The sequence below is a fragment of the Marinomonas sp. ef1 genome, from assembly GCF_002806845.1.
GTDB lineage: Bacteria > Pseudomonadota > Gammaproteobacteria > Pseudomonadales > Marinomonadaceae > Marinomonas > Marinomonas polaris.
The window spans coordinates 1-57,671 of the sequence record NZ_NHTT01000017.1; the positions used below are offsets into that span (position 1 = coordinate 1).

General features: G+C 41.5%; 56 protein-coding genes and 5 tRNA genes. 39 read left to right on the plus strand and 22 right to left on the minus strand.

The genetic code is table 11. From position 1 onward, the window contains the following. The 6 genes from CCS02_RS22410 to CCS02_RS18890 form a co-directional block, all read left to right on the plus strand. The coding region (locus CCS02_RS22410) for a hypothetical protein (RefSeq protein WP_232728921.1) at positions 1–198 on the plus strand (198 nt) is incomplete at its 5' end. A 628-nt stretch (positions 199–826) separates the two neighbouring features. Next, on the plus strand, positions 827–1,036 hold the full coding sequence (locus CCS02_RS18870) for a cold-shock protein (RefSeq protein WP_012071288.1): 210 nt from the start codon (positions 827–829) through the stop codon (positions 1,034–1,036). 164 nt (positions 1,037–1,200) lie between these two features. Further along, positions 1,201–1,746 carry a DUF2058 domain-containing protein gene (locus tag CCS02_RS18875; protein WP_100637435.1) on the plus strand — a complete coding sequence of 182 codons (546 nt, stop codon included), beginning with the start codon at positions 1,201–1,203 and terminating at the stop codon, positions 1,744–1,746. A 409-nt stretch (positions 1,747–2,155) separates the two neighbouring features. Beyond that, positions 2,156–3,112, plus strand: a complete 957-nt coding sequence (locus tag CCS02_RS18880) for a porin (RefSeq protein WP_100637436.1) — start codon at positions 2,156–2,158, stop codon at positions 3,110–3,112. A gap of 258 nt (positions 3,113–3,370) precedes the next feature. Then, positions 3,371–4,009: a cupin domain-containing protein gene (locus CCS02_RS18885; protein WP_100188484.1), complete on the plus strand. Its 639-nt coding sequence runs from the start codon at positions 3,371–3,373 to the stop codon at positions 4,007–4,009. Between the two features lie 27 nt (positions 4,010–4,036). Continuing rightward, entirely contained in the window at positions 4,037–4,744 is a 708-nt protein-coding gene (locus CCS02_RS18890) for a fumarylacetoacetate hydrolase family protein (RefSeq protein WP_100637437.1), read from the plus strand. Here CCS02_RS18890 and CCS02_RS18895 read toward each other — a convergent pair. After that, positions 4,734–5,192: a tRNA-uridine aminocarboxypropyltransferase gene (locus CCS02_RS18895; RefSeq protein ID WP_100188486.1), complete on the minus strand. Its 459-nt coding sequence runs from the start codon at positions 5,190–5,192 to the stop codon at positions 4,734–4,736. The two genes, CCS02_RS18890 and CCS02_RS18895, sit on opposite strands and share 11 nt — an antisense overlap. Positions 5,193–5,318: 126 nt before the next feature. Then, entirely contained in the window at positions 5,319–6,530 is a 1,212-nt protein-coding gene (locus CCS02_RS18900) for an ammonium transporter (protein ID WP_100637438.1), read from the minus strand. 478 nt (positions 6,531–7,008) lie between these two features. Here CCS02_RS18900 and CCS02_RS18905 point away from each other — a divergent pair, with 478 nt between their 5' ends. Beyond that, entirely contained in the window at positions 7,009–7,221 is a 213-nt protein-coding gene (locus CCS02_RS18905; RefSeq protein WP_012071281.1) for a cold-shock protein, read from the plus strand. Positions 7,222–7,340: 119 nt separating this feature from the next. After that, the gene (locus CCS02_RS18910) at positions 7,341–8,003 is read left to right on the plus strand and encodes a glutathione S-transferase (RefSeq protein ID WP_100637439.1); all 663 of its coding nucleotides are present in this window, start codon (positions 7,341–7,343) and stop codon (positions 8,001–8,003) included. Between the two features lie 11 nt (positions 8,004–8,014). Here CCS02_RS18910 and CCS02_RS18915 read toward each other — a convergent pair whose 3' ends face one another. Then, positions 8,015–8,857: an outer membrane protein assembly factor BamD gene (locus tag CCS02_RS18915; protein WP_072842135.1), complete on the minus strand. Its 843-nt coding sequence runs from the start codon at positions 8,855–8,857 to the stop codon at positions 8,015–8,017. Positions 8,858–9,017: 160 nt separating this feature from the next. Here CCS02_RS18915 and rluD point away from each other — a divergent pair, with 160 nt between their 5' ends. The 3 genes from rluD (at position 9,018) to clpB (ending at position 13,517) form a co-directional block, all read left to right on the plus strand. After that, the gene (gene rluD / locus CCS02_RS18920) at positions 9,018–10,001 is read left to right on the plus strand and encodes a 23S rRNA pseudouridine(1911/1915/1917) synthase RluD (protein ID WP_072842133.1); all 984 of its coding nucleotides are present in this window, start codon (positions 9,018–9,020) and stop codon (positions 9,999–10,001) included. 62 nt (positions 10,002–10,063) lie between these two features. Next, positions 10,064–10,810: a peptidoglycan editing factor PgeF gene (gene pgeF, locus CCS02_RS18925; protein WP_100188489.1), complete on the plus strand. Its 747-nt coding sequence runs from the start codon at positions 10,064–10,066 to the stop codon at positions 10,808–10,810. A gap of 124 nt (positions 10,811–10,934) precedes the next feature. Beyond that, positions 10,935–13,517, plus strand: a complete 2,583-nt coding sequence (gene clpB, locus CCS02_RS18930) for an ATP-dependent chaperone ClpB (RefSeq protein ID WP_100637440.1) — start codon at positions 10,935–10,937, stop codon at positions 13,515–13,517. Positions 13,518–13,633: 116 nt separating this feature from the next. Here clpB and CCS02_RS18935 read toward each other — a convergent pair whose 3' ends face one another. From CCS02_RS18935 to CCS02_RS18995, 13 genes are all read right to left on the minus strand, one after another. Beyond that, the gene (locus CCS02_RS18935; RefSeq protein WP_072842127.1) at positions 13,634–14,233 is read right to left on the minus strand and encodes a TIGR04219 family outer membrane beta-barrel protein; all 600 of its coding nucleotides are present in this window, start codon (positions 14,231–14,233) and stop codon (positions 13,634–13,636) included. A gap of 114 nt (positions 14,234–14,347) precedes the next feature. Further along, positions 14,348–14,422: transfer RNA gene (locus CCS02_RS18940), tRNA-Gln, on the minus strand. Between the two features lie 22 nt (positions 14,423–14,444). After that, a tRNA-Met gene (locus CCS02_RS18945) sits at positions 14,445–14,521 on the minus strand. Positions 14,522–14,553: 32 nt separating this feature from the next. Then, positions 14,554–14,628 (minus strand) — tRNA-Gln (locus CCS02_RS18950). Between the two features lie 11 nt (positions 14,629–14,639). Then, positions 14,640–14,716, minus strand: a tRNA-Met gene (locus tag CCS02_RS18955). 10 nt (positions 14,717–14,726) lie between these two features. Continuing rightward, positions 14,727–14,801, minus strand: a tRNA-Gln gene (locus CCS02_RS18960). Positions 14,802–14,915: 114 nt separating this feature from the next. Next, a complete protein-coding gene (gene ychF / locus CCS02_RS18965) occupies positions 14,916–16,007 on the minus strand; it encodes a redox-regulated ATPase YchF (RefSeq protein ID WP_072842125.1) in 1,092 nt (363 codons plus the stop codon). A gap of 25 nt (positions 16,008–16,032) precedes the next feature. Beyond that, complete coding sequence (pth, locus tag CCS02_RS18970; RefSeq protein ID WP_072842123.1) at positions 16,033–16,617, minus strand: aminoacyl-tRNA hydrolase; 585 nt, start codon at positions 16,615–16,617, stop codon at positions 16,033–16,035. Between the two features lie 21 nt (positions 16,618–16,638). Next, positions 16,639–17,217: a 50S ribosomal protein L25/general stress protein Ctc gene (locus tag CCS02_RS18975; RefSeq protein ID WP_072842121.1), complete on the minus strand. Its 579-nt coding sequence runs from the start codon at positions 17,215–17,217 to the stop codon at positions 16,639–16,641. Positions 17,218–17,286: 69 nt separating this feature from the next. Beyond that, positions 17,287–18,234 carry a ribose-phosphate pyrophosphokinase gene (locus CCS02_RS18980; protein ID WP_100637441.1) on the minus strand — a complete coding sequence of 316 codons (948 nt, stop codon included), beginning with the start codon at positions 18,232–18,234 and terminating at the stop codon, positions 17,287–17,289. A gap of 84 nt (positions 18,235–18,318) precedes the next feature. Continuing rightward, positions 18,319–19,194 carry a 4-(cytidine 5'-diphospho)-2-C-methyl-D-erythritol kinase gene (ispE, locus tag CCS02_RS18985; protein WP_072842116.1) on the minus strand — a complete coding sequence of 292 codons (876 nt, stop codon included), beginning with the start codon at positions 19,192–19,194 and terminating at the stop codon, positions 18,319–18,321. Next, on the minus strand, positions 19,179–19,757 hold the full coding sequence (gene lolB / locus CCS02_RS18990) for a lipoprotein insertase outer membrane protein LolB (RefSeq protein ID WP_072842115.1): 579 nt from the start codon (positions 19,755–19,757) through the stop codon (positions 19,179–19,181). Before lolB ends, ispE begins: the two co-directional genes overlap by 16 nt. Continuing rightward, complete coding sequence (locus CCS02_RS18995; protein ID WP_232617198.1) at positions 19,754–21,541, minus strand: tetratricopeptide repeat protein; 1,788 nt, start codon at positions 21,539–21,541, stop codon at positions 19,754–19,756. Before CCS02_RS18995 ends, lolB begins: the two co-directional genes overlap by 4 nt. 222 nt (positions 21,542–21,763) lie before the next feature. Here CCS02_RS18995 and hemA point away from each other — a divergent pair, with 222 nt between their 5' ends. From hemA to prmC, 3 genes are read left to right on the plus strand one after another with little or no spacing between them, the layout of a single operon-like run. Beyond that, positions 21,764–23,032, plus strand: coding sequence for a glutamyl-tRNA reductase (gene hemA / locus CCS02_RS19000; RefSeq protein WP_100637442.1), 1,269 nt, complete (start codon positions 21,764–21,766; stop codon positions 23,030–23,032). Between the two features lie 3 nt (positions 23,033–23,035). Continuing rightward, a complete protein-coding gene (gene prfA, locus CCS02_RS19005) occupies positions 23,036–24,124 on the plus strand; it encodes a peptide chain release factor 1 (protein WP_072842109.1) in 1,089 nt (362 codons plus the stop codon). A gap of 28 nt (positions 24,125–24,152) precedes the next feature. After that, positions 24,153–25,001: a peptide chain release factor N(5)-glutamine methyltransferase gene (gene prmC, locus CCS02_RS19010; protein WP_100188493.1), complete on the plus strand. Its 849-nt coding sequence runs from the start codon at positions 24,153–24,155 to the stop codon at positions 24,999–25,001. Between the two features lie 34 nt (positions 25,002–25,035). Here the strand turns inward: prmC and yaaA are convergent, their stop codons facing one another. Continuing rightward, entirely contained in the window at positions 25,036–25,818 is a 783-nt protein-coding gene (yaaA, locus tag CCS02_RS19015; protein ID WP_100637443.1) for a peroxide stress protein YaaA, read from the minus strand. Between the two features lie 91 nt (positions 25,819–25,909). Here yaaA and CCS02_RS19020 point away from each other — a divergent pair, with 91 nt between their 5' ends. The 3 genes from CCS02_RS19020 (at position 25,910) to CCS02_RS19030 (ending at position 28,709) form a co-directional block, all read left to right on the plus strand. Further along, complete coding sequence (locus tag CCS02_RS19020; protein ID WP_072842103.1) at positions 25,910–26,095, plus strand: hypothetical protein; 186 nt, start codon at positions 25,910–25,912, stop codon at positions 26,093–26,095. A 55-nt stretch (positions 26,096–26,150) separates the two neighbouring features. Further along, positions 26,151–27,062: a bile acid:sodium symporter family protein gene (locus CCS02_RS19025; protein WP_100637444.1), complete on the plus strand. Its 912-nt coding sequence runs from the start codon at positions 26,151–26,153 to the stop codon at positions 27,060–27,062. Positions 27,063–27,161: 99 nt separating this feature from the next. Continuing rightward, positions 27,162–28,709: a methyl-accepting chemotaxis protein gene (locus CCS02_RS19030; protein WP_100637445.1), complete on the plus strand. Its 1,548-nt coding sequence runs from the start codon at positions 27,162–27,164 to the stop codon at positions 28,707–28,709. Between the two features lie 116 nt (positions 28,710–28,825). Here CCS02_RS19030 and CCS02_RS19035 read toward each other — a convergent pair whose 3' ends face one another. The 4 genes from CCS02_RS19035 to hemC are packed head-to-tail and all read right to left on the minus strand — an operon-like array spanning position 28,826 to position 33,051. Beyond that, positions 28,826–30,055: a heme biosynthesis HemY N-terminal domain-containing protein gene (locus tag CCS02_RS19035; RefSeq protein WP_100637446.1), complete on the minus strand. Its 1,230-nt coding sequence runs from the start codon at positions 30,053–30,055 to the stop codon at positions 28,826–28,828. Beyond that, positions 30,052–31,317 (minus strand): uroporphyrinogen-III C-methyltransferase, encoded by a 1,266-nt coding sequence (locus CCS02_RS19040; RefSeq protein ID WP_100637447.1) that lies wholly within the window; start codon positions 31,315–31,317, stop codon positions 30,052–30,054. Before CCS02_RS19040 ends, CCS02_RS19035 begins: the two co-directional genes overlap by 4 nt. A 1-nt stretch (position 31,318) precedes the next feature. Beyond that, complete coding sequence (locus tag CCS02_RS19045) at positions 31,319–32,071, minus strand: uroporphyrinogen-III synthase (protein WP_100637448.1); 753 nt, start codon at positions 32,069–32,071, stop codon at positions 31,319–31,321. 41 nt (positions 32,072–32,112) lie between these two features. Then, on the minus strand, positions 32,113–33,051 hold the full coding sequence (gene hemC / locus CCS02_RS19050; protein WP_100637449.1) for a hydroxymethylbilane synthase: 939 nt from the start codon (positions 33,049–33,051) through the stop codon (positions 32,113–32,115). Positions 33,052–33,207: 156 nt separating this feature from the next. Between hemC and argH the strand changes: the two genes are divergently transcribed. Continuing rightward, entirely contained in the window at positions 33,208–34,608 is a 1,401-nt protein-coding gene (argH, locus tag CCS02_RS19055; protein WP_100188501.1) for an argininosuccinate lyase, read from the plus strand. 86 nt (positions 34,609–34,694) lie between these two features. Here argH and CCS02_RS19060 read toward each other — a convergent pair whose 3' ends face one another. After that, complete coding sequence (locus CCS02_RS19060; RefSeq protein WP_100188502.1) at positions 34,695–35,573, minus strand: hypothetical protein; 879 nt, start codon at positions 35,571–35,573, stop codon at positions 34,695–34,697. 224 nt (positions 35,574–35,797) lie between these two features. Between CCS02_RS19060 and lptM the strand changes: the two genes are divergently transcribed. The 21 genes from lptM (at position 35,798) to CCS02_RS19170 (ending at position 57,665) form a co-directional block, all read left to right on the plus strand. Continuing rightward, positions 35,798–35,917 (plus strand): LPS translocon maturation chaperone LptM, encoded by a 120-nt coding sequence (gene lptM / locus CCS02_RS19065; protein WP_198432149.1) that lies wholly within the window; start codon positions 35,798–35,800, stop codon positions 35,915–35,917. Between the two features lie 14 nt (positions 35,918–35,931). Next, complete coding sequence (gene lysA, locus CCS02_RS19070; protein ID WP_100188503.1) at positions 35,932–37,185, plus strand: diaminopimelate decarboxylase; 1,254 nt, start codon at positions 35,932–35,934, stop codon at positions 37,183–37,185. Between the two features lie 10 nt (positions 37,186–37,195). Further along, positions 37,196–38,026, plus strand: a complete 831-nt coding sequence (gene dapF, locus CCS02_RS19075) for a diaminopimelate epimerase (RefSeq protein WP_100188504.1) — start codon at positions 37,196–37,198, stop codon at positions 38,024–38,026. 7 nt (positions 38,027–38,033) lie between these two features. Then, the gene (locus CCS02_RS19080) at positions 38,034–38,699 is read left to right on the plus strand and encodes a DUF484 family protein (protein ID WP_100188505.1); all 666 of its coding nucleotides are present in this window, start codon (positions 38,034–38,036) and stop codon (positions 38,697–38,699) included. Further along, positions 38,696–39,409: an HAD family hydrolase gene (locus CCS02_RS19085; protein WP_072842078.1), complete on the plus strand. Its 714-nt coding sequence runs from the start codon at positions 38,696–38,698 to the stop codon at positions 39,407–39,409. The genes CCS02_RS19080 and CCS02_RS19085 overlap by 4 nt, the downstream gene beginning before the upstream one ends. 104 nt (positions 39,410–39,513) lie before the next feature. Beyond that, the gene (gene trxA / locus CCS02_RS19090) at positions 39,514–39,840 is read left to right on the plus strand and encodes a thioredoxin TrxA (RefSeq protein WP_072842076.1); all 327 of its coding nucleotides are present in this window, start codon (positions 39,514–39,516) and stop codon (positions 39,838–39,840) included. A 264-nt stretch (positions 39,841–40,104) separates the two neighbouring features. Beyond that, positions 40,105–40,497 carry a flagellar basal body rod protein FlgB gene (gene flgB / locus CCS02_RS19095; protein WP_100637450.1) on the plus strand — a complete coding sequence of 131 codons (393 nt, stop codon included), beginning with the start codon at positions 40,105–40,107 and terminating at the stop codon, positions 40,495–40,497. A 5-nt stretch (positions 40,498–40,502) separates the two neighbouring features. Then, positions 40,503–40,952, plus strand: a complete 450-nt coding sequence (gene flgC, locus CCS02_RS19100) for a flagellar basal body rod protein FlgC (RefSeq protein WP_048814395.1) — start codon at positions 40,503–40,505, stop codon at positions 40,950–40,952. A 10-nt stretch (positions 40,953–40,962) separates the two neighbouring features. Further along, positions 40,963–41,667 (plus strand): flagellar hook assembly protein FlgD, encoded by a 705-nt coding sequence (locus CCS02_RS19105; RefSeq protein WP_100637451.1) that lies wholly within the window; start codon positions 40,963–40,965, stop codon positions 41,665–41,667. 12 nt (positions 41,668–41,679) lie between these two features. Then, positions 41,680–43,377 (plus strand): flagellar hook-basal body complex protein, encoded by a 1,698-nt coding sequence (locus CCS02_RS19110; RefSeq protein ID WP_072842070.1) that lies wholly within the window; start codon positions 41,680–41,682, stop codon positions 43,375–43,377. Between the two features lie 139 nt (positions 43,378–43,516). After that, complete coding sequence (flgF, locus tag CCS02_RS19115) at positions 43,517–44,260, plus strand: flagellar basal-body rod protein FlgF (protein ID WP_100637452.1); 744 nt, start codon at positions 43,517–43,519, stop codon at positions 44,258–44,260. A 64-nt stretch (positions 44,261–44,324) separates the two neighbouring features. Next, a complete protein-coding gene (flgG, locus tag CCS02_RS19120; RefSeq protein ID WP_072842067.1) occupies positions 44,325–45,110 on the plus strand; it encodes a flagellar basal-body rod protein FlgG in 786 nt (261 codons plus the stop codon). Between the two features lie 13 nt (positions 45,111–45,123). Continuing rightward, positions 45,124–45,975, plus strand: a complete 852-nt coding sequence (locus CCS02_RS19125; RefSeq protein WP_100188512.1) for a flagellar basal body L-ring protein FlgH — start codon at positions 45,124–45,126, stop codon at positions 45,973–45,975. Between the two features lie 49 nt (positions 45,976–46,024). Further along, a complete protein-coding gene (locus CCS02_RS19130; protein WP_072842064.1) occupies positions 46,025–47,113 on the plus strand; it encodes a flagellar basal body P-ring protein FlgI in 1,089 nt (362 codons plus the stop codon). 8 nt (positions 47,114–47,121) lie between these two features. Beyond that, the gene (flgJ, locus tag CCS02_RS19135; protein ID WP_100637453.1) at positions 47,122–48,108 is read left to right on the plus strand and encodes a flagellar assembly peptidoglycan hydrolase FlgJ; all 987 of its coding nucleotides are present in this window, start codon (positions 47,122–47,124) and stop codon (positions 48,106–48,108) included. Positions 48,109–48,216: 108 nt separating this feature from the next. Further along, positions 48,217–50,193 carry a flagellar hook-associated protein FlgK gene (flgK, locus tag CCS02_RS19140; protein WP_100637454.1) on the plus strand — a complete coding sequence of 659 codons (1,977 nt, stop codon included), beginning with the start codon at positions 48,217–48,219 and terminating at the stop codon, positions 50,191–50,193. Positions 50,194–50,197: 4 nt separating this feature from the next. Continuing rightward, complete coding sequence (gene flgL / locus CCS02_RS19145) at positions 50,198–51,508, plus strand: flagellar hook-associated protein FlgL (RefSeq protein WP_100637455.1); 1,311 nt, start codon at positions 50,198–50,200, stop codon at positions 51,506–51,508. A gap of 22 nt (positions 51,509–51,530) precedes the next feature. Continuing rightward, on the plus strand, positions 51,531–53,081 hold the full coding sequence (locus CCS02_RS19150; RefSeq protein ID WP_100637456.1) for an HD-GYP domain-containing protein: 1,551 nt from the start codon (positions 51,531–51,533) through the stop codon (positions 53,079–53,081). Positions 53,082–53,506: 425 nt separating this feature from the next. Next, a complete protein-coding gene (locus tag CCS02_RS19160; protein ID WP_072841139.1) occupies positions 53,507–54,391 on the plus strand; it encodes a flagellin N-terminal helical domain-containing protein in 885 nt (294 codons plus the stop codon). A 1,902-nt stretch (positions 54,392–56,293) separates the two neighbouring features. Further along, a complete protein-coding gene (locus CCS02_RS19165) occupies positions 56,294–57,178 on the plus strand; it encodes a flagellin N-terminal helical domain-containing protein (protein ID WP_072841137.1) in 885 nt (294 codons plus the stop codon). A gap of 64 nt (positions 57,179–57,242) precedes the next feature. Continuing rightward, entirely contained in the window at positions 57,243–57,665 is a 423-nt protein-coding gene (locus CCS02_RS19170) for a flagellar protein FlaG (protein ID WP_072841136.1), read from the plus strand. Positions 57,666–57,671 lie beyond the last annotated feature (6 nt).

Sequence of the window (57,671 nt, forward strand, 5' to 3'; positions counted from 1 at the left end):
CTCAAGGAAAGTGTTTCGGAAAGTTGTGAAGACACTGACTATAAGGCAATGAGAGGTCGTGTAGGGCTCTTATTGGCCGGTAAGCTAATGTTGCCAAGCTCTTTTGTCTATAGGGAGATGTTTGGAAAATATATGATTCTGGGTGAAGCAATGCAATTTCTGATGAGCCTTTTCTTATATTACATGCATATAGTGTAATAAGTGATTTCATTTGGACGAGAAAAAACAAAATTTGATTTTTTCAATATTTAATAACGGTTTGATTAGCTATCTTGTGGAGGGAGCTCTCTACTTACGCATTGCTATGGGAGCGCGGTTTGCGGATTAATGTTTTAGATTGCGTCTATTTTAATCTACAGAAACTCATGATAAGGCTAATACAACTAGTAATAATAGGGGGGGATCTTCAAGTTATGCTTGAAATATAAAATAGAACTCATTCTCCTGCGATAACTTATCCTGAAAAACGTTTGGAAGTGATTTTTAAATAAGATTTCTTAGATATATTTATAGATATTTTTCCGACTCTTATTTAGTAATAAATGCTTATAATACATAGAGATAGCTTTTTTTTGAGATTTTAGATAACCCCTATTTTATCTAAATAGATAAAAATTATGGAAAACATGATTGACCCAGTGACTCAAAGCGGACTACAATCAATTTCGTTTAAAAGAGTTGGCAATATTTATGTCCAGAGTTGCGAATATTACGTCATGTATGTTCGGTCCTGTTAAGTCATAAGTAATACCGAGTTTTTTTAGCACTATAACGTAGATGATTTACATCTTCGTATAAATTAACTTAACCTACAGGATAAACAGACATGTCTGACGTAGTAACTGGTACAGTAAAATTTTTCAACGAAACTAAAGGTTTCGGTTTCATCACTCAGGATCAAGGTCCTGATGTTTTCGTTCATTTCTCTGCAATCAACACTTCTGGTTTCAAAACTTTGGCTGAAGGCCAAAAAGTTGAATTCCAAGTAGCTCAAGGCAAAAAAGGCCCTGAAGCTCAAAACGTTACTCCTTTATAAGGTAACGTTGCTGAGGATACTCTCAGCAGTGCGAATGCTAAAAAGCGACTTTTAAAGTCGCTTTTTTTGTTTTTATAGGTTGGTATTTGATTTGTTTAAAGCTATAAGGGGGCTTCTACAATAATACTTTAAAGTACTGGCTAGATGTTCTGAGGGAGGAAAATATGGCTACGAAATCATTGCAAGAACAATTATTAGGTATTGGGCTTGTTGATAAAAAGAAAGTTAAGAAGTTAAAGGCGGAATCTTTACAGCTCAAGCAGAAAATTAAAAAAGGTAAAGCTTTAGCGACTGGAGATGATGGCCGTCAAGAGGAGTTGAAGCGTCAAAGGGAAGAAAAAGCTGAGAAAGATAGAGCTTTGAATATGGAGCGACAAAAGCTCGCTGAGCAGAAAGCAATACAGGGGCAAATTCGACAAATGATAGAGCAAAATCGAATTCGAAAGCAGGATGGGGATATTGCTTATCATTTCACAGATAATAAAAAGGTAAAGCAGCTATATATTAGTCAATCCATGCACGATGACTTGAGCCGAGGCCGGTTGGCAATTGTTAAGCTTGAGCAGCAGTATGAACTTGTTCCTGAGCCTGTTGCTGTAAAGATAACTGAGCGTGATCCATCTTATGTGCTTGTTTGTAATAACCGAGTTGAAAGTGTTGATGATGATCCCTATGCTGACTTTCAGATTCCTGATGACTTGATGTGGTAAATATATTTTTATGCCTGGAGGGTTTTTAGCCCTCTAGCCCCACCTTTTTCTGCTTCCTTTATTCTTTCTTTATTTCGCTTTGATAGCTTTCATTCAGCATTAAGCGTCTATTTTACGATGTGTTTCTAGAGTGACTATTTAGTATTTTATACATTTAGTTGTTTTATGCACATTCTGATCGAATTGTTTTTAATCTATTGATTTTTTTGTTTTTCCGTGGCTATTTTTCATACAAAAAATCCTTTATATATGATATATTTCACGAAATAAGCATTTATAGTGGATACTTGATGCAATTAGCTTGCATGTGGTTGTCTATTTCTACGAAATGTTTAAATTGTTTGATTGTTGCTTGCACATATCAAGCGCCTACAAGAAAAGCGTACACACATTTAAAAGGGAAACGAGAATGAAAAAATCGATTATTGCTATTGCTGTATCAAGTGCAGCACTTGCTTCTGTATCAGTTCAAGCTGCTGAAGGTTCTACAGTAGATGTTTACGGTAACATCCAGTACGTATACGTTGATAAAGAAGCGGGCGGAAACTTTGAAGACAATGGTTCAACTATTGGCTTGAAAGGCGACACGAAAATCAATGACGATTTGACTGCTTTCTTCAAATATGAAATTGAAATCAAAGCTGATCAAAAATCTGGCCTTACTGATTCTGGTAAATCTAACTTAGATCAAGCGTATGTTGGTTTGAAAGGTTCTTTCGGTAAAGTTCAAATTGGTTCGTTTGATACTATCTACAACAACGCAATCCAAGATAATATCAACCAATTTGAGTATTTGAGCCCAACAAAAGCTGCTAATACTTCAGAAGGCGATACTATTGCGTTCTTCGCTCCGTCTATGGGTGGCTTTGAAGTGCAAGTAGCTATTCAAGTTAAGGGTAAAGCTAGTGAAGGCGCTACTACGAATAATAACTACGATAATCTTTCTAGCATGACAGTTTTGAAATATTCAGCTGATATGTTCTCTGTTGCTTTGGCTCATGATACTCGTGGTAATACAACAGGTCCTACTTCAACTGGAAATGCTAAAGCGACAACTGGTCTAGCTTTGACTGTTAATCCACTAGAAAATCTTTCTGTTACTGCTAAATATGAAACAACAGAAAGTACTCAGGATATTCTAGGTCTAGCTGCTCGTTACGGTTACGGTGCTGGTGATGTATATGCTTCTTACCAAAATGTAGATCCTGATGCTGCTGGTTCTAGTAGCTTTAACGAATATGCTGCTGGTGTAACTTATGACCTAGCATCAAATGTTTATGTATATGCTGAATTAGGCGAGTTTGAAAATGCTAAATCTAGCACTACAGACACTCAGACAGCTGTTGGTGTTTACTACGGTTTCTAAGATCTTCTCCTAGAGGATTTTATTTACTCTAAGGCTCCTATCTAATAATAAGGTGGGAGCCTTATGTTAAGTAAGATCATTCAAGGTTCCATATTTCTTCTCTTGTAGGCGGATTTGTTGGAACATTTTTCGGCATCAGGTGGCAGCATCTGGTGCTTTTTTTATGTCTGATGTTTAGGTTTTGTTGATAATAAAAACTTGATTGTTATTTGATCAAACCGTTAAACTGATTTTTTAATATGAGATTGGCGGTCGGTTATGCTTAACATGGATTTTGCTCAGACAGTATTCATGGATACGGATAAAATTGATTGGATCGCCAGTCCTATGTCTGGTGTTTATAGAAAGCCTTTAGCAAGAGAGGGAGCTGAGCGAGGTCATGCAACGAGTCTTGTTAGATATGAGGCTGGCTCGGTATTTCGTGCTCACCCACATCCTCTTGGAGAAGAAATACTGGTTTTAAATGGTGTTTTTTCAGATGAAAAAGGTGATTTTAAAGCAGGAAGTTATTTTAGAAACCCTCCCGGTAGCAGTCATGCTCCTCATAGCCGTGATGGCTGTTTTTTACTGGTTAAATTACATCAGTTTCAAGTCTCCGATTTAAATCAAATCTATATAGATACTCCTAATATCTGGTCATCTCAAAAATCCGAAGTTGTTCCTCTTTACGAATTTGGCGCTGAGCGCGTTTGGTTTGTTCGTATTCAGAATGGTGAAGATATATTAAGTGAATTGGACTTAGCGACTTCCGTTGAGTTATTTATTATATCTGGACAAGCTGAGTACGAAGACCTTCAAATGGCTTCTGGAGCATGGCTACGTGAGCCTAGCTTCAGATTAGATCATTGGGTTGTGCCGTCAAATTGCTTTATTTGGTTAAAGTCAGGCCATTTCTAAATCCTACTATTCTTTATTGAGACTTAAATGAAAAATATTGTACCTGAGCAAGATAGAGTTTATTTACCTATTGCTGAAAGTAATCAAGTATACCCAGTTGGTCGTGTTTATTGTGTTGGCCGTAATTACGCTGAACATTCAAAAGAAATGGGTGATGACCCAGAAAGAGATCCACCATTCTTCTTTGCAAAAGATTCTTCTTGTGTTGTACCTGCAGGCTTTTCTGAAACAACTTTTATTACTTATCCAATGGCTACATCACAGTTTGAGTATGAGGTGGAGCTTGTTATCGCGATAGGTAAAGGTGGTCGTAATTTAACGATGCAGCAATCTAGAGAGGCCATTCTCGGTTATGCAGTAGGTTTGGACATGACTCGTCGAGATCTTCAGTCGCAAGCTAAAAAGAAAGGACGTCCTTGGGAGGTGGGTAAATCATTTGATGAGTCTGCACCAATAAGCCCTATTTTATTAAAAACAGACTTACTTGCTGATAATGTTTCAAAGGCTGAAATTGGATTAAAAGTTAATGGTGATCTTAAGCAAATTAGCAATGTTACAAACTTAACTTGGTCTATTGAAGAGGTTATTTGTAAGTTATCAGAGGTCTTTGAGTTACGACCAGGTGATTTAATAATGACGGGGACGCCTGAGAATGTAGGGGCTGTAGTTGTTGGGGATGAAATGCAGGCTTGGATTGAGCATTTGGGTGAAATCAGAGTAAGTGTTACTGGTTGAATTTAGTGAATTTATTAGATAATTCTTCCGCTGCTGGATGCTTGTATTCAGTCAAAATATGAATAGCGACTTCAGCAGTGCAAAGACCGATATTTTTTTGATTACGACGTTTGTTGTATACGGATTTTACACCTTGAATTTCATGATGTTTGAATTTTTGTAGGTAGGGAGATTGATTGTATATTTTGCGAGCTTGTTGCCAAGTTCCGTCAATAATAATGGTGTTATTCTTGGATATCTGGCTATCACTAACAGCTTTTTGCTCTTCATTTTCACACAAATAAATTAGTAGAGTGTCGGATGGTGATAGGTTTAATATCGCTTCATCTGGCGCGACTCTGGACCATACGATAATTTCACATTCTTTTCCTAGGGTTTCTTTTACTAGTCTTCCTGTTCCTGATGCTTTTTTTAGTTCTTCACTGTGCGTGAGTAGCCAAATCTTCATTAGTATTTTCGCTTCAATAAATGGGCAATTATACAGACCTCTAGATGAACTAGAAAATAAAAAAGCCTGATGTCGGTTTAGTTAAAAATGAACCAAAACGACATCAGGCTTTTATACGAGGTAGTGTTATTCTTTGCCAATAGAGCCTATTTTATGAATTGACAAGTCTGCCCCGTTAAATTCATCCTCTTCACTGAGGCGTAATCCGCTCACTAACTTAACTATTCCATAAACAATGAATCCGCTTAGTGTTGCTATTACGATTCCACCAGAGCTTCCTACGAGCTGAGAGAAGAAGCTAACGCCACCTAAGCCACCAAGTGTCTCGGATCCAAAAATACCTGCTGCAATGCCTCCCCAGGCTCCACAAACGCCATGCAGAGGCCAAACACCGAGAACATCATCTGTGTGTTTGAATTTTTGCTGAATAATAGTAAACAAAGTGGTGAATATTACACCGGCAAATGCTCCTGTGGCTAAAGCGCCAATAGGGTGCATGATGTCTGAACCTGCACATACGGCAACTAAACCTGCTAAGGGGCCATTGTGGATAAAGCCTGGGTCATTTTTTCCAAATAACATGGCCGCTATGATGCCACCAACCATCGCCATTAAAGAATTAACAGCCACTAAGCCGCTTATGCCATCAAGCGTTTGTGCTGACATGACGTTAAAACCAAACCAACCTATACAAAGTATCCAGGCGCCTAAGGCCAAAAATGGGATGTTTGACGGTGCAAATGCGACTAATTTTCCGTGTCTAAAACGGCCTCGACGTGTACCAAGTAGGATAATGGCGGCAAGAGCAACCCAGCCCCCAAAAGCATGAACGACAACGGAGCCTGCAAAGTCATGAAAAGGCGCCCCGTATTGTTTTTCTAGCCAATTTTGAAGGCCATAATTTCCATTCCATACAATACCTTCAAAAAATGGATAGGCAATACCAACAATTATCGCTGCAGAAATTAGCATGGGATAAAATTTTGCTCGTTCAGCAACACCACCAGAAATTATGGCAGGTATCGCCGCAGCAAAAGTCATGAGGAAAAAAAACTTTACTAAACTATAACCATGCTCCTGTGATAATACCGCTGCACTGTCAAAAAAATTGATGCCATAGGCAATTTGATAGCCAACAAAAAAGTAAACGAGAGCCGAAATTGCAAAATCAGTCATTATTTTGACTAAAGCGTTTACTTGATTCTTATGTCGTACCGTTCCCACTTCTAAAAAAGCGAACCCTGCATGCATGGCAAATACCATTATGGCGCCAAGCAGTATAAAAAGAGTATTTGAACTGGAAACTAGCATCTCTACTGCACTGTTTGTGGATGTCAAAGGTGGCTCCTAACGTTTGTTTTTGCACCGAAAAGGTTTGCTATTGTCCTTAAATGCTCTTTTTTGGGGCTTTATTGGTTTTTTAAGATTGGTTAATTTAAATTTATTTGGAATTAAGCAATAACTGTTCCATTTATGCTTTTATTTGGTGCTATTTAATTGGAATCTTCCTAAATTGCACTGTTTTGAAGTTTTGGGTGTTTTTGTTGTTTTATAGCTTAGTATGGTTGTGGTTTTCGGTTGGCTTTATAGGGTAGGGCTGATATTTTGGTTGAGTGTTATTACTTTTTTTAACAATACTTGTTTTTCATCCGCTTTCTATTTTATTTTTTACGACTTATTATCGATAAGTTGGTGTATTTTTTAAGATAAATCTTAACTTAATATGCTTAACATTAAGAAGTTACTCAAGCTTTAAGAGCTTTTAGCATAGTTAAAAGATTGCCTATTTAAGGGCAACATAAATAATGAGGTTGTTATGTCAGGTCAGTTAGTATCAGGTATTGTTAAATGGTTTAATGATGAAAAAGGATTTGGTTTTATTGAACGTGAAGGCGGACCTGATGTTTTCGTTCATTTCCGTTCAATAAATGGTAGTGGTCGTCGCACTTTACAAGAAGGTCAAAAAGTAACGTTCGAAGTGACTCAAGGTCAAAAAGGTCCTCAAGCTGAGAATGTTACTCCAGTTTAATTGAGTCCTAATCGATCAAAAAAGCCATGCCTATAAGCTTCTTGTTTTTTATAAGATGTTTATAGATAGCATGGTTTTTTTATATGTGAGATTTGTATTATAAAAATCAGGAGTTTTTTTTGTTACCCATTCTATATTCGTTCAGACGTTGTCCATATGCAATGCGCTCTAGATACGCACTAGCTGAACTGAATGTCTATGTGTACTTGCGCGAGGTGGTTTTAAAGTCTAAACCGCCAGAATTATTGTTATTGGGAGGGCGTTCGACGGTTCCTCAGTTAATTGACCTTGATGGGACGCGATATCCTGAGAGCTTGGATATTATTTTTTGGGCTCTAGCGCGGGCAGGTGATAAGCAAAAGGCTGATGAATTGTGGCCTGCAGACAGTCAGAAACGGCATCGAATAATGTCTTGGGTTACTTACAATGATCATTTTTTTAAGTACTGGCTGGATAGATATAAATATGCGGATCGACACCCAGAACGTAGCGAAGCCTATTATCGCGGTAGAGGAGCGGTATTTTTGTCTCGACTGGAGAAGCGTTTAGAAAATAGGGTATTTATAGCAGGTGAGGCGAGAAGTTTGGCGGATATTGCCATTTTCCCCTTCATCCGTCAGTTTGCAGCTGTGAATCCGAAATGGTTTGATTTGTCTGAGTACACTAATGTGAAACGTTGGCTTGCTTATTTCGTTAACTCGGATAGGTTCATTTCTGTAGTCATGGCAAAACATCCAGCTTGGCACGCAGGGCAAGAAAATACTCTGTACCCTGCTACCTAACTAGATGGTATCTAGTTAATTAGACCAAATGAAACCCAGTATAGAAATCCGGGGTCAGCATCGCTTGGTAGCTTCAGGGTGACAAAGTTACCATTATTGTCAATGTACGATGTATTTGGAAAATTTTGTTTTAATACTGCTAGATTGGTTTGTGCCAAATCTGTTTGTTTCAAATCATTGTATGATTGAATGCTTATGGCCAGTGCTTCCTCTACAGAGCGTGTGCTTGGATAGTGTTGAATTACTTCTTGGCTACGACGTAGTGCAGAAAGCGGTGCTTTCCTTTTAAGGTAATAGCGTGCCACTTGTAGTTCGTGACGGGCCACCATTTCTCGCAAATAATACATACGTGCTTTTGCATCAGGAGCATAAGTGCTTTTGGGAAAACGAGATGTAAAATCTGCAAGTTCATTAAATGCTTTGGCAAGTTCTTTCGAATCTCTTTCACTTGGATCAAGATTTAAGTAGCGAGACATTAAGCTTTCTGCACCTTTGTAGGTTGATAAAGCACGCATATAATAAGCATAATCTACAGAATCGTGTTCTGGATGATTTTTGATAAATCGCTCAGCTGATGCATGAGCTGCGATGAAATCGCTTGCCTCCATTTGTGCGTAAATTAAGTCTAATTCCGCGCGAGTACTAAATTCACCAAATGGATAGCGAGAATCTAAATCTTTTAGATGTTTAATGGCGGTAGTAGGAAGATTTTCTTTTAGAGCTTGCTGAGCTTTGTCGTAATAGACGCGTTCAGGTAGGTCTGGTTCTTGTACCTGTTTGCTTGAACAGGCAACAATGAATAAAGAAAAACTAACTATTCCAGAGAATCGGAGCAACGAGTGATGAAATCCCATGTATAATCAAAACCTTGATATGGTAGTAGGTAAGCCTCAATCGGCATTTTGTAGCGTTATATTGCGAAAGATGATGAAGTGCAAGGCGCTACACGTTTTTTCACATTCAAGCCCAATGATAAATTTATTGAGCTGAAAACAACAGACTAAAGTACATTGTATGGCAGAGCGCATAGTAAAAGAAGCCCAAGTTCCTTTCGATTTGGGTGGCAACCGTTTCGATCAGATCGCAACAGAATTGTTTAGTGACTATTCTCGTTCGCGGATACAGAGCTGGATCAAAGAAGGTGTCTTGAAGGTCGATGGTAAAATCACTAAACCAAAAGAAAAATTATTTGGCGGTGAAGTGGTGACATTGGATATTGTTATCGAAGCTCAAGAAGAGCATGAAGCTCAAGCAATGGATCTCGATGTTGTTTATGAAGATGATGACATCATGATCATAAACAAGCCTGCGGGTTTGGTTGTGCATCCTGCTGTTGGTAACCGAGATGGTACTTTGATGAATGCGATTCTTCATCATGCACCAGAGACGGCTCATATTCCGCGTGCTGGTATCGTGCATCGCCTTGATAAAGAAACAACTGGTTTGATGGTGGTTGCTAAGACTTTGGCTGCGCAAACCGATCTTGTGACTCAGTTGCAAGAGCGTAGTATGGGTCGTGAATACGAAGCAGTTTCTATTGGTGTGATGACTGGCGGTGGTGTTGTGGATGAGCCTATCGGTCGTCATCCACATAATCGTCAAAAACAAGCGGTAGAGCCTGTTAATGGTAAAGATGCGGTAACGCATTATCGCTTAGTTGAGCGTTTTAAAAATCACACGCATATTCGTTTAAAGCTAGAAACAGGGCGCACTCATCAAATTCGCGTTCATATGGCGTTTATTCAATATCCGTTGGTTGGCGACCCTCAATATGGCGGTCGCTTGAAAATGCCAAAGGCGTGTTCTCCTGAGTTGCAGGATGAGCTACGTCATTTCCGTCGCCAAGCATTGCATGCTAAAAAATTAGAATTGTCTCATCCTATTACTGGCGAATGGATGGAATGGGAAATTGATTTACCAGATGATATGAAGAAACTATTAGACGCCCTTAAGAAAGATATGGTGGAGTCTGGTAGTAACGACTCTGAATATTTCTAATTTGGTCGTGTTATAGAGGCAGCTTCGGCTGCCTTTTTTATTTTTTATTTTTGGAGATTATAATGTCTTCTCATGCCTCATCTTATATTAGCCCTACTTGGCCTGCGCCTTCATCTGTTCGTGCTTATGTCTCCACTCGTATTGGTGGAGTTAGTAGCGTGCCGTTTGATAGTCTTAATCTAGGTCTTCATGTACAGGATGATCCTGCTGCGGTTCAGCAGAATCGCCAACTGTTCGCTTCTTATATTGATATGCCGGATTCAACGACTTGGCTAAATCAGGTGCATGGTACGGATGTGGCCTGCTTGCCTTGTGAATCTTTGCCAGATAGTGCTGATGCGGCTGTTTCTAGCTTTGCTAATCAGGTTTGTGCTGTGCTAACGGCGGATTGTTTGCCAGTATTTTTCTGCAATCAAGCTGGGACGCAGGTAGCTGTGGCTCATGCTGGTTGGCGTGGACTTTGTACTGGTGTTTTAGAATCTACCTTGACGCAGTTTGATGAAAAGGACGGTGTTATGGTTTGGCTGGGGCCGGCTATTGGGCCAAATGCTTTTGAAGTGGGAGATGAGGTGCGAGAGGCGTTTATGTCAGTTATTTCAGATGCTGAAGCGGCTTTTAAGCCTGCTGATGAAGCTGGCAAGTGGCTAGGTGATTTGTATTTATTGGCGAAACAGCGTTTAGTGGCCGCAGGTATTACACAAATATACGGTGGCGACTATTGTACGTTTACCGATGAGGAGCGTTTTTATTCTTATCGGCGTGATGGTAAAACAGGGCGAATGGCCTCTGTTATTTGGATTGCTGAGTAAATAATCCTCTGTTTTATTGATGGGTGTCAAAAAAATGACACTAAGGATCTTGAAAAGTCATTTTTAAAGGCTATTAAGTTTTTAATTGAAATATTCCATCTTATTTTACAAAGGATGTCAGGTCATGCGTATAGATCGTTTAACCAGTAAATTACAACTAGCACTTTCCGATGCTCAATCCGTCGCACTTGGGCAAGATCACTCTTATATCGAACCACTTCATTTAATGATGGCTCTGCTGGATCAACAGGGTGGTAGTACTCGTCCGATTCTTCAGCAAGCAGGTATTCCTGTTACTAAATTCCGTGAGAGTCTCAATGAGCTATTGTCTCGTCTTCCAAAAGTAAATGATCACGACGGCAATGTGCAGATGTCTCCGGAGTTGGGTAGGTTACTTAACTTAGCCGACAAAGAGGCGCAGAAGCGAAAAGATCAATATATATCTTCTGAGCTCGTGTTGATGGCGATGTTTGATGGTAAAGATGACCTTGCAAAAAGTTTAAAAGCAAGTGGTGTCACTAAGGCAGATATCGCAGTGGTAATTGATAGTATTCGAGGTGGTGATTCTGTGAATGATCCAGATGCAGAAGAAAACCGTCAAGCGTTAGACAAGTATACTGTCGATTTAACAGCACGAGCAGCGGAAGGAAAACTTGATCCGGTTATTGGTCGAGATGACGAAATACGCCGTACTATTCAAGTTTTGCAGCGTCGTCGTAAGAATAACCCTGTTTTGATTGGTGAGCCTGGTGTGGGTAAAACCGCTATTGTCGAAGGCTTGGCGCAGCGAATCATTAACGGCGAAGTGCCTGAAGGTCTGAAAAATAAGCGAGTTTTGTCTCTTGATATGGCCGCTTTGATTGCTGGTGCTAAATATCGAGGTGAGTTTGAGGAGCGTCTAAAAGCCCTTCTTAATGAGCTTGCTAAGCAAGAAGGTCAAGTGATTTTATTTATTGATGAAATTCATACTATGGTTGGTGCAGGTAAGTCTGAAGGTTCAATGGACGCCGGCAACATGCTTAAACCTGCTCTTGCTCGTGGCGAATTACATTGTGTTGGCGCGACAACATTGAATGAATATCGCCAGTACATTGAAAAAGATGCGGCATTGGAAAGACGATTCCAAAAAGTGCTGGTGGAAGAGCCAAGTGTATTGGATTCCATTGCTATTTTACGTGGTCTAAAAGAGCGCTACGAAGTCCATCATGGTGTTGATATTACCGATTCTGCCATCATTGCCGCCGCCAAGCTTTCTCAGCGCTACATAACAGATCGCCAATTACCGGATAAGGCGATTGATTTGATTGATGAGGCGGGCAGTCGCATTCGCATGGAAATGGATTCTAAGCCAGAAGACATGGATCGTTTAGAGCGTCGCTTGATTCAATTGAAGATTGAAAAAGAAGCGCTTAAAAAAGAAAAAGATAAAGCCTCCAAGCTTCGCTTGGAGGAGTTGGATGTCGAAATTGATAGCTTGCAGAAACAGTTTTCTGATTTAGAAGAAATCTGGAATGCCGAAAAAGCTGCAGTGCAAGGTGCTCAAAAACTTAAAGAAGATCTTGAAACCGTGCGTCATGAAATGGAAGAAGCTCGCCGCAGTGGCAATTTAGCGAAAATGTCAGAGCTCCAATATGGTGTAATTCCAATGTTAGAGGCTGAAATAGAAAAAGCTAGTAAGGCGGAAGAAACAACAGAAACGCGATTGCTGAAAAGACGTGTTACCGAGGAAGAGATTGCGACGGTCGTTTCGCGATGGACAGGTATTCCGGTAGATAAAATGCTTGAAGGAGAGCGTGATAAATTGTTGCGTATGGAAGATGCGTTACATGAATCTGTTATGGGTCAGGATGAAGCTGTTTTAGCTGTTTCTAACGCAGTTCGTCGCTCTCGCTCCGGTTTGTCTGACCCTAATCGACCTAATGGCTCTTTCCTCTTCTTGGGTCCCACAGGAGTCGGTAAGACTGAGTTATGTAAATCTCTGGCGCGGTTCCTTTTTGATACTGAACAGGCCATGGTTCGAATCGATATGTCTGAATTTATGGAAAAACACTCTGTTGCTCGTTTGATTGGTGCGCCTCCAGGCTATGTGGGTTATGAAGAGGGTGGTTATCTGACTGAAGCGGTAAGACGCCGACCTTATTCAGTGTTATTACTGGATGAAGTGGAAAAAGCGCATCCTGATGTTTTCAATATTCTTTTGCAGGTTCTGGATGACGGCCGATTAACCGATGGGCAAGGACGTACTGTGGACTTTAGAAACACCGTGATTGTCATGACGTCGAACTTGGGTTCTGATTTGATTCAAGAGTATCGGTCTGCTGATCAATATGAAGAAATTAAAGCAAAAGTGATGGAGGTGGTTGGAATGCACTTCCGTCCTGAGTTTATTAACCGTATCGATGAAACTGTTGTTTTCCATCCATTGATGAAGTCGCAAATTAAAGGTATTGCTACAGTTCAGCTCTCGCATTTGAATGATAGACTGGCTGAAATGGGGATGTCATTGGTATTAACGGATGCCGCGTCCGATCAGTTGGTTGAGGTGGGTTATGATCCTGTATACGGTGCTCGTCCATTGAAACGTGCGATACAGAAATGGCTAGAAAACCCACTGGCAAATGAGTTGCTATCAGGACATTTTGTTACGGGAGATAGCATTGTTGCGGATGTTTCTGAAGGCGTGATTAGCTTCTCTAAAGCTAGATAGTATTAGATTTAATATTTTACAAATAATGTAAAAAAATCCCGCTGAAATATTTTGATTTCAGCGGGATTTTTATTTTGAAAACTAGTGGGTAAGATTAGAGCCTAGAGAGCTAAAAATTAGAAGTCTACGAAGGCGCCAATAAATACACCTGTAAAGTCAACATCAAATGATGAGCCGTCGATGTCGTCGATGTTTTCGCTAACCTTGCGGTAGCCTGCTTCTAAGCCTGCGAAGTATAGAGCCTGATATTTAATCTTAAAGGTTGTATCAGTAATGTTGGCATCGCTACCGCCCCCAGTTTTCAATTCACCACCGACAGACAGGCTTGTACCTGGGAAGGTAACGTAAGCAGATAGATAGCCTAGCGGATAGGAATCACTCACATCGGTTGAGCCGATAGAGCCATCTATACTGCGCAAGGTAATACCTGCGTCTAGGTCTAGCCATAAAAGGCCGTCTAGGAATTCGTAATAAAGTGTGTAGTCATTATAGGACGTATCAATTTTTGTACTTCCTACTTTACCTTCTAAATCTTGGTGTTGAATACGGAAGTTAGGAATCAGTGGGATTGGGTGTTCTACTGCAACACCAAAGTAGGTGTTAAAGTCTTCGCCGTCATTGGTTATGTAGGAGCCAGCTTCAGCGGTTAAACCAAGCACATCAGCATGAGCGGCACTTGCCAACAAAGCAGTCGAAAGTAAAAGAGCTGATTTCATAATTAGTGTCCATATATCGAGTGGATAAATTTTGTCTAATTATAGGTTGAAGAGAAGTAAAAACCAATGAAATAAGGAGAAGAGATGACGTATTGTGAAGAATATTTACATAGATGGCTGGGGTAGAAGGATTCGAACCTACGCATGACGGGATCAAAACCCGTTGCCTTACCGCTTGGCTATACCCCAATAAAGGATTTCTTTTTTTAACTGGTGGCTATGACTAGATTCGAACTAGTGACCCCATCATTATGAGTGATGTGCTCTAACCAACTGAGCTACATAGCCTTAACTGTTTGTTCATTACTAAAATGTATCGATGGCTGGGGTAGAAGGATTCGAACCTACGCATGACGGGATCAAAACCCGTTGCCTTACCGCTTGGCTATACCCCAACATATCGAATTGGTGGCTATGACTAGATTCGAACTAGTGACCCCATCATTATGAGTGATGTGCTCTAACCAACTGAGCTACATAGCCTTTAGTCTGTTGGCTGGGGTAGAAGGATTCGAACCTACGCATGACGGGATCAAAACCCGTTGCCTTACCGCTTGGCTATACCCCAACAGACTGACACAAAAACAGTTTATACAAATTGATCTACTGCCTCTGTGGCGCGATATTATTCATATAACCTGTTAATGGGTCAAGTGTTTTTCTAAAAATGTTTCATTATCTGTTAAACATTAAAGCGGAAATGCATTACATCGCCGTCTTTTACTATGTAGTCTTTTCCTTCAAGACGCCATTTCCCTGCTTCTTTAGCGCCACTTTCACCCTTGTATTGGATGAAATCGTTATAACTGATAACTTCCGCACGGATAAAACCTTTTTCAAAGTCTGTGTGGATCACTCCAGCAGCCTGTGGGCCTGTTGCGCCTTGTTTGACTGTCCAAGCACGTACTTCCTTTACACCCGCTGTGAAGTAGGTCTGAAGGCCTAGCAATTCATAGCCCGCACGAATCACTCGATCCAATCCTGGTTCTTCCATGCCCATCTCGTCAAGGAACTCTTGCATCTCTTCTGGATCAAGCTCAGAAATTTCCGCTTCAAGTTGATTGCAGATAGGAACCACCATTGCTCCTTCTGCTTCTGCGATTGCGCGTACTTGGTCAAGATGTGGATTATTTTCAAAACCATCTTCAGCAACGTTAGCGATGTACATGGTTGGTTTAGTTGTTAACAGGTGCAATGAACGAACTTCTTTCTTCTGTTCGTCAGACATTTCCATAGAGCGTACAGGTAAGCCGTTTTCTAGATGTTCTTTAATGCTTTCTAAGAATGCTTTATGAGCAATAGCTTCTTTGTTGCCGCTTTTGGCATTTTTTGCTGTGCGGAGTAGTTGTTTGTCGATGGATTCGATATCAGCAAAGATCAACTCAAGGTTAATAACTTCAATATCTAGTTTTGGATTCACGTGGTTTGAAACATGAATAACATTATCGTCTTCAAAACAGCGAACTACGTGAGCAATGGCATCTGTTTCGCGAATGTTAGCTAGGAACTTGTTGCCAAGGCCTTCACCTTTTGAAGCACCTTCTACAAGGCCGGCAATATCAACAAATTCCATTGTAGTCGCTAAAACACGTTCAGGTTTTACAATCTCAGCTAGTGCGTCTAAGCGAGGGTCTGGCATAGCAACAACGCCAGCATTTGGCTCGATAGTACAGAACGGAAAGTTTTCTGCGCCAATGCCTGCTTTGGTTAATGCATTAAATAGAGTCGATTTACCAACGTTAGGTAGCCCAACGATGCCGCAATTAAAACCCATAGTGAGATTCCTAATAATTAAGTGATTATGCTTTGAAGCTGTGTAGCTGATTCATTACGACATTTAGATTGCCGCGAACGATGTCATCCACATAGCGTAATGATTCGTCGATTGTTTGTTCTATTTTCGTGTAATCGTCTGGAGCGGCTTTTTTCAGAACGTAATTGGCAACTTGGCTTGCATGACCAGGATGTCCGATGCCTATTCTGAGGCGACCAAATTCTCGATTGTTCGCCAGCTTTGAAATAATGTCTTTTAATCCGTTGTGACCACCATGCCCACCGCCTTGTTTTAATTTGACGGTACCTGGGGAGATGTCTAACTCATCGTGAACAACAAGGATTTCTTCAGGAGGGATTTTATAAAACTGACAGACGGCCTGAACCGCTTTACCGCTTAAATTCATATAGGTGGTGGGAATAAGGAGATAGCATTCTTCACCAGCTATATAAACTTTGCCAAATTGGCCAAAAAACTTTTTTTCAGAACGAAGAGAGCATTGGCTCTGACGAGCCAATGCCTCAATCCACTGAGCGCCTGCATTGTGGCGAGTGTTCTCGTATTCGCTGCCTGGATTCCCCAAGCCTACTAATAATCTGAAACCTGCCACAATACTGCCTTCAATGAGATCTTAACGTTTAGACTTACCGATACGAGCGATAGGTTGGTCGTGATCTTCGCCTTTAAGCAAAGACACAAGCTCTACGCCTTCAGGAAGGATAACATCAGAAAGGTGGAAGATTTGATCAAGTTGGCCTTTGATCACGTCTACTGTCAATACTTCTGGAAGGTTTGCTGGTAGGCAACGAACTTCAGCCAATTTAGACTCTACAGTCAAACGACCACCTTGCTTGCTAACGCCTTCACTTTGTGCAGCGTTGATGAAGGTTAAAGGAACACGAGTAGTGATCACTTTATCAGCTTGAGCGCGCTGAAGATCCATATGCATTACTGCGCCGCTTGATGGGTGGCGTTGTAGCGCTTTAACAAGAACTTGTTCAGTTTTGCCTTCAACAGTTACTTCAACTAGGCCAGTTAAGAAACCAGGAGTGCCAACAGCTTTAAGTAGCTCGTTGTCTTTGAAAGAGATAGATACTGGAGCAGTCTCACCGCCATAAATAACAGCTGGCACTAGGCCTTCGTTACGAAGGCGGCGGCTCGCACCTTTACCTTCTTGAGTACGTGCTACGGCATTAATAGATAATGACATGGTATTTTCCTAATAATTAATAAAGTTTGTGCCCAGAAATGCGACCCGTTCCGAGCGTTAGTGTTTGGCTTAGGCCCCAAACATGGCACTGATAGACTCTTCGTTGCATACGCGACGAACAGCCTCCGCCATAATGTCAGACATCGACAATTGGCGTATTTGAGGGCAGTTAAGCGCCTCTTGTGTCAATGGGATGGTATCAGTCACGACCAACTCATCAAGCACGGAATTTTTAATGTTTTCAATCGCTTTGCCAGACAGTACAGGGTGAGTACAGTAAGCAAGTACTTTTGCTGCACCATGTTCTTTTAGTGCTTTTGCAGCAGCACATAATGTGCCACCAGTATCACACATGTCGTCCACTAGAACGCATGTTTTGCCAGCTACATCGCCTATCAAGTGCATGATTTGTGCTTCATTGGCACGAGGGCGACGCTTATCAATGATGGCTAAGTCCGCATCATCTAGTAATTTTGCAAAAGCACGTGCACGAACACCACCACCCACATCGGGAGAAACAACCGTGATGTTTTCATGGCCTTGGCGTTGCAAATCATCAAGCAGTAATGGTGTGGCGTAGACGTTATCAACAGGGATGTCGAAGAATCCTTGGATTTGGTCTGCATGAAGGTCAACTGTTAGTACGCGATTGATACCCACTGCTGAAATCATATCAGCAACCACTTTTGCTGTAATTGGCACACGAGCAGAACGTACACGACGATCCTGACGAGCATAACCAAAGTAAGGTATAACAGCGGTAACTCGAGTGGCAGATGCGCGGCGTAAAGCGTCTGCCATGACGATAAGTTCCATCAAGTTGTCATTACTAGGTGCGCATGTAGATTGGATAATAAAAACGTCTTTACCACGAACATTTTCATTGATCTCGACCGTAATCTCTCCGTCGCTAAACTTACCTACGGTTGCATTTCCGATAGGTAGCCCTAGGCGGCGAACCACCCTGCGAGCGAGTTCAGGGTTTGCATTACCGGTAAAAACCATCAACTTGGACACTGTGTATACCCTTTGTATTTTGTAGCGATGACTATTTATTAGCCAAGAAAAGACTGGCTGAGGTGGTGTTGTCTATGTGGCACACTAACCTCGATTTTGCTCAATCCACTGGTTTAGCGCAGCGTGTGTTGGAGAAGTGTTACAGCCACGGCAAACCCAACTCTGCCATTTTGTCGGTGTAGACGATCTTACTCGTTCGGCGTCGCGCAAATTATCGAATGCTAAAAATAGACAAGCGCCTGTTCCTGTAAGCTTCGCGTCACCATAATTTTTCAACCACAGATACGCTTCATTGACCTCAGGATTGTGCTTTTTTACCACGTCTAAGCAATCATTATGCCCACCCAGCTTCAAGGCGTGCGATATTCTGATGGGAGGGGTGTCTCTTGTCAAATATTTATCGGTAAATATTTGACCAGTTGAGACGTGGCAATTGGGCTTAATGAGCAAAAAATACGGTGTATCTAACTCGACTTTTTGTAGCTTCTCTCCAACGCCTTCAGCAAACGCTGCGAACCCCATGACAAAAACAGGAATGTCAGCACCTAATTGCACGCCTAATTCTGCCAGTTTTTCCAAAGAAAGCTGGCATCCCCATAATACGTTTAGCGCCAACAAAGCGGTTGCTGCGTTTGAGCTACCGCCACCAATTCCGCCACCCATAGGTAATTGTTTTGTTAGGATAATGTCGATGCCGAATGTTGAATCTTTCTTGAATGGTGTCAGCAGTTTTGCCGCTTTATAAATGAGGTTATCTTCTGTAGGAAGATGCTCAATAATAGGTGTAATTGTGATTTGGTTATTTCTAGTTAGTGAAAAATCGAGCGTGTCGCATAAATCAATAAACTGAAACAGTGTTTGTAGTTCATGGTAGCCGTCTTCTCGTCGACCAGTGATGTGTAAAAATAAATTTAATTTTGCAGGAGAAGGTAATTGCATATTGGTTACTGAATGGTCCATTGGTTAATAATTAAATTGACTCTGAATGGCGGGTTTGACACTTGCATTTTTTGCGGTAAAGACAAGCCATCTACCTTAGTGAAATTGCTATAGGTAATAAGCCAGCCATCTTGCTCTATTTTATTTGGCAATTGGCTATCTGGGTCTTTGCTTATTCTAGCAGCCGAATTTGGATAGGCTAACCCTCTAATCCAATATGTGACTTGGTTGACAGGGAACTCCCAGCCTAACTCTTGTTGTAGTAAAGTCGCTGGGTTGTTACCTGTAACGACAGTATCTTCATAAGCTAATGTCACAATACCATCATTCGATTGGTTTAGATGAGTAGCACCTTGTCCGAAAGGACCAACGATACTCAAGGCAAATGTTTTTGGATCCTTTTGCCAATTAAAATTGCCGGAAACGGCATCATTCTTTGTTCGTATACCTACTCTGCCTGATGTTTCCCATTTCGAAATGGCGCTAACGCTTTCTGGTGGTGGTGTTATTGGTCCTGTTGGTCTGGAACTACAGGCACTAATAAGTGCGGTAAAGGCAAGAATACAGAGCGTGCGATAAGTCATGACGGTTTGTCCTGTTTTTGTTCTTCAAGTAACGACGGTGACAGTCGTTTAATGGTGTCGAGTAAAAGTGGTGTATCGGGTGATGTCTCTAAAGCAGCTTCCCATACGGCTATTGCTTCTTTGTAATGGCGTTGTTTCCATAGTGATTCGCCGTAGTGGGCCGCGATTTCAGCGTCTGGTAAAATTGACCAAGCTTTTTTCAAATAATAAGAAGACTGCTCAAACTCTCCTTTCAGAAAGAATCCCCAGCCTAGGCTATCAATAATAGCGGGGTCATTGTCTGCTTTTTCATAAGCCGATTCTATGTACCTCATGGCTTCATCTATTCTTTTGGTTCGAGTGAGTAACGTATAGCCGAGAGCATTTAAGTACTGCGGATTGTCTGGGTCTTTTTGCAGCAAGGTTGTTAACTCTTTCTCCGTGATCTTCCAGTTACCTAGAGTGTCAGCGAGTAGCGCTTTGTGATAGCGCAAAGCGTCAGATTCTGGAAGTGCGATAAGAGCATTATTTATCAATTCGAATGATAAATCAGTATGGCCTTTTTCTTCATGAAGACGACTGATAGCGGCAACTTGCTCAGGCATGTTTTCTCGCGTTGTTCTACGTAGCACCATGTTATTGATATCATTCTCTTTGTTGTCATCATAAAGCCACAGGGCTATTTGATTGGTGGCATTGGTTCGTAAGGCGCCGTCAACTTTTTCCATCACCTTTACGGCTTGTGCTTTTTTATCCAATTGAGCTAGAGCAATGGCTGTTAAGTATTTAACCTGATTGGATAGGCCTAGTTGTTTTTCGGGGAGATCGTTGGCTGTTGCTAATGCTAATCCTGGTTGGTTGTGTTCCAGCAAGGTACGCATCAAGTTAATGCCAACTTGTAGTTTTTCAGGTGTCTCTAAATCTGTTTTTTGGAAAAACTCGGTAGCCGCCTTTGGTTGTTCATTTTCAACTAAGAAATCGATCAAAGGTGTGATTGTTCGCGTATTTTTGGGAAAATATTGAGATGCTGTTTGTAGTGTTTTGATGGCATCATCTAGCAGTCCAAGGCTTTTTTGGCTAAAGGCCAAAATAAGATAAAGTGCTTCATTTTTGTCTGTATTTTTTTGGGCTAACAGTTTTTCTGATGCATTAATAGCAAGCTGATATTTACCTGAAAGTAGTAAAAGATGCGCGTAACTTACTTGTATGTATTGATTATTTTTTAACTCTGGCGGAAGTGCATAAATTGCTGTTTCTATCGTATTGACTTGGTCGTTATCGCGGACATTATCTTCGAGGTAGATAGGTAAAAAACGCAACGAAACCTTATGTCTCATGGCGTTAATGAGTAGAGTGGTTACTTCTTCTGCGCGATTGTCTTTGATGAGAACCTGCAATTTTAATGAATAGGCGGCTTCCGATGTTGGGTCGACAGACAGCCATAAGTTCGCACTTCTTTCTATATAAAGGTGATTTTGAGATACCACTGCAATGTGTGTCAGTCTTTCTATCAGTGCAATATCGCCAGATTTGCTGGCTAATCCATAAAAAGGTTCAAAGGCTTTGTTTGGGCCTTCTCTTTGTAAGGTGAATTCGGCATTGAGTAATTCCTCAATTTTACCCTTATTAGCAAAGCTCTCCGTTATAGGTGTCTCTTTACTTGGTGGCAAGGTATTTTGTTGAGTCGTGTTTTGGCTACATGCATTCAGTAGAGGCAAGCTTAGAAGAGTGAAAAATAACAAAATCCCTTTTGTAATGGGCTTTTGGGGATGTTTTTTGTGTACAGGGCCTAAAACAACAGGCATGTTTTTTCTCGATGCTAAATTCATACAACCCTTATGGTATCGTTAGCGGCTCTTTATGTCAGTCATAACTATAAACTAATCCTATTACTTTTATTGAGCATATGGGGTGCGAAAAAAAGCGAATTTCTCGTATAATGTGTCTTCTTTATGTAAAGAGTCATGTTGGAGCAATGCTTGTTCCTGTCATTACCTTAAGATCTCGATCTTTGAGAAGAGTCCTGAATGCCGCTAATCACTGTAGGTATAAATCACAAAACTGCGCCGGTTTCGATACGTGAGCGTGTGGCCTTTGCGCCTGAAAAGATGATCGATGCCTTGTCTTCTCTGATATCTGAGAATAAAGCCAATGAAGCAGTAATAGTATCGACCTGTAATCGCACCGAGCTATATTGTTCGGTTGAAGATCTTAGCAAGGTGGATGGCGTGATTGCTTGGCTTGGCGAGTATCATGGCATTGCTTTGCCTGAATTACAGCAATACTGTTATACACATTCTGATGACGATAGTGTGCGCCACGTTATGCGTGTGGCATCAGGCTTAGATTCGTTGATTCTAGGCGAGCCTCAGATTCTTGGGCAAGTAAAGTCTGCTTATGCAGTTTCGCAAGAAGGCTCTTGTATTGGTCCGGAACTAGAATCTTTATTTCAGCGTACTTTTTCAGTTGCTAAACGTGTACGTACGGATACAGCCATCGGTGAAAATCCGGTTTCTATTGCGTTTGCTGCAGTGAGTCTTGCACAACGTATTTTCGCAGATATTAGAAACAGTACGGCGCTATTAATTGGCGCTGGGCAAACTATTGAGCTGGTAGCGCGGCATCTAAAAGAAAATGGTATTAAACGCATCATAGTGGCCAACCGAACCTTGGCACGAGCTCAGATCTTAGCGGATGAGCTTAATGCTGAAGCCATTATGTTGGGTGAAATTGGCGATTATTTATCACAGGCTGATATCGTTATATCGTCTACAGCGAGCCAATTACCCATTATCGGTAAGGGCATGGTAGAGCGTGCAACGTCGCAACGTCGCCATTCACCAATGTTGTTAATTGATATCGCTGTGCCTCGTGATATTGAGCCAGAAGTGGAAGAAGTAAACGACGCGTATCTCTATACCGTCGATGATCTTCATTCAGTGATTGAAGAAAATGTCAGAGCAAGGCAAGATGCGGCGAAAGCGGCCGAGCGAATGATCGAAGAAGGGGTTGATTCTTATCGACGAGTGGTTGAGTCGAGGAAAGTGTCAGACCTGATAGTGACCTTTAGGCAATCCGCTGAGGCCATAAAAAATACAGAACTGGAAAAAGCTCTAAAAGGTCTTGAAATGGGACAGTCTCCTGAGCAAGTGCTTAACAAACTTGCTCATGGTTTAATGAATAAGCTCATTCATGCGCCAACACGCTATTTGCGTGATGCTGGTGCCGACGCCGATCAAGATGCATTAATCATTGCCTCAAATGTATTGGGCATTTACGAAGAAAAAGATAATTAAAAAATGAAAGAATCCATAAAGTTAAAATTAGAAAGTTTATCTGATCGTTATGACGAATTATCAGCGCTTTTAGGTGTGGCTGAAGTCATTATGGATCAAGATTTGTTCCGTGCTTATTCCAAAGAATACGCAGAGCTTGAGCCTGTTGTTAAGTGTTTTAATGAGTTTCAGCAAATAGATGAAAACATTGCTGAAGCCGAATTGATGATGACGGATGCTGACCCAGACATAAAAGAAATGGGTGTGGAAGAATACAAAGCCGGTCAAGCACAAAAAGAAGAGCTTCAGCTAGTATTGCAAAAATTGCTTTTACCTAAAGATCCGAACGACTCTCGTAACGTATTCCTAGAAGTGCGTGCTGGTACTGGTGGCGATGAAGCGTCTATTTTCTCTGGCGATTTATTCCGCATGTATTCTCGTTATGCAGAGACACAACGTTGGAAAGTTGAAATTGTCAGTGCAAGCGATGGTGAGCATGGCGGTTACAAAGAAGTGATTGCTCGTATTGTTGGTGAAGGTGCTTATTCTAAACTGAAGTTTGAATCCGGTGCTCATCGAGTCCAACGTGTTCCAGCGACGGAATCTCAAGGCCGTATCCATACGTCAGCTTGTACTGTAGCTGTTATGCCTGAAATGGATGAATTAGATGACATCATCATCAACAAATCCGATTTGCGCATTGATACTTTCCGTGCCTCTGGTGCGGGTGGTCAGCACGTAAACAAAACAGACTCGGCCATTCGTTTGACGCACATTCCAACAGGCGTTGTCGTAGAGTGTCAGGAAGAGCGTTCGCAGCATAAAAACCGTGCCAAAGCCATGTCTTTGCTCGCGTCTCGTTTGCAAGCGGCTGAACAAGAAAAAGCGGCGAGTGAGCAATCCGAAGCGCGTAAATCCTTGGTGGGTAGTGGTGATCGTTCTGAACGTATCCGTACTTACAATTATCCACAAGGCAGGGTTACTGATCACCGTATTAACCTAACTTTGTACAAGCTAGATGAAATTGTTGCTGGTGAATTAGACTCTTTGATCAACCCGCTAGTGAACGAGTTCCAAGCGGAGCAGTTGGCAGCGTTAAGTGGCGATAATTAATCTGAATAAATAAAGGTAATCATCGCATATGCGAATTGATGAACTACTAAAAGGCGCTTACGAGCGCCTTACTTTTGTCTCTGAGACTGCTCAGTTAGATGCGCAGTTATTGCTTGCTCATGTCTTAGCTGTGTCAACTTCCTATTTTTATACCTGGCCAGAAAAACTAGTCAGTACATCAGACGTAGGGCGCTTTAATGACTTATTGGCTCGTCGGGAGCTTGGTGAGCCTGTTGCGTATTTATTGGGTCAGCAGGCGTTTTGGAGCCTAGACCTTGAGGTCGCTCCTTGTACTCTGATTCCTCGAGCTGACACTGAACGGCTGGTGGAAGTGGCTTTGTCTGTGCTTGATATAAGCAAAGTAAATCGCATTCTAGATCTTGGTGCTGGGACAGGCGCAATTGCCTTGTCGCTGGCGTCAGAGCAGCCTAAATCGACTGTTGTTGGCGTGGATCTAGTTGAAGAGGCTGTGGCTTTGGCTAAGCGTAATGCGTTACGAAATCAGCTTAGTAATGTGACGTTTATACAAAGTAGTTGGTTTGATGCTTTAGAAGGTTGCGAACCATTTGATTTGATCGTGTCGAACCCGCCTTATATTGACCCTGATGATGAACATTTGTCACAAGGTGATGTGCGTTTTGAGCCTAAAAGCGCTTTAGTGGCGGATAATCATGGTATGGCTGACATTGAGCATATCATTCAGATAGCGCCTAATTTTATGATGCCAAATGCCTATTTAATGTTCGAGCATGGTTATGAACAGGCTGCAGCTGTTCGAAAATGTCTGATTGACGCGGGCTTTTCTGCCGTCGAGAGTTTTCAAGATTTAGGTGGCAATGATCGGGTTACCATTGGGCAATATAGTTTAAAGAAGTAAGCGCTAGAGTTAGCGCTTACTTCGTTTGGTCGCTTTACTTCTTTGGCTGTGCGCTTTCTGGGCGAATAAACATAGGAGTGTCTTTTGTTGATTGCTGAGGATCATAGCGATAACCAGCTAGATCAAATGCCTTAAGTTCATCTAGCGTTTCACATCGGTTTTCTATTAGGTAGCGAGCCATCAAACCACGGGCTTTTTTTGCATAAAAGCTAATCACTTTAAACTTGCCATTTTTTTCGTCGAGAAAGTTTGGGCTAATTAATGGTGACGTTAGCTTCTTTTTGTTAACCGCTTTGAAGTACTCGTTAGAGGCTAAGTTGACCAGTAATTCGCCTTCTTCAAGAGTTTCGTTAATCTTGTCAACAATGATGTCTCCCCAAAATTGATAGAGGTTGCTGCCTTTGTCGTTCTTTAGGCTAGTCCCCATTTCTAATCGATAGGCCTGCATCAGATCTAATGGTTTTAGCAGCCCGTACAGACCACTTAAAATACGTAGGGACTCTTGTGCGTATTTCATATCGCTTTCATTTAATGAGTAAGCATCTAGCCCTGTGTACACATCGCCCATAAAAGTATAAATAGCAGGGCGGCTGTTATCTTTAGTATGCTCTTTTTGCCATTCTTGGTAGCGAGATACATTAAGCGTAGCAAGCTTGTCACTGAGCTTCATGAGGGAAGCGATGTCCGCCGGTGAATACGGTTTGATCGTATCGATGAGCTCTTTAGATTCATCTAGCAGTTCAGGTACGCTGAACGTATCAATGCTAGGGGGCGAGGTTAGGTCTAATGTTTTCGCTGGTGATATTAAAAACTTCATAGGTATTCCATCTGCTTGATCATTGCGTTTGCTAAAGATTATCCATAGAGTGTCGATAGATATCCAGACAATGCTTTAATAGAGACAATTTATGAAGAATAATCTGATACCATTCCCTTCTTCTCGTCAGAGTCATGATGAAAAAGAAGCTCCTCTTGCATCAAGTGATGAATTAAAAGCTCTTAGAACGGCTTTTGATAAGGCTCGAGCTGATTGGGTGGTTGAGCTTGCCGAGTTACCTGAAAATAATAAAATTTGCTGCGGCTCTAAAAAATAATTAGATAGTTTACGGTTGTTTTTTATATTGGGCTGCCTATTAAGGTGTTTAACCCATGTTGCTTTTCCTTGTTCGAAATTCCCTTCCTTTTATGTTCGTGTTTGCTGTTCTTGGCTTTTTACTTCCCTCGGTTTCGTTAGCTTTTTTCCCTTTTTTACCTATTGTGCTGTTTACCCTAATGTCATTGACGCTGTTAGGTATGAAACAAAATGAATTAATTAAACGATTGAGTAGTAAAGGAATATGGCTCTATGCCATGTTGCATTCTGCTGTGTTTATGGGGGTAGTCAGTGTAATTGGCTGGTGGTTGGCGTTTGATTCTGATCTTTTATTAGCCATTGTTGCAGTGGGCGCGACTGGATCTTTATTTGCGACACCTGCGATTGTTAGAGCGTTAGGTTTTGATAGCCTACAGGCTATGGCAATGACTATTGCAACAACACTAGTTTTACCTCTTTCTATTTTTATTACCTTGATATTTTTTCAGACACAAAGTGTTAAATTGGATTGGGGAAGTTATTTCATTCGCTTAGTGGTTTTTATATTTGGCCCCATGTTGTTCTCATTTTTTGTTCATCGTTTTTTACCTGAAGAAACATTAAGTCGGTTTTTGATGAAAATATCGCCTTATACCATTTTGTTGGTGTTTGCTTTTCCATTTGGATTGGTTGGTAGTTTTCGTGTGTTATTTGATCAAGATCCAATGATGGCATTGAATTACTTTCTGATAGCAACGGGTTTATGTTGTTTATTTTTTGCTTTGTCTTATCTTTTTTATCGCAAGCACGGCAAAGCTATTGCACTAACGGCAGCGATTACTTCTGGAAATCGAAATGTCTTACTTACATATAGTATTGCAGGGGCTTTATTGGGGCCGGCGTTTTTACCCTTAGCTGGTGCTTTACAAATACCTACATATTTATTACCCGTTTTTACTCGCTGGCTAAATAGAAGCTTACTAAAATAATATTCAGATATTTTGATAAATTTATCTTATGGTTAAGTTAAGATAAATTGGTTTCTATCTAAAACTACCTTTATATAAAGTTTCAAGGATAGCTTTTCTATGCGCCAAAATATGCCAGTGACAAATCAAGAGAAAACATTTTCTAAAGATGAGAAGCTCATTACGACTACAGATTTGAAAGGAAAAATTCTTCACTGCAATGATGCATTTGTAAAAATTAGCGGCTTTGATAAAAGCGAGTTAATTGGTAGCCCTCATAACATCGTACGCCATCCTGATATGCCTAAAGAGGCATTCAAAATTATGTGGGACACTTTAAAGCAAGGAAAAGCTTGGATGGGCTTGGTGAAAAATCGCTGTAAAAATGGCGACTTTTACTGGGTGGATGCTTACGTAACCCCTGTCACTGAAGGTGGAAAAGTTATTGGTTATGAATCTGTTAGGACCGTGCCTAATAGAGAAGACGTAGCACGAGCAGGAAAAATCTATCAACGAATCAATAGTGGTAAAAATGTTCTGCCAAGAGCCTTTATGTCATGGAAGCTAGTGTTGCCTTTGGTTGGTATCGTTCTGGCTGTTGCTGCAGGCAGTGTTAACATTATGTACGGTGCAGGCGTTCTGACTGTGGCAAGTTTATTGGTGAATGCCTTGTTTCTTTTGAACCATTCTAAATTACAGGCGACTTTAAAGCAGCGATTATCAACTGCTTTTCTTCATCCTCTAGCTGGCATAACTTATTCAGATACCTCCTTAGATATTGCTACCTTAGATGTTGGTGTAAAGAGTCTTTTATCAAGAATGGATGCTGTATTGACTCGTTTTGAAGATGAGTCTTTAAAAGTCTCTGAACAATCTAAAATTGGCCTTGGGCTTACAATCGAAACGACTAAAGGGATGGTAAGTCAGCAGCATGAAACCCAAGATGTTGCTGCCGCTATGCAGCAAATGACGACAACCATTAATGATGTTGCTCAACATGTACAAATGACTGCTGATAGCGCTAAATCTTCTTCTGGGGCCGCAAAAAGTGGGCAAAAAACTGTTGAAGAAACACGTCAGTCGATTCGCCAATTAAGTGAAACAGTGAATGATATCGGTGCTACGGTACAGGAATTGGCAGATCGCTCTGAACAAATTGCACAAGTCGCGCAGATGATAGATCAGATTGCTGAGCAAACTAATCTGTTGGCATTAAATGCGGCGATTGAAGCAGCGCGGGCAGGCGAGCATGGTCGAGGTTTTGCTGTGGTGGCAGATGAGGTACGTCAACTGGCTCAAAGAACACAGGGTTCCACAAAGGATATTCACCACATTATAGAAACGCTTCGCAGTGGTGCTAAAAACTCGGTATCGATTGCCAATCAAGGTAAGCAAGATGCAGCACAAGGTTTAGAAAAAATCATAGAGATGGAAAGCGCCTTTGTTAGCATTGTTGAGGCCGTGTCGAAAATATCTGATATGGCAATACAGATGTCGGCTGCAGTCGAAGAGCAAGCACATGTATCGGAGGATATTAATCGTCAAGTCGTGCGAATTTCAGATTTATCTGTTGAGAGCTCTGAAAAATCAAATCAATCAAGCGATAGTATTAGAGCTTTGCAAGATGTAGCGAATAATATGCATGAGTTGGTGGTGCGTTTTAAATAACGCTTTACTTTGGATGGCTGTTACATATTAACGATTAGTTCTATTTATGAATAATAAAAACGCTGTTATGAAAATAACAGCGTTTTTTATGTCTATATATTTTGCGAATGAGGTTGCTAAGGCAGAGGCAGTGGTTTTAATTGATTGCTAGCATTACTCAGATTAATCATCATTAGCTCTTGGCTTGCTTTGGTATCGCCCATGGCTTTTAGTAAGCGACTCAGCTCTGCAAGCGCTTCGTTTTGTGTATCAAGAGAAAGTGCTTGTTCGTAGTAGTCTCTCGCTTTGCCCCACAGCATCATTGATTGGCTCAAGCGGCCACAGACAAGATATAAGTTTGCACTTGCTGGCTCTTTTTTAAGCCAGTTTTCACAATGGGTTAATAGCTTTTTAGGGTTGTCTTGTTTTATGTTGCCATATTCATATACCAACTCTTCAGACCATCTGTTATTTAAGCTATTGCGAATAAAGCTTTCCGCTTTTGCATCGTCTCCGAAATGAATGAGGGTGTGAGCATATAGTTGTCTCATCCTGTCATCTTGAGACAGAGTGTCTAATTTATTCCACAGGTTTTCTACTTCAGCAACCAGCTCTTTTTTGTTTTGTCCAAGCTTATTGCGAAACTTTATCTTATCAAGTAGAGCTAAAAATGCATTTCGTTCTAACTCAAGCATATTATCATCATCGAATATGCCATCTTTTTTGAGTATTGGGGTTAGGGTGAGCAAGGCATCCCAGTCTTTTAGCTGCTTGTAAACCGTGACTAGCATTTTTAATACTTGTTTGTGCTTTGGTTTCAACTTTTGTAGACGCAAAAGCGAGGCGAGAGCGCCTTCGTAGTGTTCTTGCTTTATTTGGATTTGGCTTTGAGCAAAGCCAATAGCAAATTCTGCCTCTGGTGTTGATTTATGGGCGGAGCGTAATAATGCTTTTGAGCGTTCATGTTCATCTTGTTCGCTGGCGGCATAAGCGGCACCGATATAATTGATCAGTGGGTAAGGGACTTTTTCGGCGCTGTTGGTTAGTAATTTCTCTGCTTTGTTCCAATTGCCACCAACGAGTTCCAACATGCCTCGAATAGTATTTCGTGAGGCTCTTTTTTGCGCCAAATTGCCAGTGACTTTTGCTAGAGAGTTGCTGGGCCTTAGAGCTATAAACAGAATTCGTTTTACCCAGCTAAGTACAAATAGCGCGATAACCATGGCTACAACCAAGACCCATAAACTGGTTTCAACGGTAACGCCATTGTAAGCCACGAGTACATAGCCGCTGTCTTGACGCATCAGTAGCCCTAATACACCACCCACTGCCATCATGATGACAAGTAGGAAAAGGAGTTTTCTCATGCTTTATCTCCTAGATCGGTTTGAGGTGCAGTAGTGCTTTCGCTTTTTTTCTCACTCTCTATTTGAGACTGCTCAACATTATCGGGGATATTTTGTTTGATTGAGCTGCGGTCATTCCATTCCTTCATTAATGATTTCATCGCCATTAATGATTCTCTAGGGAGTGGTAGGTCTGGTGATGGATTCAGCTGTTGCAATACGGTTAGACTGGCCAAGAATGTTGTAACAATATTTGATTGAGTTTCGAAATGCTCTGTTGTTGCGTTTGCAACACGAGACAGCGCTTGTTGGTAAATCATTGGCTCGCCTTTGATTAAGGCTACCTGAGCAATTTCCAGTTGTAGTTGTATACCAGTAATGAGCTCTTGGTATTCTGCTGGTGGCAGCAACGCTTTTATTGGTTTGTGATTGTAATTTATGACCACTAGTGAACGTATGGATTTCCAAAAGCTTTCTAGAACTGAGGTTATTTTGCTGGTTGTAGAGTCGTCAGCTTCTTTTGTTTTCTCTGTGGTATTTGCTTGCCACTCTTTGGATGGTTCTCGTTGAGGCAGAGTTTGAACACTATCATACAAAGCGTTTAGCTTGAGGTAAGCGCCTTCTAAATCAAATTGGCTAATGGACTTTAACGCTTGGATGTCTTTTGCTAGGGCTTTACGTGTTGCAAATACGATAGGGTCTTCTAGTTCATTAAGAATATCATCAGCATTGATGAGTAATGTGGCCGCGCCGCTATTGTCAGACTCAAGTAATAAACGTTGATTAGCAAGACGAATTAAATACTCAGCCTCAGCTAACTTCCAATCTTCTTTAGTGGTGTTGTTGAGTCGATTAAGCTTTGATTCAAGTGATAGTAGCTTTTCGTCCTGTTGAGCTTGCTGGACAGCGAGCTCATTTTTTTGCAATAAGATTGTTTGCTCTGACGTTTTAACTTGTTCAATTAGTTGATTAAACTGAGATTTATTCAGCGTATTTGCGTTTAACTTATTATCGAAATCAGTTTGTTGCGTTGTTAATTGCTGAATGTCTTTGTGAAGTGTGCTTTGAGTACTTTGGAAATATAACCAACCACTTGTTGCTAGGGCGACAGCTGATAGGCCAAGAGAAAGTGAGACAAGTAGATTGATTGCTGGTTGTGGTGTGTTTTTTTCTTTAGCTTTTTCAAGCAGATCTGGCTGCTTCTTTTGGCTTTTAGTTTCAGCTTCAGGCGTTGTCTCAATAGCGGCGTTTGGATGTTGCTCTTGCTTGTTATTCTCAGTCATTCTATTTTCCTGTGTGAAATTCTGTCGCTTTGATCAAGCTATTATCGTCAGCGCCATTTGCGCACGAGGCATTTATCCAACCCATTTCTTTTGCTTGCTGATTGACCCTGATACTAGGTGTGAGTATAGGCAGCGTTTTCCATTCTGGTTTATGCAGCGACACGTATTCTGAAAGATTGAGTAAACTTTCTCCACTTGTTACCCATATTAAATTGATATCGGGCAGCATGAAGAAAGTTTGAGCATAATAGATCGGTTTTTTTCTATCGTAGAGCGAAAGATAGCTGACTTTTGCGCCTCTCTCCTCCAGCTTATTGGCAAGTTCTGGGCGTCCACCTTCGCCACGAACAATCAATACTTTCTGATCTTTCATTCTGGCAGTCTTTAACCATTCAAGTAAGGCTTCAGTAGTATGTCCAGGATTCGATAGAGCTGGAACGCCTTCATTTAATAATGTTTGTGTCGTACCTTGGCCTATGCCGATCCAATGAACATTAATTGGTAGCATTGGCCAGCATTCATCTAGCCAATCGCACGCGAGACGAGCGGCATTTTTACTAACAAATATAACGTAATCAAACGTATCGATATCAAAAATTTGTGCCCGAATAATAGCTTTTTTGTTTATATCTTCTACAGGTGTAATTTCCAACATTGGAAGAGGTACTGCTACCCAGCCGTAAGCGCGAACGCGTTCACGGCTAAGCGAATTTTCAGGCTCGGGGCGGGTTATTAGGATACGACAGTCTTGCACTAATATTTTGCCTATTCTATTTTGCTTTCTAGTTGAACTTCTTAATTACTATTTTCTTCATTGTATAAGGCATCAAGTATGATGTCTGCGCCGCGAGCAAGTAAGTCGTCGGCCAATTGAACGCCAAGGGATTTTGCATCGTCTTTATGACCACGAATTTCGCCTTCAATCATGGTTTTGCCATCAGGACTACCGACCAAGCCTCTTAACCAAATAGAGTCGCCTGTTAATATCGCAAAACAAGCAATAGGGGCTTGGCACCCGCCATTAAGGCGTTCATTCACTGCGCGTTCTGCAGTAACTCGAATGGCCGTTTCTTCATGTTGCAATGGCGCTAATAAATTAATGGTTTTAACATCATCAGATCGGCATTCTATTCCCATCGCACCTTGTCCGCCTGCTGGTAAGCTCGTTTCAGCAGGAATTCTTTGTCGAATTCGGTCAAGCATTTCTAGGCGAACTAAGCCAGCCGTCGCCAAAATAATGGCGTCGTATTCACCGTCATCCATTTTTCTGAGGCGCGTATTCACGTTGCCACGAAGGTCTTTGATTATTAGGTCGGGGCGTTTCATGCGTAACTGGCAAGAGCGGCGTAAGCTGGATGTACCTACGACCGCACCGCTTGGTAGCTGATCAAGTGATTCCACTTTATTAGAAACAAAGGCATCGCTAGGGTCTTCGCGCTCACAAATTACGGCGAGACCTAATCCTTCAGGAAAGGCCATTGGTACATCTTTCATGGAATGCACAGCAATATCGGCTCGACCTTCTGTAAGTGCGTTTTCTAGTTCTTTAACAAAAAGACCTTTGCCGCCAATTTTAGAAAGAGGTGAATCTAAAATTTGATCGCCTTTTGTTGTCATGCCAAGTAATTCAACTTTCATGTCAGGGTAGAGGCTTTCTAGTTGCGCTTTGACGTTATTGGCTTGCCAAAGGGCTAACTGACTTTCTCTGGTTGCGATCACAATCTTATCTTTCACTTCATCTCCTAATGACTTGTAGATGGACAAATATCTTTCACTTTTCTTCATCAATGATACTCGTTAAGAAGGAGTCCGTCATCTTTCAATGCTTTATAAGTCGAGGCGCTTAATGTACTCTTGGCAGCTGTTTGAATTTGTGTGGGAACCAACCGAATGACTGATACTAATAAAACCACGAACCAGCAATGGGGTGGTCGTTTTTCTGAGCCTGTTGATGCGTTTGTTGCGCGTTTTACTGCTTCTGTTGAGTTTGATCAACGTATGGCAAAACAGGATATTCAAGGGTCAATTGCACATGGCAAAATGCTTGCTAGTGTTGGTGTTTTGACTGAAGAAGAGCGAGATCAGATTATTCAGGGGCTGACTGAAATCGAAGACGAAATTGCTCGCGGTGAATTTGTGTGGTCGATTGAGTTAGAAGATGTTCACATGAACATTGAAGCTCGTTTGACGCAAAAAATCGGCATAACAGGTAAAAAATTGCACACAGGCCGTTCTCGTAATGACCAAGTAGCTACAGACATTCGCCTTTATATGCGTGACGAAGTGGATTTCTTGTTGGAGGAGGTTACTCGTTTACAACAAGGCATTTTGAGCTTAGCTGAAAAAGAAGCGAACACCATTATGCCTGGCTTCACACATTTGCAAACGGCTCAGCCAGTGACCTTTGGTCATCATTTGATGGCTTGGTATGAAATGATGCAGCGTGATTACGAGCGTCTAGTTGATTGCCGTAAACGTATTAATATTTTACCGCTTGGCGCAGCTGCGCTTGCGGGAACAACTTATCCAATCGATCGTCATATGACGGCAGAGTTGCTAGGTTTTGAACGCCCAACTTACAACTCTTTGGATTCAGTAAGTGACCGAGATTTTGCCATCGAATTTACGGCAACGGCGTCTATTATCATGATGCATATGTCCCGCTGGGCTGAAGAAATGGTGATGTGGGTATCTGCTCAGTTTAACTTTATTTATTTGCCAGACCGCTTTTGTACCGGCTCGTCCATTATGCCTCAGAAGAAAAATCCAGATGTGCCAGAATTGGTTCGTGGTAAAACAGGTCGTGTTTATGGACATTTAATGGGCCTGTTAACCCTGATGAAGTCACAATGCTTGGCTTACAACAAAGATAACCAAGAAGACAAAGAACCTTTGTTTGATACGGTTGATACGCTTAAAGGCTCATTACGTGCATTTGCCGATATGATTCCTGCAATTGAGTCTCGTAAAGAACATATGTACGAAGCTGCTCGTCGTGGTTTTTCTACTGCTACCGATTTAGCTGACTACTTGGTACGTCATGGCGTTGCATTCCGTGATGCTCACGAAGTAGTGGGTAAAGCTGTGGGTTACGGTGTGAAAACCGGAAAGGATTTGTCTGAAATGACATTGGAAGAACTTCAATCTTTCGGTAGCATGATCGAAGCTGACGTCTTTGATGTTTTGACTCTTGAAGGTTCTGTAGCAGCTCGTAACCACATTGGTGGAACGGCACCTGCTCAAGTATTAATAGCAGTCGAACGCGCTAAAGTAGACCTTTCTGCAAGATAAGTTTGTTTAGTTAGACTGACTGGAACTATTTAAAACGGCTACCTTTGAGTAGCCGTTTTTGTTTAGGTGACTTTTTAGGAAGACAGTTATTTTGCTGCTTGATCTAAATTGAATGGTGAGTCTGGCCCTAATAACTCATTTGTGATGATGCTGGGGGAAATATTCAACTCAAAGTGAAATAACTTTGATTTTACCCCACAACCATCAAATACAATGGCCCAACCTTCATTGCTGCCTTCTTTCGGTAGTCGCCAGCAGACACCTTTGATATTGACGTAGCGTGTACCATCCGCGTCTTTGGTGATTGGGTAGTCGACTTCTTTTGTTAAGCCTTTCAAATAGTCTTTTTGTGCTTTCTTCGACTCTGTAATTTTATCTCTCAATTCTTCAGAGAAAACACCAGTTAGTGCTTCATCCTGTACATCTGGCGACAAAGATACTTTTGATAAATCAAGTAGTTCTGGTTTGTCGGAGCTTAACTGAGCCGTATTAATATTTGGATTCAGTGCATTATCTTGTAAAGACGTTTCTGATAACACCTGCTCATTGTCTATGTTGTTTATTACTTCTTGAGGATCAAATCCATTATTTCTTTCACTTAGTTCTTTGCCTGTAGGTTTTTCAGACACAATGCTGGCTGGTGGCTCAGTTGGTATTATTGAGTCTGTTTCTTCTATTTGTTCCGCTTGCTCAGTTTTTGCAGGTTGTGTTTCTTCTGTGGCTAGCGTTGTTTCAGCTTGCTGAGCATCCACTGGTTTAGTTTCTTCGCTCTGGTTAAATACTTCCGCTTCAGTTGGCTCATTATTTGGTGTTTTTTGTGTTGCCGGTAATAAAAACAATTCAAAAGTGGAGGGTTGAGTGTCTACATCAAACCAATGTTGGCTGTCTGATACTTCGATTATGAGTATGTGTATTGCGATGGCACAGACAAGTGCAGCCATCCATGGGGCAATCTTGTTTTTCATTAAGCTTCTTGTTTTTTGTGTTTTGTTGAAGTTAGCGATGTTTGAGTCCAACTTAAGTCAGTGTCTTTATAGCTTGAGGTAAATATAGCAAATTCAAGGTAAAGCGCATGCCTATTCTGTCTAAAGAATACTGTCCAAAGAATATCTATGTAATTAGCTCGCTGGGGTTGGGAAACGAACTGGCTGCAAGGTATACTGTCTCAATCAAAAATAGAAGAGATAAGATGATGTTTAAGTTGCTTTCAGTGTGTGTGTTGGCTGTTTTCCTTACAGCTTGCGGAAATAAAGGTGCGCTTTATTTACCGAGTGACACGGCTGAAACGCAGCAAGAATCGTCTTTATAGCTGAGGATTCCCTTTTGGACTTTTTTAATTATTCGAATCAGACTCTGCATGCAGAGGATGTTGCCTTGTCAGATGTTGCAAATCAGTATGGTACGCCTTGTTACGTATACTCTCGTGCCACTCTTGAACGTCACTATAAAGCTTACGCGGATGCATTCGCATCACACCCAACCTTGATCTGCTATGCGGTAAAAGCCTGTTCTAATATTGCGATTTTGAATGTCTTAGCTCGCTTGGGATCAGGCTTCGATATTGTTTCTGTTGGTGAGCTTGAGCGTGTTTTAAAAGCGGGTGGCGAGCCTTCAAAAGTTATGTTCTCCGGTTTAGGTAAACAAGCCGTGGAAATGCGTCGGGCGTTAGAAGTCGGTATTCATTGCTTTAACGTCGAATCTGAAGCAGAACTATACCGATTGGATCAAGTTGCTGGCGAAATGGGCAAAGTGGCGCCTGTATCTTTACGCGTCAATCCTGATGTCGATGCTAAAACTCATCCTTATATTTCAACGGGTTTGAAAGAAAACAAGTTTGGCATCGATATTAAAGACGCGGTTCGTATCTACAAAATTGCTCATGAATTACCTAACTTAAATGTTATGGGCGTAGATTGCCACATCGGCTCACAATTGACAGAACTAAAACCTTTCTTAGATACATTCGATCGTCTTATTGGTTTGGTAGATGAACTAGCTGAAGTCGGCATTACAATTAAACACCTTGATCTGGGTGGCGGGTTGGGTGTTCGTTATCGTGACGAAGTACCACCAGAGCCTTCTGATTACGCTAAGCTACTGCTTGAGAAAGTAAAAGGTAGAAATTTCGAACTGGCTTTTGAGCCAGGTCGTTCTATCGCAGCGAACGCTGGTATTTTATTAACACAGGTTGAGTTTTTGAAATGCAATCCGCATAAAAACTTCGCCATCATTGACGGTGCGATGAATGACCTTATCCGCCCATCTTTATACGGCGCGTGGATGAACATTGTTCCTGTCTCTTTGTTGCCAACGCCAGAGGGCAAGCGCAACTACGATCTTGTCGGTCCTATTTGTGAGACCGGCGACTTTTTGGGTAAGGATCGTGAATTAGATATTCAGGCCGGTGATCTTTTGGCGGTTCGCTCTGCAGGAGCTTATGGCTTCACCATGTCATCAAATTACAATAGCCGGAATCGTGCTGCGGAAGTTATGGTCGATGGCGATAAAACCTATTTGATTCGTGCTCGTGAAACGATTGAACATCAGTTAGCTGGTGAGCAAATCTTGCCAGACTAAGGAGTTCGTCGTGTTATTAAAATTTACCAAAATGCATGGTCTAGGAAATGATTTTGTTGTAGTCGATGCGGTGTCTCGTAAGGTGTTTTTTAATAAACAGCAAATCGAGAGGTTGAGTGATCGTAACTGGGGGATTGGCTTTGATCAGCTTTTAGTGGTTGAGCCACCCACTGATCCAGATATGGATTTCCGTTATCGTATCTATAATTCAGATGGCAGTGAAGTTGAGCATTGTGGAAATGGTGCTCGTTGTTTTGCTAAATTTGTTTTAGATCGAGAGTTAACAAATAAGCGCATTATCAATGTTGAAACAAAGCGCGGTGCGATCCAATTACGTGTGCTAGACGGTGGTTTAGTTACGGTAGATATGGGAGCACCAAGTTTTGAACCGCAGGATTTGCCGTTTACAGCAGAACCTTGTGACACTCTTTACAGCATAATGGCTGATGGCACTGAATATTTAATGACACCAGTGTCTGTTGGTAATCCCCATGCAGTGATCAAAGTTGATCAACTAATGGATGATGAGGTTGCTAAAGTTGGTGCGTTGATTGAGTGTCATGAGCGCTTTCCTAGAAAGGTGAATGTTGGCTTTATGCAGGTTATTAATCCTGATGAAATCAATTTACGTGTTTATGAGCGTGGCGTGGGTGAAACTCAGGCTTGCGGAACTGGTGCTTGTGCGGCGGTTGTTGCTGGAATTAAACAGGGATGGTTATCACCTAAAGTGACAGCCCATTTGCGCGGCGGAGATTTACATATTGAATGGCAGGGTGAAGGCTCGCCTATTCTTATGACAGGTCCCGCTGAGAAAGTATTCGAAGGTCAAATTTACCTATAGAGGGATTATGAGCGAAGAAGAAGTGATTCAATATTTGTCAAAAACACCGGATTTTTTTATTCGGCATGCTGATTTGTTGGAGAGTCTGACACTTCCTCATCCAGTTAATGGGAAAGTAGTTTCGTTACTTGAATATCAGGTGAATTTGTTACGCAAGTCGACGGCTGATTATCGTGCTCAATTTGAGCGTTTAGTCGAAGTGGCTCGTGAAAATGAGTCTACTATGCAAAAAAGTCGTCGTTTAGTATTAGCAGGTCTTACCTGTAGCTCCTTAGACGACCTAGCAGTTATTGTCGACGATATGGTGAGAGACGATTTTGAAGTGTCTCATCATGAATTGGTTTTATACGGCGAGTTTCCAGATAGTGCTGTTAGGTCTCATAAGCTGGTGGAAGACGATATGTTTTTGTCTCATGCTGCTGGGTTTACGGACTGTTTTTGTGGAATGTTACCAGCAAATGAAATGAGCTTTCTTTTCCTTGATGATGCTACGTCTATTCGTTCTGTTGCTGTTTTACCGCTTCTTTCGCGAGAAGGCGGAGAGATTAGAAAATGTGGTGTTCTGGTGTTAGGGGCAGAAAGCAAATCGGCTTTTGAAAAGGAAAAAGGCGCCTTGTTTCTTCAGTACCTCGCTGATTTATTGAGTGCGATTCTATTGAGGCTGTTGCCGTGAGCATTCTTATTACCTTTGACCTTGATAATACTTTATGGGATGTCGCTCCGGTCATTATGCGAGCGGAATATGCCATGGAGTCTTGGTTTGAAGAGCGCTTTCCTGGTTTCTCTCTGCAATATTCGCTTCTCGCCCGAGAGGAGTTAAAAGGCCAAGTATTATCTAAGAATCCAGAAATGGCTTTTAATCTGACTGCGATTCGCTTAGCTGTATATAAGCTTGCGTTAAAGCAATTTGGGTTGCCTTCTGAGGAAGCTGAATCTGTTGCTGGTGCTGCGCTGGCGCACTTTTGTGAGTGGCGTCAAAAGGTTGATCTTTACCCCCACGTTGTGGATGTCTTGGAAGCTTTGAGCCAGGATTATGCTTTGGCTGTTATCACCAACGGTAATGCTGATGTATTTCATCCTTATGTCGGTTTAGGACAGTATTTTGATTTTGCTGTACGAGCAGACCAGGTTGGTGTTGCAAAGCCTGCTGTTGATGTATTTTCAATGGCAGCAAAAAAGGCTGGTGTAGACTTATCTGAGCTTATTCATATTGGTGATCACCCTATGGATGATGTCTTTGGTGCGTCAAATGCTGGAGCAAAAAGTATTTGGTTTAATCGTCATGGTGCCCAGCGTTGGGGGGATGATTGGGGCGCTCGCTCTCATGCAGAAATACATTCCTTACTTGAATTGCCAACAGTCATTCGATCTTTAATGTTATAGCATTTTTCTATCGCTTTAATTAAAGAGAACTCGTTTTTACCCCAATCATTTAGTGATACACTAGCCACATTCATTAGTTAAATATAGAATTTTGAGGAATTATTATGAGTGAGAACACAATTCAAATCACTGATGCTCAATTTGCAGAAGAAGTGCTTAATTCAGACATCCCTGTGATTGTAGATTTTTGGGCTCCATGGTGTGGTCCTTGTAAAATGATTGCGCCAGTTTTGGAAGACGTTGCTGCTGAATACGCAGGCAAAGTAAAAGTTGTTAAACTTAACGTTGACGAAAACCAAGAAACAGCACCTAAGTACAATGTACGTGGTATTCCTACTTTGCTTATCGTTAAAGGTGGTGAAGTGGTAGCGACTAAAGTGGGTGCAGTGTCTAAATCTCAATTGGTAGACTTTGTAAACAGCGCTATCTAATTGCTAATAGGGCCTTTGTCCTAGTTAGATCGTTATTGCGTTATAAAAAAGCAGCCTGATGGCTGCTTTTTTGTTTTTACTATCCTGTCCTATAATCAAACTACAACAAAGTGGGTCTGTTTTTCTCCCTATATTTGTTGCCGCTTTTTGCCGTTCTTATTTTAATTTTAATTAAGTGTATGAAAAATAAGGTTATTATTTATTGGCACTATAATTGCTTTATGTTGCTTGTATAGATGAATAATATTTTTCTTTGAGGATCCAATGGCTATTTCTTTTGCAAGTGCATTTGCTGGACATGATAAGACGCTTGAGTTTCGTAGCGCGAGAGCGGCTGTCCTTGCAAACAATATTGCCAATGCTGATACGCCAAATTATAAGGCGAGAGATATTTCGTTCGATTCGCTTTTAAATAATGAAAGTAAAAAATTACAGCTTGCTGGGACAAACTCACGTCATATTTCTGCGGAAGGTTTTTCTGGTGAGTCTGAAGATTTGTTGTACCGAAATCCTAACCAGCCATCTTTGGATGGTAATACGGTTGATATGCAAAGAGAGCAGGCTGAGTACGCTCAAAACTCACTACAGTTTGATACGAGTTTTATGTTCTTGGATCGAAAAATTAACGGCATGAAAAAAGCGCTTACTGGGAATTAATGACGATGTCTTTGAGTAATATTTTTACCATTTCTGGATCTGCAATGAGTGCTCAAACCATACGTTTGAATACGATTGCAAGCAACATGGCAAACGTAGACAGTGCTGCAAGTTCGGCTGATCAAACTTATCGTGCCCGTAAGCCCGTATTTTCACAAATGATGAATGACAGCATGCGTGAATATGGTTGGAACAATGCGAACAAAGATGATACCGGTGCTGGTGTTGGGGTGAAAGTAGATGGCATTGTGGAATCGGACGCACCTTTACAGCCTAGATACGAACCAGATCACCCAATGGCAAATGAAGATGGTTACGTGTTTTATCCGAACGTAAACCCGATGGAAGAGATGGCGGATATGATGTCAGCGTCTCGTTCTTTTCAGACAAACGTAGAAATTATGAACTCAGCCAAAAGTATGATGCAGAAAATGCTCACGCTTGGGCAGTCATAGGAGCTGACAGATGGCAAATATATCTGACTCGAAAGGTCTTAATGGGTTGATTTCCCAATATGGGACTGAAGCGGCTAAGACAAAAGCTGGTATTGAAAAGCCAGAGGTTCAGAAAGATGAAGCGGCACTTGCTGACCAAAATGTCTTTTTGAAGCTTTATATAGAGCAGCTTAAAGGGCAGGATCCGACCGCGCCGCAAGACACAAACGACATGGTGGCGCAGATGTCTCAATTTAGTTCGCTAGAACGACTGACTAGTATCTCTGATCAATTAGAGAATATGGCCACTTCGCTTACGTCTAATCAAGCACTTAGTGCCTCTACCTTAGTGGGTAAGTCTATCTTAATGGATGGTAATAAAGTGAAAGTTACCGATGGTTTAGAGGCTGTTCAGTTGAGAACGGTAATACCAGAGAATTCCAAGGCTGCAACATTAAAAATATACGATGCGGATAACCGCCTTGTTCGTACCGCTGCGCTGAATACGGGTGAGTACAAGTGGGACAAGTTAGATGATGACGGAAATGTTTTGCCGCCTGGTGAATATCGTTTTGCCGCGTCATCAACCAATGAGCAAGGCGAAATATCAGCGATGAGTACTCAGCTTCCAACACGTATTCAAGGCGTCACCATTAATGGTGAAAATGGCACGGTTTTAAATGTGGAAAACCACGGCAAAATCAAACTTACGAACGAATTAGAAATATTAGGGTGATTGGAGAGCATTATGGGATTCAATACTGCATTATCTGGCATTAAAGCCTCTGCCGATTATTTAAGTGTTACAGGTAATAATATTGCCAACGCGGATACTACTGGCTTTAAAAAGTCACGTATTGAGTTTGATGATCTCTACAATACCAGTGTGCTTGGTGCCGGAAGCGGTAACAGTATTGGTTCTGGTGTAAGTGTGAGTAAGGTTTCTCAAGAATTTTCAGCAGGTAATATATCTTATACAGATAACAACCTAGATCTTGCCGTTGATGGCAGTGGCTTTTTTGTTCTTGATTCTGGTATTGCTCAATCCTACACCCGTGCTGGTAATTTTAAGCTGGATGAAAATGGTTTTCTAGTAACGAATACGGGGAGTAATGTTTTAGGTTTTAACGCTGTAGACGGTGTTGTTGGTGGTAATTTAGAAGATCTAAAGGTTCCAACTGATCGGATTCCACCAGAGCCAACCACAACAATGGGCTTGAAAGTGAACTTGGATTCAAAGAATGAAGACATACCTGCTTTTATTAAAGCGGATTTTGACCCGTTGAATCCAGATACTTATAACTTCACCCAAACTCAAGGTGTCGCAGACGGCAATGGTAAAACACACATTGTTACTTACTATTATTCAAAAAGTGAGTTGCCTAATACTTATAAAGTAAATGCCACAGTTGATGGAAACCTGACTGATGATACTGGTGCTGCGTTCTTGGGTGAAACTTTCGCTACTTTTAACTCTGCGGAAGGTGGTACTGATTATAACGGCGATGGTACAGAAGAGCAGCCGTTTGAGCTTCTGTATCTTGGTGCAACGGAGCCTGGTGAAGCAGATATCGCTACTGGAACGAAAACGCCTTTAGCTATCGCTGGAACATTGGGTGGTGTTGCCATAGCCTCTGCTCTTACTCCAGCAGAGATGCGAGAGCCTAGTGCTGTTGCTCGAGAAGTTTTTGATCCGCTGAGTCCTGAGACTTACAACTATGGTAATACAAGAACCGTCTTTGATTCTTTGGGTGAGACTCACACGCTGGGGTATTATTTTATTAAACAAGGTGAAAATAATACCTACGAACTACGCGTTACTTTGGATGGTGAGGAAAGCTATACCGATCCTTTGACAGGTGAAGATACGCGGTATTTAGAAAAAAATACTACAGTCTCTTTTGATGCTGCTGGTAATTTGTTGGGGTCTTACCGTGGACTTCCTCCTTTTGGTGTTGCGCAACCAATTACGTTAGAGATTTCGGGGATAGATCCAACTAATCGAGGTCAAATTACACCATTGGACTTAACCGGTTCGACGCAGTTTGCTTTAAATAATACAGATAATTTTGATCAGAACGGTTTTTCTGCTGGCGAGTTGCAAGGCGTATCGTTTGATAGTGATGGCTTCTTAATGGCCAATTATACAAACCAACAAACGGCAACTCTTGGCCAGATTGCCTTGGCAACATTTGACAGTACGGACGGACTTATGCCGTCAGGACATACTTCTTGGCTGGCAAGTAAGGGTTCTGGTCCTGCTGACATTGGTCGTCCGAATACAGGAACATTTGGAAAAATTCAAGGGGGCGCGTTAGAAGAGTCTAACGTTGATCTTACGTCTGAATTGGTTGCGCTTATTGAGGCGCAGCGTAATTACCAAGCGAACAGTAAAACGTTAGAAACAGAAAATACTGTCACACAGACGATAATTAACCTCCGCTAATTTTCTGGAGAGAGAAGATTTGATGCCGGAACAGCCTCGCTGTTTCGGCTTTTTTTTGCTTTTTTTATTGTTTTTATAAGTTGGTACGTTTTTTGATAGTAGTTACCTTAGTTATGTAAATTCTTCTGGGAGAATTGTAGTGGATAAGGCCTTATATTTAGCAATGAGTGGTGGTGTACAAACCATGAATGCTCAAACAATACACGCTAACAATCTGGCGAACGTGAGTACGACTGGCTTTCGTTCTGATTTCGAACAAGCTCGCTCTATGCAGGTATATGGTGACTATCATCCTAGTCGTGTCTATGCGATGACAGAGAATCCAGCCACACGTTACACCCAAGGTGACATGATACAGACTGGTAGGAATTTGGACGTTGCGGTTGCCGGAGAGGGTTTTATTGCTGTTTATGATGAAAGTGGGCAAGAGGCTTACACTCGAGCTGGCGACTTCCAAATTAATGCCGCAGGGCAATTAGTAACAGGACGAGGTTTGCCAGTTGCTGGTATAGATGGGCCTATATTTTTGCCACCTGCAGATAGTATTAACATTACTGCCGATGGTTCTATTTCTATTGTTCCTCAAGGTGGCGCAAACAACGAAGTTGCAGTGCTTAATCAGATTAAATTGGTTAATCCTGATAAACAAAATTTACGCAAAGAAGAAGATGGTTTGATTCATTCGCGCGATGGTCAGACTTATGAGGTTGATCCTAATGTACAGCTAGTAAGTGGTTTCATCGAAGGCAGCAATGTTAATGCGGTTGAAGAGATGACGCATATTATGAACTTAGCGCGCCGCTTCGAAATGAACGTGAAGATGATGGATTCAATTAGAAACAACGCAGACTCTTCAGCTCGTATACTACAGCGTACGTCTTAAGAGCAATCTGCAAGTGCTTAACAAATAACGTAAAGAATTTAACGGAATTAAATAAGAGGCTTTTATGAATTCAGCATTATGGGTCAGTAAAACCGGTTTGAGTGCGATGGATAAGCAGTTAAACGTAGTAGCCAACAACTTGGCAAACGTTTCGACAACTGCATTTAAGAAAGATAGAGCTGTATTTGAAGATCTGATGTACAAAACCGTACGTGCACCGGGTGGTTTGAGTGCTCAGAATGCTGAACTCCCATCAGGTTTGCAGTTAGGTACTGGTGTAAAAGTTGGAGCAACGCAAAAAGACTTCTCCAATGGTGACTATAATATGACGGATAGACAGCTTGATATTGCTATCCAAGGCAAAGGCTTTTTACAAGTATTGCAACCTGATGGCACTATCGCTTATACACGTGATGGTAGTCTTCAATTAAATAGTCAGGGACAGCTTGCGACATCGGGCGGCTTGGTGGTTGAACCCGGGATTCAAATTGATCCTGATGTGATTGAAATCATGATTGCAGAAGATGGTGTTGTGTCTGTGCGTAAAAATGGCGATGCTGATGCTCAGCAGGTCGGTGCTCTTAATATTGCTGGTTTTATAAACCCAACTGGGTTAAGTGCTTCAGGACAGAATATTTTTACTGAGACAAATGCTAGTGGTCCGCCATTAGTTGGTGTACCTGGAACTGACTCATTAGGTACTATAGCTCAGGGAATGCTTGAGGCCTCCAACGTCAATTCTATTGAAGAACTTGTCAATATGATCACGACGCAGCGGGCCTATGAAATGAACTCAAAAGTCATAGCATCTGCCGATGGTATGATGAGCTTTGCAATACAGCAGTTATAGTAACGTGTGGAATATGATGAAGATTAAATTTGCGTTCTTGGTTTTGTTAAGTGCTTGTTTGTCTGGTTGTCTCTCTTGGGATGTTAACGAACAAGCGGTTGCCAATGCAGCAGCGGCTGGAGCTGCTGCGGCTGCAACTGATGCGGTTATTGACGCAGTTGCTGGTGATAATAGTGAAACACCAGCAGAGCCTTCATCAGATGTTCCGCGTAAAGGTTTTGTACCAGATCCTAATGACCCATTAAATGGACCTAGTATTAGTCAATCCATTCAGTCGGATGATCCTTATTATGCGCCAGTGTACCCGAATGGTATGAATCCTTCGCAAGCACCAACTGGCGGTATTTACCAGACCAGTATGGGGGATGTATTTTTCGGAGATCAGAAAGCCAGTAAAGTGGGTGACATCTTAACCATTAATTTGAATGAAACTACGACGTCAACGAAAGCTAATGCTGCAACTGTTTCTAAGTCCTCTTCGGCAACGATTGAAAATCCGACAGTATTAGGTCAAGAGTTAAAAGTAGATACAACGCTCCCTCAGCAAGGAACTGATTTTTCAGGAAATGCATCGGCGAATCAAAATAATAGTTTAAGTGGAACGATTTCTGTGACTGTCTATAGAGCCTATCCAAATGGCTTGTTGGCAGTGCGTGGAGAGAAATGGCTACGTTTAAATCAAGGAGACGAATACATTCGTTTCTCTGGGGTGGTGCGTAAACAAGATATCTCTCCAAACAATACAGTAGAATCTGAACGTGTTGCGGATGCGAGAATTACGTATTCTGGAACCGGAGATGTTGCCGCAGGAAGCGAGCAAGGTTGGGTGAGTCGTTTACTTAACTCTAGTGATATGCCTTATTAATTTAATGATCTAACAACTGAGAGGTTTGCTCCTTTCAATAGGTGATGTGATGAAGCACATAGCGCTAATTGTCTTATATTTTTTATCTTTTTCTGTTCAGGCTGAGCGTCTGAAGGACATTGCTAGTGTTCAGGGCGTCCGAGAAAACCAATTGTTTGGTTATGGCTTGGTGATTGGTCTTAATGGAACAGGTGATAGTACAGCTTTTACCAATCAGAGCTTTGCTAGTATGCTGTCTCGTTTTGGTGTGACCTTGCCAGAGGGTGTGAATGCTACGTCTAAAAATGTTGCAGCGGTCTCTTTAACGGCTACTTTGCCTGCTTTCTCTAAACCAGGTCAAAAAATTGATGTGACAGTTTCATCTATTGGCAACGCGAGTGCGTTACGTGGTGGGACGCTGCTTTTATCCACATTAAAAGGTGCTGATGGCGCGGTTTACGCGATTGCTCAAGGCAATTTAGTTGTTGGTGGTTTGGGTGCCAATGGGGCTGATGGGTCGCGAACCACAAGCAATGTCCCTACAGTTGGTCGTATACCCAATGGCGCAAGTGTAGAGCGTATCGTTCCCAGTAGTTTTAATACGGGTGACACCTTGACGTTTAACCTTAATCGCCCAGACTTTACAACAGCAAAACAAGTCACTGATAAAATTAATAATCTTTTAGGACCAGGTGTGGCGACGACACTAGACGCTACATCGATTAGAGTGTCTGCACCAAGAGATTCGAGTCAGCGGGTTACCTATTTATCAATTCTGGAAAACCTAGATGTTGAAGTGGCTGAAGAGCGTGCGCGCATCGTGGTTAACTCTCGTACTGGAACCATTATTATTGGTCAGCACGTTAAAGTATCTCCAGCTGCGATTACGCATGGTAGCTTGACGGTGACTATTAAAGAAGTGCCGCCGGTTGTCGGAAAAGACGGCACGGTCACTGGTGGACAGACTATTGTGTCACCACGAGAAGGTATTGAAATAGCGCCAAATAGCGGTCATATGTTTGTGTTTGATCCAGGTGCTTCGCTTAATGACATTGTTCGTGCAGTCAATCAAGTCGGTGCTGCACCAGGTGATGTTATGGCGATCTTGGAAGGCTTAAAGCAAGCCGGTGCGATTAACGCTGATTTAGTGGTGATATAGGCTTGGTTATGAACTCAGTACCGCCAAAGCAAGATTTTTTTGCTGATTTTTCTACGCTAACCGATTTAAAGACCAAGGCGCAAAAAGATCCTGATGCTGCGTTAAAAGACGTTGCTCAGCAGTTTGAGTCTATCTTTATTAATATGCTGTTGAAAAACATGCGTAGTACGAATGAAGCGATTGGTAGCGGCCTGTTTTCCAGCGCTCAAACCAAGCAATATCAAGAGATGATGGATTCACAGATGTCTCAGAGTATGGCTCAGTCTGGTGGTATAGGACTATCCGAGGCTCTGATTCGTCAGTACCAAACTCAACAGCAAGGTCGGAGTAGTTCGCCTGAAGCGAAAGAACGAGGAGATACTGATTTTTTGAATCAGGTCGCCAAACAAGACTTGGTTCGAATTCAAGCTTTGGCCCACCGTGCTTCTACTGAATTTATACAATCAGTTCAGCAGGAGGTGGAGCAAAAATCCCTAAATATTTCCTCTACTGGGTCTTCTTCCGCACCCTCAGCACTTTCTGTGGTGTTCGGGTCGCCTGATGAGTTTGTTGAAAACCTATGGCCACATGCTCAGCAGGCCGCTGAAAAACTTGGCGTTAATCCCAAAGCAATATTGGCTCAAGCAGCATTAGAGACTGGCTGGGGGAAATATCCGATTGCTAAAGAAGACGGCGCAGCGAGTTTTAATCTATTCGGTATAAAAGCGGATAATCGTTGGCAAGGCGATAGGGCGGTTGTAAATACCTTAGAGTTTCGTGATGGTGTGGCCAAGCGTGAAAAAGCAGCGTTTCGTGCTTATGATTCTTTTTCGCAAAGCTTTGATGATTATGCGAATTTTTTATCTTCTAGTGAGCGGTATAAAGATGCCTTGCGGGCTGGGGATGACGCGTCAATGTTTGCCGCTTCTTTGCAAAAAGGCGGCTACGCAACGGATCCAAAGTACTCCGAAAAAATCGACAACATCCTTTCAAGTAAGTGGTTTCAAGGTTTGTAATAATAAAACCACTCAATTCTCAGCTTTGGTAAAGTTCTTGCATTAATAGCCGATAGAGCTAAAGAAGAGTTCAAGGTTATTTTGAAAAACGTACTAGGGGTGTGAGCTATGGGCTCAAATTTATATTCAATTGGTTTGTCTGGACTACTGTCTAGTAATGCCCGTATTAATACGACTGGGCAAAATACAGCCAATGTGGATACAGAGGGCTATAGTCGTCAAAGAACAGATACCACTAGTTCACCTGTTGGCGGCGTTGTGCTTCGTGATACCTCACGCCTTGTTGATAATTTTGTTAGCGCTCAAGTGCGTTCTGATACTTCTGATTTTTCATATCACGATACCTACCACTCTCTACTAACTGCATCTGATAGCCTTCTTGCAGAAGACAGCGTTTCTCTTACTGGTTATCTGGATAAGGCATTTAGCGCGTTGCAGGCAGCAAATAATGATCCTACCTCGCCTTCATTAAGGCAGCTTGCTCATTCAAGTTTAAATAACCTTGTTGATCAGTATAAAACGCTTTCACGTATGGTGACTGATCAGGAAAACCTAGTTGATCAGCAGTTGTCTACATCTCTGACAGATGTAAACGCGATTACAACAAAAATTTCTGATTTAAATAGCAAAATACTAAGAGAAGAAGGTTTGTCTGTTTCGCCTGCGAATGAATTGCGAGATCAGCAAGAGTTGTTAGCGAAAGACCTTTCTAAATATTTAGACATCGATGCCCAATTTAATGATAAAGGGTTAATGACGATTCAACTGGCTAATGGTCAGCCTTTGGTAATGGACCAAACTCCCACTGAATTAAAAGTAATTCCTAATTCGTTAAATCCAAAGAAAATTGATTTGGTTGTGAGCTTTGGAAACTACAATGTTGCTCTGAAAACCGAAAGGTTAGGCGGTAGCGTTGGCGGATTGGTGGATTTTCGATCCGAATTTAGTGAGTATTCGGGTCGTACTTTGGGCCAGCATGCTATTTCCATATCAGACGCTATGAACACCCAGAATGCTAAAGGGCTTGATGCGAATGGAAACTTTGGTAAAGATCTCTTTGCATTGGGGGCAATTAGTATTTACTCCAGTCCGGATAATACTAATAAACTATCTGATATTTCTGTCAGAGTCTCGGCAGGAGAAGCGTCTAAAATTACCACTAATACCTATGAACTTACTAGAACTGATGATGATAGATTTGCTATCACAAAATACGATTTAAACGGTAAGTCTGTTGGTCAATCTACTATCTTTGACCCATCAATTATGACACCTGATAGCAATGGCTATTACAAAGTCGCAGACTTGGGTTTAGATATTCGAGTCGGTGATTTTAATACGATTGATCATGATGACGTTTTTCGTTTTACCCCTACAGCGGGTGCTGCCGCAGGTTTAAGCTTACAGGCTAAAAATGGTGATGCTCTTGCACTTAGTGCGCCAGTGGGAGTATCGACGAACTCAGACAACTTATCGGATGCGAGAATATCTTTGTCTTTAGTGACGAATACTCGACCAGACTCATCGGCATTTGCATCAGATGGTTCTCTTTATCCGAGTGCGCCACATAAAATTTATTTTACATCACCTAGTTCGTATGTTGTTCGAGATGCTTCTGGTGTTGATATTGCAGCAGTGGACAACGTGCTTCAGTACACTAATTTGTTGGAGCAAGCTGGATTGGCAGGAGAGGCTGGGTTTGATGTGTCTGTTTCGTCTATGCCGCAACAAGGTGATGAGTTTTCTATTAGCACTGATGAAATGGGGCCATCCGATAACTTTAATGGATTGGCATTAATTGATTTGCAAAATCAGTCATTGGTGGAAGGTAAAGCAAGTTTAACCAAAGCATTCGCAGGTTTTATTTCCTATGTCGGAACGAAAACAGCAGAGGCGGCAGGTCATGCAGAATCTAGTGAAGTGATTATGAACGACAGTGTCAATCGTCGTGACAGATTGTCGGCGGTGAGCCTTGATGAGGAGGCGGTGAATCTTATGAAATATCAACAATCTTATTCTGCTTCCGCTCAAGTTGTCACAGCCGCTCGTACGACGTTTGAAACTTTGCTAGGGATTATGAGGTAAGTTTATGCGAGTGACGAATAATTTAATTTATGGTCAGTCGAGCAGAGCGATTGGTCAAGCAAATGAAAAAATTCTGAACGCCCAAGAGAAGATTTCGGCGCAAACTGACATTGTTAGACCGAGTGATAATCCTGTTGGCGCCAGTCAAATATTGATGTACGAAGGTAGTAATAATCGCCTGAAGCTCTTTGACGAATCTATGAAGATGGCTACGAGTCATCTTGAGTATCAAGAAGTGGCATTAGAAAGTTTGAATGATTCTATGGATGATATCCGTACACTCTTCATTCAAGCGCAAAATGATATTAACACCCAAGAAGATATTGATGCGATTGTCCAAGAAGTTGCTTTGATAACAGAATCTATGGCCGAGTTGATGAACTCAAAAAGTGCCGATGGAAACTATATTTTTGCGGGAACAGATACCCAAGGGCCACCGTTTATCTTAGACAGCCAAGGTCGTTATCAGTGGGCCGGCAATGAAGGGCAAAAGTACGCTCAAATTTCAGAAGATATGAAGATTCCTGTTTCAGACTCTGGGAAAAAACTCTTTCAAGATATTTGGACAAATCGAACTTTTTCAGCGCAAGCTTTGACTGGCGATGTAATGCTTTCTGCCAAAGTAGGAAACCAAGGCGATTTTAATCAGTTTATGGCGAATAATTATGATCCTGAAAATCCGTCTTCTAATATTTTTCGCCTAACAACTACTCCAATTATTGCTGCTGGTGCAACACCGCCGCCAGTTGACTCGACTAATCTTGGCTCAGATACTAAAGCGGATCAGGATAGGCGCAGAGCTTTTGATGGTACGCCAGGTTCATACAGTATCACCAATAATTTAGGTGAAGTGGTGTCTTCAGGCTTGTATACAGCTGGTAAGCCAATTAATTTTGGCGGTATGTCATTTCTTATGAAAGGCGAGCCTGGAGCAACGGCTGATGTTACCTTAGAGAAACCAAGACGTGACAATGTTTTGAATGAAATTAATGATACCTTGGCGGTGTTAAGTGATCGTAATTCGTCGTCTGAAGATCGAGAGCGTGCTTTTTCTGATGCCAATGCCAGCATTAATAATGCTCAACGTAAAGTAAGTGAAGGTCGTTCATCGGTTGGTGCGCGTTTGAATATCCTTCGTGATAGAGAGAGTTTTAGTTCTGCAAACCAATTATCTAATGCTGTTAGTCAAGACCGCATTGCTGGATTGGATATTGCTGCCGCTGCGACAGAATTGTCTATGAAAGAATCTGCACTCAGCGCTTCACAAAAGGTGTTTACTCGCATGAGTAATCTTTCTCTGTTTAATAAGATGTAAGCTCTAGGATATAAGGTAAAAGATGTCAGTATTTAAAATGGAGTCCTGTTTTGGGGCTGATATCAATGTTGGGTATTTTGATATGCATGAAATACTCGGTATCTTAGAAATTAAAGATAAGGTTGTTGGGAGTAAGCGTGTTCAAAGCCTTATAAAGCTCCATGGTAGAAAAGATAGAATTGTCGGTGTCGCTATGCGCCAACTGGCATTTGATTTATTACGTCCCACATTGGATTCTGAATTCCTTCCTTATGATCCGTATTTTTCTGACGGTAAATTGTTAAACAGCCGACGCGAGCGTCTTTATGATGCGCAAGAGCGATTTCTTATTTTGTGCATGTCTATTGCTAGCGGTCGATCTGTCAGAAGTCTTAAGAAGCTTAATCCGGATCTAAACACAAAAGAGTTACGTGGTAAGCATGCCCGAAGTCAAAGTCTTTTTCGCTACTTTAGACAAGAATTAAACGAGCAGACAAGAGAATATATCCTTAGTTACAAAGCTCGAATGGATAAAAGTGGTGAATTAATTAAAGAAGCTGCTACTGATGTCTCAAATTCGACCGTGGAAGTTGAGCAACAAACGCCAAAATCTGCGGCCCTTAAAAAAACGCCAGTAGAAAGTAAATTCATTCCTACTTCATTTGATGATGAAACGGCCACAGCGCTTAAAATATTTCAGGATGGGTATTCTTTACTGTCTACTCAGGTGGAGCGCTTTAAGCGTGGTGACCAGCTAGAAATGCTTGAGCTTATGAAGTTTTGCCGTCGACTTATTGAGTCGCATACTCGTAATAATTTTTCGCTAATGGCAATACGTCATATAAAAGATGCTTCAATTTATTTAGAACAGCATGCTATGGGTATGGCTGTGCTTGGTATTCATTTTGCCAAAGCAATGAAATTATCGAGTGCTTATGTTGAGGTGATTACGCTTGGCGCTTTGTTGTTTGATTTGGGGCGCTTTCGTTTGCCAATAGCCATGGTAACAAAAACCACAAAAATGACAGATAGCGAGTTTGATTTATTTCGTAAACATATTCAGTTCGGAGAGCAGATATTACAGAAATGTGATGGTGTACCTAAGGCTGTTTATCAGATGTTATCTGATCATCATGAAAAAATTGATGGCTCTGGCTACCCTTCGGGTAAACAAGATCAAGAGATTTCAGTCTATGGGAAAATAGCAGCAATAATTGATGCGTATGATGCAATGACATCTGAGCAACCACATAAACCTTCTATGGGGCCAATTAAAGCATGTCAGCAGATGCGTAAAGAGTCGGGTCTAGCATTCGATAAACAACTGCTTGCGGTCTTCTTAAAAAGCATTGGCAGTATTCCTGTTGGCTCTTGTGTGTCTTTATCTAACGGGCGTATTGGGTTCGTTTTGACATTGAATAAATCGTTCCAGCCTTCTTTAATTCGTCAGGTTTATAGTGCTACAAATAAGGCGTTTGTTGAAGCTTCTGATATTGAGTTAAATAAATCTGCTAACTTAAGGACAGAGGTGAGAATAGAAAAAGAGGTCGATCCGCAAATGTTTGGTTTGCAGTTTATTAATCATATCTCATAATCTTCACCGTTCACCGTTCACCGTTCACCGTTCACCGTTCACCGTTCACCGTTCACCGTTCACCGTTCACCGTTCACCGTTCACCGTTCACCGTTCACCGTTCACCGTTCACCGTTCACCGTTCACCGTTCACCGTTCACCGTTTAGCGAGAAATAGATCATTAGATGTCTATGTATCTTTTTATACCTTTTTTAAGTCTTTTTCGTGTTTTTCACTTTTATTCTTAAAGTTATTTACTCTGAGTTCGATAACTGTGGGTACCGCTTTTTTTGAGTTAAGAAAATGTAAGAAATTCAAAAAAAGTATAAAAAAATATTAAAGATCAGCGCCAAGGTGTCGATAACTTTAATAAGAGACAAAAACCAAATAACTAATTAAATCAAAAGGTTGTCTCGTTAAAAAAAATGTTTTTAGGAGAGAAAAAATGGCTTTATACGTAAATACTAATGTGTCCTCGCTGAATGCTCAGCGGTTACTTGCAAACTCTAGTCGAGACCTTGATACGTCATACCAACGCTTGTCATCTGGTCGTCGAATTAACAGCGCTGCAGATGATGCTGCGGGTCTTCAAATTTCAGATCGTTTGACCTCACAGATTAATGGTTTGAACCAATCTGTACGAAACGCAAACGATGGTATTTCTTTAGCTCAAACAGCTGAAGGTGCATTAGACGAAACGACAAGTATGCTACAACGCATGCGTACCTTGTCCATTCAGGCAGCAAACGGCTCAAACTCAGACAAAGACCGTGTCGCTCTACAGCAAGAGATGGGGCAATTGTCTAAAGAGATAAACCGAGTCGCCGCAACCACTACATTTGGTGGCGCGAACTTACTAGACGGTACTTATCAAGGTATTTTCCAAGTTGGTGCCGATGCCAACCAAACGATTAGTTTTACTTTGGAGTTTGGTGGCCCAAATAACTCTATTGATTATCAGGCCAATAATGGTTTTACCATGTCAGGTCTATCTAACCAGGCTCAAGCTCAGGTGGATGAAACATCCGCGTCTGTTTCGAGTATGGCGAATGCTCAAAGTATGATTTCCATTCTTGATAGTATGATTTCAGCGGTGGATTTTAAGCGAGCAGAGCTAGGTGCTGTACAAAACCGGTTTAGTTCTACAATTACTAACTTGAGTAACATTTCTGAAAACGTATCTTCGGCTCGTGCTCGAGTTCGAGATGCCGATTTTGCTCAAGAAACTGCCAATCTGACTAGCACGCAAATTTTGCAACAGGCAAGTAGTACTATTCTTGCTCAAGCAAATCAGCGCCCTCAGACTGCATTATCTTTATTAGGTAATTAATTTATACAAAATAGCATGATGTGAAGCGGCACTAGATTGCAGCTTTTGCAAACGATTCGAGTTTGTCTCGGAAAATGGGCTACTTCTCTCTCCTAGAGGTGCCTTTTATGCCGGGTGATTTTTTCACCCGGCTTTTTTTTGCCCAAATAGCGTGTTTTGTGTGCGTTTTGGGTGGTTTTGGGGGGAAGTTTTATGTGGTGTTGAGGCTTATGTCGCAGGCGATTATTGAGTAAACAGATCACGACATATGTGTTGTTTTGCTCTTGATCGGCTTTGAGATAGGCTTTTTTAATCAAGTCTTTTCAAGAGCTTGGATCGTTTTTAGTGAATATTGCAGCGATGTGTCTGTGTCTTAAATGCATTGCTGGGTCTTGCGAGAAACTATAGGTGATTTTACTAGGTTTTAGTAGCCAAGGCTCGCTGCTAAAAAATGAAGAGTACTGAATAGAACAGGCTCTAGCGAATTGAAATGTGTCGAATGCATGTTGGCGATGTCTTGTTCCGTTAGGTCGCATGAGCAATGAATTTTTTATTGACAGCACAGCTGCGTATTTTTTTCGCAGCCTTGATTGGCAAATTAAACGTGTTGATTTTGAGGAGTTGAGATGGATGACAGATTTCTTTTTTAACCTTCTGAATAGATTGCGATTGTGAACGCGGCGTGGTCATTCACTGACACAAAAGTCGGTTTTCCAACCTATTTACATCAGGGAAAGCTTGTGGATAAAGAGTGGGCGAAATTTCGTTTTTCCAATCTTTCGAACGGCACAGCTGCGTCTTTTTTTGGCAAATTAAACGCGTTGATTTTGAGGAATTGAGTTTGATGACAGGTTTCTTTTTTTACCTTCCGAATAGATTGCAGTTGTGAACAAAGCGTGGTCATTCGTGGACGAAAAAGTCAGCTTTCTGACTTATTTACATATGGGAAAACCTGTGGCTGAAAAGGGGGGCAAAATTTCGGTTTTCGGATTTTTTGAACGGCACAGCTGCGTCTTTTTTTCCGCAGCCTTGATAGTCGGATTAAACGTATTGATTTTGAGGAATTGACGTTGATGGCAGTTTTCTTTTTTAACCTTCCGAATAGATTGCGGTCGTGAATGCAGTATGGTCATTTGTGGACGAAAAAGTCAGTTTTCTGAGCTATTTACATCAGGGAAAGCCTGTGGCTGAAGAGTGGGCAAAATTTCGGTTTTCGGATTTTTTGAACGGCACAGCTGCGTCTTTTTTTCCGCAGCCTTGATAGTCGGATTAAACGTATTGATTTTGAGGAATTGACGTTGATGGCAGTTTTCTTTTTTAACCTTCCGAATAGATTGCAGTTGTGAACACAGCTTGGTCATTCGTGGACGCAAAAGTAAGTTTTCTGACCTATTTACATCAGGGAAAGCCTATGGCTGAAAAAGCAGACGGAAAAATTGCCTATGGTTTTTTGAATAGCACAGTTGCGTCTTTTGTTAGTTTTTAAATGAGCTACGGGCGTTTTTTGTCTTGAATAGCTGCTGAAAGTAAGTGGCTTTTGGGGTGGCAATTTTTGGGCGCTTTTTAAGTGGAATATCATTTTTATGGTAGGTGGTTGCCGCTTTGGCTGGTGGAGATCGGATACATAGCGAAAGTTTTTCGTCAGCTTGCCTACCTAGAAAAGAATTTTAAAGGCACTTCAGGTGTGTTTTTTTGGATATTTAGGGCAAAAACACATTATTTTAAAAAAAAGTGCAAATAAATTTAATTGTTTTAAATTCATTTAAAAACAATTAGTTAGGCATTAATTTGCCGCAATATAGGATGTTTTTTTCCGTTAAAGGGAAAAAAAATTCCTAATTTGACTAAAGGTTTTCAGATTCTTGTCGAAAACCTTATACGATCTGCTTTTTTGCAGGATTTAATAAAACCTAGGAGGCTATGATGGCTCTTTATGTAAACACTAATACTTCATCTTTAAGTGCACAGCGCCAGCTAATGGGCTCAGCTAAATCTTTGGATACATCTTTTGAACGTTTGTCTTCTGGTTTACGTATTAACAGTGCTTCTGATGATGCGGCAGGTCTACTTATCTCTAACCGTTTAACCTCTCAGGTAAATGGCTTGAATCAGTCGGTTCGTAACGCCAACGATGGTATTTCTTTGTCTCAAACGGCAGAGGGTGCATTGGATGAAACAACAAACATGTTGCAGCGTATGCGTACGCTATCTATCCAGGCGTCAAACGGTTCAAACTCAGATAAAGATCGCGCGGCTATTCAACAAGAAGTTAGTCAGTTATCTACTGAAATTAACCGTATCGCTTCAGATACTACCTTCGGTGGTGAGAACTTATTGGATGGTACTTACACTGGTATTTTCCAGGTGGGTGCAGACTCTAACCAAACTATCAGCTTTAACTTAACTGACGGTGGCATTAACAACACAATCGATTATGCTGGTAATGGTGGTTTCACTATGTCTGGTCTGTCTAGTAGTTCAACTACTGCACAGGTTGACGTATCAACTGCTTCTGTATCTTCAATGGCTAATGCTCAGAGCATGGTTGACGTTCTAGACACTATGATTGCAGCAGTTGACTCAAAGCGTGCTGAATTGGGTGCTGTTCAAAACCGTTTTGGTTCTACAATTAGTAACTTGAGTAACATTACCGAAAACGTATCATCTGCTCGTGCTCGTGTACGTGATGCTGATTTTGCGGAAGAAACTGCTAAGCTAACAAGCTCTCAAATTCTTCAGCAAGCAAGTTCATCTATCTTGGCTCAAGCAAACCAACGTCCACAAACTGCTTTGTCTCTATTGGGTTAAGCATTATTGGTAGCGGAAAGCTGGGACATAGTCCCGGCTTTTGTCTATTTGGGGGAACTCTGATATGTCTATTAATGCCAGTGATTTTTCTAAGCAGGGTCTCAATTACTCTTTGAAGCCAGAACAGCGTGCCGCAGAAGATTTTGCCGCCTTACGCCAAGCAAATGCTAAAGTTGTACAAAATACAGCCGACATAAGCAGAGCAGATAAAGATAATCGAAATTCTGAATTTTTAAACTCTTCTGCGAAGGTGGAGCCTCATGATGTTGAGATCATGAATCAAAAAATGTCTCAATTAAATGTGCATTTAACCTTTGAAATTACAGAAGACAGAGCGCAAAATATCGTAAAAGTGTTAGATCAGACAACGGGTGATGTGGTACGCCAAATCCCTACAGAAGAGTTTCTTAAAATGTCTGATAGAATAGATGCTATTATGAGCCAACTAAGTGATATCAAGGGAACCTTGGTAAACAGTGAGGTCTGATAATAG

Bases quoted from the DNA above. Each gene is read 5' to 3' on its own strand.
- CCS02_RS19170 (WP_072841136.1), top strand. From the start codon at position 57,243: ATGTCTATTAATGCCAGTGATTTTTCTAAGCAGGGTCTCAATTACTCT.
- CCS02_RS19025 (WP_100637444.1), top strand. From the start codon at position 26,151: ATGTTGCTTTTCCTTGTTCGAAATTCCCTTCCTTTTATGTTCGTGTTT.
- ychF (WP_072842125.1), bottom strand. From the start codon at position 16,007: ATGGGTTTTAATTGCGGCATCGTTGGGCTACCTAACGTTGGTAAATCG.
- lptM (WP_198432149.1), top strand. From the start codon at position 35,798: ATGATGTTTAAGTTGCTTTCAGTGTGTGTGTTGGCTGTTTTCCTTACA.
- clpB (WP_100637440.1), top strand. From the start codon at position 10,935: ATGCGTATAGATCGTTTAACCAGTAAATTACAACTAGCACTTTCCGAT.
- CCS02_RS18890 (WP_100637437.1), top strand. From the start codon at position 4,037: ATGAAAAATATTGTACCTGAGCAAGATAGAGTTTATTTACCTATTGCT.
- prfA (WP_072842109.1), top strand. From the start codon at position 23,036: ATGAAAGAATCCATAAAGTTAAAATTAGAAAGTTTATCTGATCGTTAT.
- CCS02_RS18995 (WP_232617198.1), bottom strand. From the start codon at position 21,541: ATGCCTGTTGTTTTAGGCCCTGTACACAAAAAACATCCCCAAAAGCCC.
- CCS02_RS19110 (WP_072842070.1), top strand. From the start codon at position 41,680: ATGGGATTCAATACTGCATTATCTGGCATTAAAGCCTCTGCCGATTAT.
- rluD (WP_072842133.1), top strand. From the start codon at position 9,018: ATGGCAGAGCGCATAGTAAAAGAAGCCCAAGTTCCTTTCGATTTGGGT.
- hemA (WP_100637442.1), top strand. From the start codon at position 21,764: ATGCCGCTAATCACTGTAGGTATAAATCACAAAACTGCGCCGGTTTCG.
- CCS02_RS19040 (WP_100637447.1), bottom strand. From the start codon at position 31,317: ATGACTGAGAATAACAAGCAAGAGCAACATCCAAACGCCGCTATTGAG.
- CCS02_RS18895 (WP_100188486.1), bottom strand. From the start codon at position 5,192: ATGAAGATTTGGCTACTCACGCACAGTGAAGAACTAAAAAAAGCATCA.
- CCS02_RS19035 (WP_100637446.1), bottom strand. From the start codon at position 30,055: ATGAGAAAACTCCTTTTCCTACTTGTCATCATGATGGCAGTGGGTGGT.
- CCS02_RS19160 (WP_072841139.1), top strand. From the start codon at position 53,507: ATGGCTTTATACGTAAATACTAATGTGTCCTCGCTGAATGCTCAGCGG.
- prmC (WP_100188493.1), top strand. From the start codon at position 24,153: ATGCGAATTGATGAACTACTAAAAGGCGCTTACGAGCGCCTTACTTTT.
- CCS02_RS18885 (WP_100188484.1), top strand. From the start codon at position 3,371: ATGCTTAACATGGATTTTGCTCAGACAGTATTCATGGATACGGATAAA.
- CCS02_RS18915 (WP_072842135.1), bottom strand. From the start codon at position 8,857: ATGGGATTTCATCACTCGTTGCTCCGATTCTCTGGAATAGTTAGTTTT.
- CCS02_RS18870 (WP_012071288.1), top strand. From the start codon at position 827: ATGTCTGACGTAGTAACTGGTACAGTAAAATTTTTCAACGAAACTAAA.
- ispE (WP_072842116.1), bottom strand. From the start codon at position 19,194: ATGGACCATTCAGTAACCAATATGCAATTACCTTCTCCTGCAAAATTA.
- flgJ (WP_100637453.1), top strand. From the start codon at position 47,122: ATGAACTCAGTACCGCCAAAGCAAGATTTTTTTGCTGATTTTTCTACG.
- CCS02_RS18975 (WP_072842121.1), bottom strand. From the start codon at position 17,217: ATGTCATTATCTATTAATGCCGTAGCACGTACTCAAGAAGGTAAAGGT.
- CCS02_RS19020 (WP_072842103.1), top strand. From the start codon at position 25,910: ATGAAGAATAATCTGATACCATTCCCTTCTTCTCGTCAGAGTCATGAT.
- CCS02_RS19080 (WP_100188505.1), top strand. From the start codon at position 38,034: ATGAGCGAAGAAGAAGTGATTCAATATTTGTCAAAAACACCGGATTTT.
- CCS02_RS18875 (WP_100637435.1), top strand. From the start codon at position 1,201: ATGGCTACGAAATCATTGCAAGAACAATTATTAGGTATTGGGCTTGTT.
- argH (WP_100188501.1), top strand. From the start codon at position 33,208: ATGACTGATACTAATAAAACCACGAACCAGCAATGGGGTGGTCGTTTT.
- CCS02_RS19165 (WP_072841137.1), top strand. From the start codon at position 56,294: ATGGCTCTTTATGTAAACACTAATACTTCATCTTTAAGTGCACAGCGC.
- flgG (WP_072842067.1), top strand. From the start codon at position 44,325: ATGAATTCAGCATTATGGGTCAGTAAAACCGGTTTGAGTGCGATGGAT.
- yaaA (WP_100637443.1), bottom strand. From the start codon at position 25,818: ATGAAGTTTTTAATATCACCAGCGAAAACATTAGACCTAACCTCGCCC.
- CCS02_RS19150 (WP_100637456.1), top strand. From the start codon at position 51,531: ATGTCAGTATTTAAAATGGAGTCCTGTTTTGGGGCTGATATCAATGTT.
- CCS02_RS19125 (WP_100188512.1), top strand. From the start codon at position 45,124: ATGATGAAGATTAAATTTGCGTTCTTGGTTTTGTTAAGTGCTTGTTTG.
- CCS02_RS19060 (WP_100188502.1), bottom strand. From the start codon at position 35,573: ATGAAAAACAAGATTGCCCCATGGATGGCTGCACTTGTCTGTGCCATC.
- CCS02_RS19030 (WP_100637445.1), top strand. From the start codon at position 27,162: ATGCGCCAAAATATGCCAGTGACAAATCAAGAGAAAACATTTTCTAAA.
- CCS02_RS18935 (WP_072842127.1), bottom strand. From the start codon at position 14,233: ATGAAATCAGCTCTTTTACTTTCGACTGCTTTGTTGGCAAGTGCCGCT.
- flgC (WP_048814395.1), top strand. From the start codon at position 40,503: ATGTCTTTGAGTAATATTTTTACCATTTCTGGATCTGCAATGAGTGCT.
- CCS02_RS19130 (WP_072842064.1), top strand. From the start codon at position 46,025: ATGAAGCACATAGCGCTAATTGTCTTATATTTTTTATCTTTTTCTGTT.
- CCS02_RS19105 (WP_100637451.1), top strand. From the start codon at position 40,963: ATGGCAAATATATCTGACTCGAAAGGTCTTAATGGGTTGATTTCCCAA.
- trxA (WP_072842076.1), top strand. From the start codon at position 39,514: ATGAGTGAGAACACAATTCAAATCACTGATGCTCAATTTGCAGAAGAA.
- CCS02_RS18905 (WP_012071281.1), top strand. From the start codon at position 7,009: ATGTCAGGTCAGTTAGTATCAGGTATTGTTAAATGGTTTAATGATGAA.
- flgK (WP_100637454.1), top strand. From the start codon at position 48,217: ATGGGCTCAAATTTATATTCAATTGGTTTGTCTGGACTACTGTCTAGT.
- flgL (WP_100637455.1), top strand. From the start codon at position 50,198: ATGCGAGTGACGAATAATTTAATTTATGGTCAGTCGAGCAGAGCGATT.
- flgB (WP_100637450.1), top strand. From the start codon at position 40,105: ATGGCTATTTCTTTTGCAAGTGCATTTGCTGGACATGATAAGACGCTT.
- CCS02_RS18880 (WP_100637436.1), top strand. From the start codon at position 2,156: ATGAAAAAATCGATTATTGCTATTGCTGTATCAAGTGCAGCACTTGCT.
- lolB (WP_072842115.1), bottom strand. From the start codon at position 19,757: ATGACTTATCGCACGCTCTGTATTCTTGCCTTTACCGCACTTATTAGT.
- pgeF (WP_100188489.1), top strand. From the start codon at position 10,064: ATGTCTTCTCATGCCTCATCTTATATTAGCCCTACTTGGCCTGCGCCT.